This is a genomic window from Streptosporangium sp. NPDC002721, assembly GCF_042888905.1.
Classification (GTDB): Bacteria; Actinomycetota; Actinomycetes; order Streptosporangiales; family Streptosporangiaceae; genus Streptosporangium.
Genome location: NZ_JBIAQI010000001.1, coordinates 81291 through 138961, shown reverse-complemented (window position 1 = coordinate 138961; position 57671 = coordinate 81291). Strand labels below are relative to the sequence as shown.

Here is a 57671-nt window from a genome sequence, read left to right as displayed (position 1 = left end):
AACCTTCCGGCGATGGAGCGGTGGAGCGCGGCGGCCAGCGGGTTGGCGGCGAGGACGCTGATCACGCCGCCCTCGCGCAGCAGGCCGGCCATGGCCTTCACCGCGCCGGCCGGATCCTCCACGTACTCCAGCACGCTGTGGCAGAGCACCAGGTCGGCGCCGCCGGTGGGGAGCAGCTCCTCCAGGTCCGCGGCGTCGCCCTGCAGGGCGCGGACCTCGACCCCCGCCTCCGCCGCGCGACGCTCCAGCGCGGCGAGCGAGTCGGGACTGGAGTCGACGACCGTCACGGCGTGCCCGAGGTCCGCCAGGGGGACGGCGAAACCGCCCGTGCCACCCCCGGCGTCGACGATGTCGAGCCGCTCACGGCCTGTCGCGGCCACCCGCTCGGCCAGCACGGCACTCAGGACGTCCCATACGACCGCCGTGCGGACCGCGGGCGTGCCCGCCTGCCGTGAGATGCCTACGGCGTGCAACTTCAGATCGCCTCCTCGTAGGTTGACGTCCTCCGCGGCCCGAGAGCCCCGGATTCAAGCACCTGGGTGCCGGTCGGATCCGCGGGTTCGCGGCTCGGCGGCCGGGTCTCCCCGAAGCCGGTCCGCGCGGACACGGCACGCCCCGCCGCGTCCGAAACCACAGGTCCCGCCCGGCCGCCGCGGGACACCCCAACCCTAACGGGTTGAACCGACAGGGCGAGAAGGCTTTCCTCCTTGCCCGAAGGACAGGGCATTTGCCCCGAATGTCCAGCGACAAGCCCAGCCTACGTCGCGCATCCCCCGGCGCGGCCCAAGGGCCATCCATACTCGTACTTGATCCAGTCTTTTTCCCGGCGCGGACCGATCCCGCGGGCAAGCCAGGAGGAAAGCGGACGTCTCCGGCGGAGACCCGCCGGGGGAGGTCCGCCGGGGCGCGAAGGTCCGTCAGGGCGGGGAGGTCCGCCGGGGCGGGGAGACCGGGAGACCGGGACCCCGGGCTCCCCGTGCGGGCGGCCTAGAGCGCCAGGGAGGGCTTGAGCTGCTTGAAACGGGCCATCAGGCCGTTGACGAACTGCGGCGACTCGTCGGTCGACAGCTCCGAGGCCAGGCTGACCCACTCGCTGATGACGACGCCCTCGGGGACGTCGGGCATCCACAGCAGCTCGTAGGTGCCCCCGCGCAGGAGGTTGCGGTCGACCGCCGGCATGCGGTCGAGCGTCCAGCCCTCGGAGTAGGTGGTGATCAGCTCGTCGATGCGCGCCCGGTGCCTGCACACGCCCTCGACGATCGTCGTGGTGTACTCGTTCACGGGCGGCTCGGCCCGCTGGAGGCGCTCGGCGAGGACGCTGAGCGGGTCCTCGCCACGCGCCTCGGCCTCGAAGAGGATGTCCAGCGCGCGCCTGCGCGCCTTACCCCGTGCCGACATCAGGCGCGGCCGAGATAATCGCCGGTGCGGGTGTCGACCTTGACCTTCTCGCCTGTGGTGATGAAGAGCGGCACCTTGATCTCGGCGCCGGTCTCCAGCTTGGCGGGCTTGGTGCCGCCGGTGGAGCGGTCGCCCTGGAGGCCGGGCTCGGTCTCGGCGACGATCAGCTCGACGGCCGCGGGCAGGTCGACGTACAGGACGTTGCCCTCGTTGATCGCCACGGTGGCGAGCATGTTCTCCAGCAGGTAGTTGGCCGAGTCGCCGACCGCCACCCGGGTGACGTGGAGCATGTCGTAGTTCTCGGTGTCCATGAAGACGTAGTCGTCACCGTCCATGTAGGAGAACTGCATCTCGCGCTTGTCGACGTTGGCCACCTCGACCTTGACGCCCGCGTTGAAGGTCTTGTCGACGACCTTGCCCGATAGCACGTTCTTGAGCTTGGTACGGACGAACGCGCCGCCCTTGCCGGGCTTGACGTGCTGGAACTCCACGACGGCCCAGAGCTCACCGCCGTCGAGCTTGAGCACCAGGCCGTTCTTGAGGTCGTTCGTCGTCGCCACTAGTCTCTCCTGCGTACGGCCGCTCTTAAAGGACGAGCAGCTCTTTGGTCGTCCGTGTGAGAAGTTCCGGCCCGCCATCGCGCACCACGAGCGTGTCCTCGATGCGGACGCCGCCCCTGCCGGGAAGGTAAACCCCAGGTTCGACGGTTACCGGAACTCGATCCTCAAGTCTAGCGTGCCCATGGTCGCGCTCCGGCTTTCGTGAAGATCGTTCCGGCTCCGGGGGGTTCTCCGGCCTCCTCGCGGACAGGAACGGCTCCTCGTGGATCTGCAGCCCGACGCCGTGGCCGAGGCCGTGCTTGAAGAACTCCCCGTAGCCCGCCTGCCCGATCAGGCCCCGGGCGGCGGCGTCCACCTCGTGCAGCGCCGCGCCGGGCAGCGCGGCCAGGGTGCCCGCGCGCTGGGCCGCCCGGACCAGGTCGTACAGCTCGCGCTGCCACCCGGCGGGCTCGCCGATCGCCACGGTCCTGGTCATGTCGGCGTGGTAGCCCCGGTACAGCGCCCCGAAGTCCATGGTGACCAGGTCCCCGCGCTCCAGCGGCCGGTCCGAGGGCGAGTGGTGCGGGATCGCGCCGTTGGGCCCGCTCGCGACGATCGAGTCGAAGGCGAGGCCGTCCGCGCCCAGGTCGACCATGCGGCGCTCCAGCGCCCTGGCGACCTCCTTCTCGGTCAGCCCGGGACGCAGCTCGGGCAGGACCTCGGCGAAGGCGCGGTCGGTGAGCTCGCACGCGGTACGGATGAGGTCGAGCTCGTCGTCGTCCTTGACCATGCGCACCGACTCCACCACCTTGGACAGGCGCGGGAGGTCCCCGCCCAGCCGGAAGTAGCCGGCGACGGACATGTGGTCGGCCTCGACACCCGTCCGGCCGCTCCGCGGCAGCAGGGCCCCGGCGACGTCGCTCTCCTCGATCACCTCGATGCCGGCGCAGACGCGCCGGGCGGCGCCGATGTAGCGGGAGTCGGTGGCCAGCGTGGCGGTGGCGTCGGCCCTGACCAGGACGGCCGCGTTGGAGCTGGCCAGGCCGGTCAGGTAGCGCACGTTCACGCCGCCGGTGACCAGGATCGCGTCCGCCTCGTGAGCGGGCAGCAGGGCCGCGAGGGTCGCGCGGCGGCGGGTGTGGGTGGCGGTCATGGCACGCATGCTATTAACCGTTTTGACCGGATGTCTCCACACCGGCCGCGCCGGTCCCGCCGCCCTCCCGCGTGGTCGTGTACGTGCTCGTCCTCGCCGGGTGCCCGGCATCCGGCGAGGCGGGGAGGGCGGGTCAGGAGGCGAGTTCCCTGACCTTCTCGATGAGCCGGACGCGCTCCTCGTGCGTGGCGGCCAGCGGGGCGACGTTGACGGTCGTGACGCCCGACTCGCGCATGGCCTGCAGGCGCTCGCGGACGTGCCCCTCGGGGCCGATCAGGGACATCTTCTCCAGCAGCTCGTGCGGCACGAGCGCGGCGGCCTCGTCCTTCTTGCCCTCCAGGTAGAGGTTCTGGATCTGCTCGGCCTCCTTCTCGTAGCCGTACCTGCGGGCGAGGTCGTTGTAGAAGTTCTTGCCCTTGGCGCCCATGCCGCCGATGTAGAGGGCGGCCATCGGGCGGCCGAGCTCCAGCCAGCCCGAGACGTCGTCGCCGATGGCCAGCGTGGCCTGGGCGATCACGTCCAGCTCGCCCAGCGCCGGGTCCCGCCTGGCCTTGCCCGCCGCCAGGGAGGCGCCCCAGACGTCGGCGGCCTTCTCCGGCACGTAGAAGATCGGCTCCCAGCCCTCGGCCAGCTCGGCGGAGAGCTCGACGTTCTTGGGCCCGATGGCGGCGATCACGACGGGGATGCGGTCGCGGACCGGGTGGTTGATGAGCTTCAGCGGCTTGCCCAGGCCGGTCCCCTGGCCGGCGGCGAGCGGGACGGTGTAGTGGCTGCCCTCGTAGGTCAGGCGCTCGCGCCGCCAGACCTGACGGCAGATCTCGATGACCTCGCGGGTGCGGCCGAGCGGCGCGGTGTACGGGACGCCGTGGAAGCCCTCGATGACCTGCGGGCCCGAGGCGCCCAGGCCGAGGGTGAAACGGCCGTCGGAGACGTAGTCCAGGCCCGCGGCGGTCATGGCCAGCAGGGCGGGGGTGCGGGAGTAGATGGGCAGGATGCCGGAGGCGATCTGCAGCCTCTCGGTCCTGGCGGCGATGTAGCCCAGCTGGCTGACCGCGTCGAAGCTGTAGGCCTCGGCGACGAAGACGATGTCGAGACCGGCCTTCTCGTAGTCGGCCAGCTCGGCCACCGTCTCCTTGAAGCCCCCCGAGTAGTTCAGGGCCATACCGATGCGCATCGTGAGATCGTCCTTCCGCGGTGCCAACTAAACCGAATGTTGTTCCGTTGTCTCGGCAACAAAGGTTATCGACTCACCGCCGAAGCACCAAGCCCCGCGCCGCCGCCGCCGGGCCGGTAGCCTACGCATTCCGGGGTAGGGGATCCCCGGCGGGGCGGGCGTTCCAGGGGCGGGTGACCGCCGGACGATGGGCGAGGAGCGGTGTGCTGAGGCAGTCGATCGTCGTGACGGCGGGAGCGCTGGCCCTCACGCTCGGGGGGCATCGGCTCCTTCCCGAGCTGGGCGGCTTCACTCCCGTGCTGGAGAGCCTGCTCCCCTGGCTCGGGGTCGCCGTACCCATCCTGCTGGTCTGCGCGCTGGCCACCCGCTCGTGGCAGGTGATCGTCGCGGCGCTGGTCCCGGCGACCGTGTGGGGCCTCATGTTCGGCCCGACGCTGCTGCGCAGCCCGCCGGGCGGGCCCAGCGACCTGTCGGTCGCCACGCTCAACGTCGGCGCGACCAACGCCGACTCGGCCGACGCCATCCGGTCCGTCTCCAGGGGCCGCGACCTGGTCGCGGTGCAGGAGCTGACCGCCGGCGGCCCGGCGGCGAAGGTCCTCGACGACCGCTTCCCCCACCGCTACCGGATCGCCACGGTCGGCCTGTGGAGCCGCTTCCCGATCGCCGAGGCGCGCAAGGCCGACATCGGCCTCGACTGGGCACGGGCGCTGCGCGCGGTGGTCGTGACCCCCAAGGGCAGGGTGACCGTGTACGTCATGCACCTCGCCTCCGCGCGCCCCGGCCAGACCGCCCAGCGCGACGAGACCCTCGCCCACGCCCGCAAGATGATCGACAGGGACGACAGCGAGCACCTGCTGCTGCTCGGCGACCTCAACACCGCCACCACCGACCGCAAGCGCTCCGGCCTGGTGCCGCCGCTGTCGGACGCCCAGCAGGAGGCCGGTACGGGCTTCGGCTTCACCTGGCCCGCGTCCTTCCCCGTCACCCGGCCCGACCACATCCTCTACCGCGGCATGGTCGCCACCCGGGCGGGCGTCGAACGGGCCGCGGGCAGCGACCACCGCGCCGCCGTCGCCTCACTGCGCCTGGCCTCCCAGGCCCCCTGAGCGCCCGGCCGGTCCGAAAGCCCGGAGGGCTCGCTCTTGAGGGCGGCTCGGGAGCCGGACCCGCTCAGGTGGCCAGGTCCGAGCGGGCCCTTAGTGCCGACAGGTCGGCCGGGGTGTCGATGTCGGCGGGGTCGGCGACGTCGTCGCAGGGCACCGCGACCACCAGCTCGGGGTGGGCCCTCAGGAACGGGCGGGCACCGGCGTCGCCGGTCGCGAGCCGGGCGACCTCCTCGAAGTGCTCCCTGGCGATCAGCACCGGGTTCCGCCGCGCGCCGCCGTAGGTGGCGACGGCGACCGAGGCACCTTTCGCCGCCGCGCCGATGAGCCGCCGCACCGCCCGCGGGCCGACGAACGGCTGGTCCACCAGGGCGATCACCACGTGCTCGGCGGTCGCGGGAAGCGCGTCAAGGCCGGCCCTGAGCGAGGAGGCCATCCCCGAGTCCCACTCCGGGTTGTGGACGGTCACCGCTCCCCGCACGCCCACGGCGGCCGCGCCGAGCACCACGACCACGGGACGGCAGCCGCCCTCGCGCAGCGCCCTGACCCCCCGGTCCACCAGCCGCTCCCCGTGGAACTCCACCAGCGCCTTGGGAGTGCCGAGCCGCGAGCCGGACCCGGCGGCCAGCAGCAGCCCGGCGCTCGCCCGGCCGCCACCGGCCACCGGGGCCGCGAGGACCTCCGCCGCGCCCCCCTCGGTGTCTCCCGCCGACGTCCCTGAACTGCCGTCCGCCCGCTCTCCCGGCCTGTCCCCTGCCCGCTCTGCCGTCCTCTCCCCCGAGCTGTCCCTCGCCGGTGGCCCGGACTCCGCGTTCACGCGCCGGGCCCCTCGCCGTGGATCCTGCCGGAACCGTCGGTCAGCGGGCGGCCGGAGCCGCCCCAGCGCAGCTGGATCAGCTCGGCGGCGATGGAGATCGCCGTCTCCTCCGGCGTACGGGCGCCCAGGTCCAGCCCGATCGGCGAGCGGAGCCTCTTCAGCTCGGCCTCCCCCAGCCCCGCCTGGGCGAGGCGGGCCAGCCGATCCTCGTGCGTGCGGCGCGAGCCCATCGCGCCGACGTAGCCCGCCGGGGTGCGCAGGGCGACCTCAAGGAGGGGGACGTCGAACTTGGGGTCGTGGGTGAGCACGCAGATCGCGGTCCGCTCGTCCACGACGGTCGAGGTGAGATAGTCGTGCGGCCACTTGACGATCACCTCGTCGGCCTCGGGGAAGCGCTTGGCCGTGGCGAAGACCGGCCGGGCGTCGCACACGACCACGTGGTAGCCGAGGAACTTGCCGACCCTGGCGACCGCGGCGGCGAAGTCGATCGCGCCGAAGACCAGCATCCGGGGCGGCGGCGCGAAGGACTGCACGAAGACCGACAGCTCGTCGAGCCGCCGCTGCCCCCGCGCCCCGTACCTGCGCACGCCCGTCAGGCCCTGTGCCAGCATGCCCCGGACGTCGTCGTCCACCGCGTCGTCCAGCCGGGTCACGCCCAGGGAGCCCGAGGAGCGGTCCGGCCAGATGACCCGGCGGGTGCCGATCACCCCCGGCCCCGACAGGACGGTCGCCACCGCCACCGGCTCGCGCCGCCGCACCGAGGCGGCGACCTCCCCCAGCTCGGGGAAGGTCTCCTTCGAGACGGGCTCGACGAGGATGTCCAGGATGCCGCCGCAGGTCAGGCCGACGGAGAAGGCCTCGTCGTCGCTCACGCCGTACCGCTGCAGGACGGGCGCGCCCGAGGAGACCACCTCCCTGGCCAGCTCGTAGACGGCGCCCTCGACGCAGCCGCCGGAGACGCTGCCCTCGGCCTCCTCGCCGAGCACCGCCATGGACGCCCCCGGCGGGCGGGGCGCGCTGCGGAAGGTGTCGACCACGGTGGCCAGGCCGAACGTCTCCCCGGCCTCCCACCACCTCAGGATCTGTGACAACACGTCACGCATGCGCGCCTCCCAGCAACGTCGCCAGTTCCTCGTACGCGGCCAGGCTGTGCCCGGCCACGAAGTCGTCGATGTGGGGAAGCGCGGCCCGCATCCCGGCGGTGAGCGGCTCGTAGCCCTCCCTGCCCTTGTGCGGGTTCACCCAGATCACCCGGTGGGCCGTCCGGGACAGCCGGGCCATCTCCGCTCCCAGCAGCGAGACGTCGCCGCGCTCCCACCCGTCGGAGGCGATCACCACCACCGCTCCCGCCGCGTCGTTCAGCGCCAGGAACCGCCGCAGCTCCTCCCCCAGGCGGGTGCCGCCGCTCCAGTCGGGGATGGCCCGGGAGACGGCGTCCATCGCGGCCGCCGGGTCGCGCCGGCGCAGCTCGGCGGTGAGCCGGGTGAGCCGGGTGCCCGCGCTGAACACCTCGGTGGCCCCCGGCTCCGACCTGACCAGCGCGTGGGCGAGGCGGAGCAGCGTGTCCGCGTACGGGGTCATGGAACCGCTGACGTCGATCAGCAGCACGACCCTGCGCGGCCTGGTCCGGTGCGTGCGGTAGCGGAGCCCGGCGGTCTCCCCGCCCCTGCGCAGGGTCTCGCGGATGGTCGCCCTGCCGTCCAGCCGCCCTCGGCGGGCGGGCCGGAACCGCCGCGACGCGCGCCGCTCCCGGCCCGCCCGCAGCAGGGCGAGCAGCCGGTGCGCCTCGGCGAGCTCCGCCGCCGTCATCGCGGCCACGTCCCGGGTGCGCAGCACCTCCGTCGCGCTCGCGGTCGCCGCGAGGGCCGGGGGCTCGCCGCTCTCGCCCCGGCCGGCGCGTGCCCCCGGCCGCGCCGGCGCGTACCGGGTGACGGTGGTCGCGGACGCCCGCGCGCGGCCCGCGCGCAGCCCCCCGAAGTAGGCGCGGAAGACCCGGTCGTAGCGGGGCAGGTCGTCGGCCGAGGCGCACAGCGTGACCCGGCCCGCCCAGTAGACGTCGTCGGGCCTGGAGGCGTCCAGGTGGGACAGCGCGCGCAGCAGGTTCTGGGTCCGCTCGTGGTCGGCGGGCACCCCGGCGGCGCGCAGGGTCCTGGCGAAGCCGGTCAGCACCGCCACCAGGTCCTCCCCGGCCTCTGCCGGGGAGGTCGCGGGGGAACCTCCCGCCTCGGCGACGGGAGGCCCTGCGGCGGCGGGGGGCCCTGCGGCGAAGGGAGGGCCGTCAGCGCCGGGACGCACCGAAGAATCCGTTCCCGAGCACCGTCTCGTGGTCCTCCCTGTGCTTGAGCAGGGCGCCCAGCGAGGCGGCCGCCAGGTCGGGGTCGAGCTCGCGGGCGCCGAGGGCGAGGAGCGCCTCGGTCCAGTCGAGGGTCTCGGCGATCCCCGGCGGTTTGATCAGATCGGCCTCGCGCAGCCGTCCCGTCGCCGTGGCCACCTGCTCGGCCAGGCTTCCCGAGCACTCCGGGAGCCGCCTGCGCAGGATCGCCACCTCCCGCTCGAAGGAGGGGTGCTCCAGCCAGTGGTAGAGGCAGCGCCGCTTCAGCGCGTCGTGCACCTCGCGGGTGCGGTTGGAGGTGAGCACGACCACCGGCGGCCGCGCGGCGCGGATCGTGCCGAGCTCGGGGACGGAGATCGCGAAGTCCGACAGCACCTCCAGCAGGATCGCCTCGAACTCCACGTCGGCCCGGTCGACCTCGTCGATGAGCAGCACCGCGGGCTGGGTCTCGATCGCCTTCAGCAGCGGCCTGGCGATCAGGAACCTCCGGTCGTAGACCTCGCCCTCCAGCCGGGCGGCGTCGGTGACACCGCCCGCCTCCGCGGCCTTCAGGTGCAGGAGCTGGCGGGCGAAGTCCCAGTCGTAGAGCGCCTGGGAGGCGTCGAGGCCCTCGTAGCACTGCAGGCGGATCAGCGGCGCCCCGAGCACCTCCGCCAGGGTCCTGGCCAGCTCCGTCTTGCCGACCCCCGCCTCGCCCTCGAGCAGCAGCGGGCGGCCCATCCGCAGCGCGAGGAAGGCCGCCGTGGCGAGCCCCGTGCCGGCCAGGTACGACCGCTCGTCGAGCAGCTCCGCCAGCCGCGCGGGCGACTCCACGTCAGATGTCTCGATTGTCCGCCTCACCACCACCTCAGGCTACGCCCGGCGACCGGGTTCCCGCATGATCACACCACCCCCGGATCCGGCGTATCCCGGGAACCGGGCGACGGCCTCCCACCGGCGGGCTGCTGCCGATCCCCGCGAAGAAGTATTGTCACCCCCTGTGAAGAACCTGCTCGACCAGATCAACACCCCGTCCAGGGTCGTCGTGATGGCGTTCCTCGCGGTGGTCGTCACCGGTACGGGGCTGCTCTCGCTGCCGGTCGCGGTCGAGGGGGGCCAGAGCGCCTCGTGGACGTCGGCCCTGTTCACCGCCACCTCCGCGGTGTGCGTGACCGGGCTCGCCGTGCACGACACCGCGGCGCACTGGTCGTTCTTCGGCGAGGTGGTGCTCCTGGTGCTGATGCAGATCGGCGGCTTCGGGATCATGACGCTCTCCTCGATCCTCGCGATAGTCGTCTCCGGCAAGCTCGGCCTGCGCGCCCGCCTCAACACCCAGGCCGAGACCAAGACCCTCGGTCCCGGCGACGTACGACAGGTGATCGTGGGGGTCGCCAAGGTCACGCTGATCGCCGAGGCGCTGACCGCCACGGTGCTCGCCGCCCGCTTCGTGATCGGGTACGGGGAACCGGTCGGCCGCGCCGCCTATTACGGGATTTTTCATGCGATCTCGGCATTCACCAATGCCGGGTTCGCGCTCTGGCCGGACAGCATGACGAGGTTCGTCACCGACCCGTGGATCTGCCTCCCGCTCATCATGGCGGTGGTCGCCGGAGGTCTCGGCTTCCCCGTCTACGCCGTGCTGCGGCAGAACTGGCGCCGCCCGTCGCGCTGGACGCTGCACGCCAAGATCACGCTGGGCATGACCGCCGCCCTGCTGTTCGGCGGGGCGGTGGCCATCACCGTCACCGAGTGGAACAACCCCGGCACGATGGGCGGGCTCTCCCCCGGGCTGCGGGTCATGGCCGGGTTCTTCCACAGCGCGATGACCCGCAGCGGCGGCCTGAACTCCGTGGACACCTCCCAGATGAGCGAGAGCTCCTGGCTGATCAGCGACGTGCTGATGTTCATCGGGGCGGGCAGCGCGAGCACCGGGGGCGGCATCAAGGTGACGACGTTCGCGCTCCTCGGGTTCGTGATCCTGGCCGAGCTGCGCGGCGAGCCCGACGTCTCGGCGGGCCGCCGCCGCGTTCCCGAGCATCTGCAGCGGCAGGCGCTGACGATCGCCCTGCTGAGTGTGGCGTCGGTCGCCGTGGGCACGTTCGCGTTGATGACGGTGACCCCGTTCAAACTGGACCGCGTACTCTTCGAGGTGATCTCGGCCTTCGGCACGGTGGGGCTGTCGACCGGGATCACCGCCGACGTCGGCACCGCGGGACACCTGATCCTGACCCTCCTGATGTTCGTCGGGCGGCTCGGCCCGGTGACCCTGGGCGCCGCGCTGGCGCTGCACGTCCAGACCCGTCGGTTCCGATACCCGGAGGAGCGTCCCCTCGTTGGTTGACAAGAGAAACCGCGGCGACGCGGTCGTGGTGATCGGCCTCGGCCGGTTCGGCGGCGCGCTCGCGGTGGAGCTGGCGGGCCGCGACGTCGAGGTGCTCGGCGTCGACAGCGACCCCAAGAACGTGCAGCAGTTCTCCGGACGGCTCACCCACGTGGTGTGCGCCGACTCCACCGATCCCGACGCGCTCGACCAGCTGGGCATCGGGGAGTTCGGCCGGGCCGTGGTCGGCATCGGCACCGACATCGAGGCGAGCATCCTGACCACCTCGATCCTGGCCGACCTGGGGGTGGCCGACATCTGGGCCAAGTCGATCAGCCTGCAGCACAGCCGGATCCTGCAGCGGGTCGGCGCGCACCACGTGGTGCAGCCCGAGCACGACATGGGCGAGCGGGTCGCGCACCTGGTCACCGGGCGGATGCTCGACTACGTGGAGGTCGACGAGGACTACGCCATGATCAAGACCATGGCGCCCAGGTGGGCCGACGGCAAGAGCCTGGCCAGCCTGGGCGTCCGCAGCAAGTACGGGGTCACCGTGGTGGGGATCAAGAACCCCGGCGGCAGGTTCACGTACGCCACCTCCGGCACGGTGATCCACAGCGGTGACACCCTGCTCGTGGCGGGCGAGACCGACAAGGTCGAGCGCTTCGCCGAGGAGACCTGAGCGAGACCTGACCAGGACCCGAGCTCGGGATCCGGGCCCGGCCTCTCGGAGGCGGCGCGGCTCCCGGCGTGGTAGGCGAGGGCCTTATCAGGTGATCGGGGCCCTGTCAGGGTTAGGTGAAGACGCCGACTCAGGTGAAGACGCCGACTCAGGCGAAGGCGGCGCGGCTCCCGGCGGGTGGGGCGAAGGCGCCGTCCGGCGAAAGTCCCGTGCGGTTCTCCGCGGGGCGGGCGACCGGGCCCGGCCCTTTACGGCGGCTCAGCCGGTCTCCGGTGCCTCGCCGCGCTCCTTGATGAGGGCGGCGAGCTCGCGGACCTGGCGGACGGTACGGTCCTTCTCCGACCCCTGCAGGCCCATCGCCCCGATCGTGGCCCCGTCGGTGAAGTCGATCTTCGCCCAGGGCTCGTGGTCGACCAGGGTGACCCCGAGCACCTCCGGCCACTCGTAGCGGAACACCCGCACCGGGTTGACGACGGTGATCCCCTCCTCGTCGGCCTCCACCCGGACCCGTCCCAGCAGGTGCAGGACCCCGGCGACCAGCCCGCCCAGCCCGACCATCGCGATCCTGTCGGCCAGGGTGAACGGCTCGGCCAGGAAGATCGCCATCAGCACCGCGCCGAGCATGATCAGGCCCGCGAAGCCGTAGGCCGCGATCCTTCCCTTCCTGGGCCGCCACACGACGGGCAGCTGGGGCGGGGAGACGCTCTCCGGGCTCACTCTCAGATCACGATCCTTCGGGAAAACCACCGGTCGGAACGGCTGTGACGGCTGGTCACGGCCGGCCACGGTGCCGATTCACGGCGCCGAGGGAAACCTACCGCACGGCCCCGCCGGGCCGATCACAGGCGGGGCGGGGCCGGGGCTACGGCTACGGCTAGGAGCGGAGTTCCCCCAGCAGCAACGCCGTCCCCAGGGCGGCGACGGTGGCCTCGTAGCCCTTGTCCTCGTGGCTACCGGGCAGCCCCGCCCTGTCGAGGGCCTGGTCGAGGGACTCGCAGGTCAGCACGCCGTTGCCGATCGGGACCTCCTCGTCGAGGGAGATCCGGGTCAGGCCCGAGGTGACGGAGTCGCACACGTAGTCGAAGTGCGGGGTCTCACCGCGGATCACGACCCCGAGGGCGACGACCGCGTCGTACTTCCTGGCCAGGGCCTGCGCCACGACCGGGATCTCCAGCGATCCGGCCACCCGCACCACGGTCACCTCCGCGCCGCTGTCACGGCCCGCCTGCTCGGCCCGTGCCACGAGCTGATCGGTGATCTTCTCGTGCCAGCGCGCGGCGACGACGCCGACGCTCAGCCCCTTCGCCTCGACGGCCTTGGCCACCGGCCGCCCGTCCCCGCTCACGCGATCACCCCGTACCCGCTCCGCTCCGCCTGGCCCGATCGTTCGCTCATGCTTCCTCTTCCATGGGAATCTCGTGGCCGAGGCGGTCGCGCTTGGCCGACAGGTATTTCTCGTTGTACGGGTTCATCGACACCGGCATGGGCTCGCGGCCGAGCACCTTGATGCCGTAGCCGTCCATGCCGCGCAGCTTGGCCGGGTTGTTGGTCAGCAGCCGGACCGACTTCACGCCCAGGTCGGCGAGGATCTGCCCGGCGTTGGAGAACTCCCGGGCGTCCACCGGCAGCCCGAGCTCCAGGTTGGCGTCGACGGTGTCGCTGCCGTTGTCCTGGAGGCTGTACGCCCTGAGCTTGGCCAGCAGCCCGATCCCGCGTCCCTCGTGACCGCGCAGGTAGACGACCACGCCCCGGCCCTCGGCGGCGATCCGCGACATGGCGTGGTCGAGCTGCACCCCGCAGTCGCACCGCAGCGACCCGAGCACGTCGCCGGTCAGGCACTCGGAGTGCGCCCGGACCATGATGTTCTCGCCGTCCTCGATGTCGCCGAGGACCAGGGCCAGGTGCTCGCCACCGTCCAGCGAGCTCGCGAAGCCGTAGGCCCGCCACTCGCCGTACCTGTTCGGCAGGCGCGTCTCGGCGACCCTGGTCACCATCCGCTCGGTCCGGCGCCTGAACTCCACCAGCTGCTCGATCGAGACGAGCGCCAGGTCGTGCTCGTCGCAGAAGTCGCGCAGCTCCGGCAGCCGCATCATGGTGCCGTCGTCGTTGACGACCTCGGCGAGCACGCCCGCCTCGCTCAGCCCGGCGAGCCTGGCCAGGTCCACGGAGGCCTCGGTGTGGCCGCGCCGGGCCAGGACGCCGCCCTCGCGGTAGCGGAGCGGGAAGACGTGCCCCGGCCGTACCAGCTCGGCCGGCTCGGTCGCCGAGTCGGCCAGGGTGCGGATCGTGCGGGCCCGGTCGGCGGCGGAGATGCCGGTGCTCACGCCGTCCCTGGCGTCCACGCTGATCGTGTACGCGGTGCGCAGGCGCTCCTTGTTGTCGTACACCATCAGCGGCAGGCCGAGCCGGTCGAGGTGCTCGCCGCGCATCGGCACGCAGACCACGCCGCTGCTGTGCCTGATGGTGAAGGCCAGGAGTTCGGGGGTGGCCTTGGACGCGGCGAAGATGATGTCGCCCTCGTTCTCCCGGTTCTCGTCGTCGACGACCACGATGGCCCTGCCCTCGCGGATGTCGGCGATCGCCCGCTCGATCGGGTCCAGCTTGATCACAAGGTCTCCTCGGTCACGAGCACGGTCCTCGACCGGTACTCCCTGGGCCAGTTGACGGATCCGGCCGGCGCCTTCGGCCGGGTCTTTCCCGAGGCTCCCGCTCTCGGCGGCCTCGGGTTCCGTTTCGAGATGGTTCACGGCCTTCACACCTGACCCGTCGCGGTGTCCCGGGCGGGCCCGCCGGACGGGACGTACGCGCCGACGAGCTTCTCCACGTGCTTGGCGATCACGTCGACCTCGAGGTTCACCGGGTCGCCGGGCCGCTTCGCGCCGAGGGTGGTCAGGCTCAGGGTGGTGGGGATCAGGCTGACCGCGAAGCCCCCGGAGCCCACACTCATCACGGTCAGGCTGATGCCGTCGACCGCGATCGAGCCCTTCTCGACCACGTAGCGGTCGAGCTCCGGCGGGAGGGAGATCCGGACGACCTCCCAGTGCTCGGCGGGCTCCCGCGACAGCAGGACGCCCGTCCCGTCCACGTGGCCCTGCACGATGTGGCCGCCCAGCCGCTGGTCGGCGCGGACCGCGCGCTCCAGGTTGACCGGGGAGCCGGGGCTCAGCGCGCCCAGGGAGCTGCGGTCGAGGGTCTCCTTCATCACGTCGGCGGTGAACACCTCACCCTCGACGTCCACCACGGTCAGGCAGACGCCGTTGACGGCGATCGAGTCGCCGTGCCCGGCGTCAGAGGTGACCGTCTTGCCGCGGATCGACAGCCGGGCCGCGTCGCTCAGCGGCTCGATCCCGGCGATCTCTCCCAGTTCTTCGACGATTCCGGTGAACATTCACAGCTCCTTCTGGGGGACCGCCCGGACCGCCGGGCATGGGGAAGTCGCCCGGCGCCCGGGAGTGGGGACCACTCGGGCGGCCGGGCACGGGGAAGTCGTCCGGGCTCCGGAGGCGGGCACCGCCCGGACCGCTCGAACCGCCGGGCAAGGCGAGGCCGTCCGGGGTCCGGGAGTGGGGGCCACCCGGGCGGCACGACACGGCGAGGCCGTCCGGGGTCCGGAGGGGCGGGCGCCGGGGAAGGGGGGCGCGCCCGGGAAGAGGGATGGGCCGGCGCACCCGGACCGGACACGGCCGGACGGGGAACGCGGGCAACACGGGAAAAGGTGGGGGCCGACGGCGCCGTGCCCGTGAGGGGCGCGCCCGACCGCTTGGCGCGTCCGCGCCGGATCAGTCACCCGAGGTCTCCTACTCGCCAGTAGCTTTTTGCCACGGCGGGCCCCGGGGGATCAACGGGTGCGTACACCCGGTAAGCGGAGGGTGCCCGAAGACACTCTCCGCTCGCGCGCTTCCTCCCATCCGGACTCTAACCGTCGGTCCTGGAGTTTCACCAGGTCAACCGGTCGATGGCTTCGACCGGGTCGCGGACTGTAACCGCCGGCTCGGAATTTCACCGACCCCGGAGCACGCTGCTTCGCTTCTCGTTCCACGGAGGGCGCGCCACGGACGGCTCACCCTCCTCTACCAGTACCAGTGTGCCATGTCCGGAAAACCGGACGGTACGCCTTCCATGATGTGGACCAAGCGAGCGGTTGGTGCAGCCCCGTCGCCATGGTTCACCGCCGTGGTCACATCGCCGCGGTCACGCCGCCACGGTTCGCGGCCGTGGTCACGCCGTCATGGTTCGCCGCCGCGGTTACGCGCCGGTCATGTCGCCGCGCACGCACCGGTCACGTCGCCATGATCACGTCGCCGCGGTCACGCGCCGGTCACGTCGCCGCGGTCGCGCGGTGGTCACGCCGCGCGCTCGGCGACCGCCTTCCGTGCCCTGCGCGCGTCCGGTGAGTAGCGCATCGGCGCGGGCACCAGGCCGATCCCGGTGTGCAGGGCCCGCAGGGAGGCCGTCGCGCACAGGTCGCCAAGCGGGGTCGCGGGCAGGCCGTACAGCCGGCGGGCCCAGCGCGGCAGGGTCGCGAAGGCGAGCACGGTGAGCATGGGGAACATCGGCTTGAGCGGGGTCAGCCGGACCGGCAGCGGCGCGTTGAGCGACTGCCTGAGCGGGTGGGGCACCTCGGGGGCGAAGTAGAGGCGGGGGCGGCAGGCCCGGATGTAGTCGTCCATCTCGCCGACCGAGCCGGGAACGTCCTCCGGGCGCAGGCCGACCACCTCGGCCGCGCGGCGCCACTCGGCGACGAACCTGTCGGCCTCCTCGTCGGTCAGGCGCACCCCCGCGCGGCGGGCGACCGACAGGTAGGAGTCGACCTCGCCGACGTGGACCCAGGCCAGCGCGTCGGGGTCGTCGAGACGGAACCGCTCGCCGGTGTCGAGGTCGAGGGCGGTGAGGCTCGCGTGGATCTTCCTCACCCTGGCCCCGGCACGGGCGACCTCCTCGGTCGTGCCGTAGGTGCGCACCCGGACGAACTCCGTGGTGCGCACGAAGCGGGACCACGCCTCCGCCGGGTCCATCAGCGCGGAGTTCTGCGCGACCCCCCGCATCGCCCTGGGGTGCAGGCCCTGCATGAGCAGCGCGCGGAAGCCCCCGACGAGCAGGATCGGCTCCCCCATCACCTTCCAGGTCACCGACTCCGGTCCGAACAGGCCGTTATCCATGCCTTCACCTCCCGGCTGGAGGAGGGTTACCCCGCAAAACGGTCAGACACACCCTGTTGTATTGAGTCTGTAACACTGTACGGGACTTGTAACACAAGCAGGGTCAGACCCGGACAAAGCCGTCACGGGCACGTCATGAATGTGTCACAAATCCGTGAATACCGGCCTTCGGGAGCCCTATCATCCCACGTCACCCCCTGTCCACGTCAACGGAATTGCAGCCACAAACAGGTGGACGTTATGCAACAAAAAAATGAGTAATGACCAGCCCATTGATTGTCCTGGACTGTTTTGCAATGGTTCCAGGGATCCCGCTCAGTCATGCTCGTTGGGAGCCTCCGCACGATGACCATCCCTGCACCAGCCACAACCACGACCGGGGAGGTATTGGCGGCGAAGACACCGGAGACGGTGGGCCGCTCCCCCGGGCAGCTGATGTGGCTGCGCTTCCGACGCGACCGGACCGGCATCGTCTCGGCCGTGGTGGTGATTTTCTTCTTCCTGGTCGCGCTCCTCGCGCCGGTGATCTCCTGGCTGTACGGCAAGGACCCCTACGCCCTGTACGGCCAGGACATGCCGGGCCTGCTGAACGACTACGGCTACCCGATCCTGCCCAACGGCGGCATCAGCTCGGAGTTCTGGTTCGGCATCGAGCCCGGCCTGGGCCGCGACGTGTTCACCCAGCTCGTCTACGGGATCAGGACCTCCCTGTCGATCGCGGTGACCGCGACGATCATCGCGACGGCGATCGGCATCGTGATGGGCATCGTCGCCGGCTACGCCGGAGGCAAGACCGACTACTTCATCGGCCGCCTGATCGACATCGTCCTGTCGTTCCCCTCGGTGCTCTTCATCATCGCCTTCATGCCGGTCGTGGAGAACCTGTTCGTCAAGCCGGACGAGGAGACGCCGATCTGGCTGCGGGCGGTCACCCTCATCATCGCGCTGACGGTGTTCCAGTGGGCCGGCCTCGCGCGGCTGCTGCGCGGCCAGGTGCTCTCCATGCGCGAACGAGAGTTCGTCGAGGCCGCGAAGGTCACCGGGGCCTCCCCCGCCAGGATCGTCTTCAAGGAACTGCTGCCGAACCTGTGGACCCCGATCCTGATCCAGTCGACGCTGCTGCTGCCCGCGCTGGTGACGGCCGAGGCGGCGCTGTCCTTCCTGGGCGTCGGCATGATCGAGCCCATCCCCGACTGGGGCCGCATGTTCCGTCGCGGCACCGAGATCTATCAGAACGACATCACCTATCTGATATTCCCCGGTGTCGCCCTCCTGATCTTCGTGATCGCGTTCAACCTCCTGGGTGACTCGGTCCGCGATGCCTTCGACCCCAAGCTCAAGCGCTAGATCGGAAATAGGAGAAAGATGAAAGTCCGTACGCGGTCAGCGATGGCCGTACTCGCCATAGGCGCGCTCGCACTCACCGGTGCCTGCGCCCAGGGCAACCAGGGCGCGCCCGCGGCCCCCAGCGGCGCGTCCGGCGCGCCGAGCGACGGGGCCCCGGCCGCCGCGCCGTCCTACAAGCCGCCGACGATCACCGTCGGCACGGCCGACGACTCCAAGGGCCCGGCCATCGAGCCCGAGGGCGTCGTCAAGGGCGGCACCGTCACGATGATCGACCGTGACGACATCGGCCACCTCGACCCGGCCCAGGTCTACGTCAACACGATGTCGAACTTCGGCCTGCTCATCGGCCGTACCCTGACCGGCTACAAGCGCGTCGGCCCCGGCGACTACAAGCTGGTCGGCGACCTGGCCACCGACTCCGGCACCTCCTCCGAGGGCGGCAAGACCTGGACCTTCACCCTCAAGGACGGCGTGAAGTGGGAGGACGGCACCGCGATCACGTCCGAGGACGTGAAGTGGAGCATGGAGCGGACGTTCGCCCCGTTCGTCACCCAGGGCCCGACCTACATCCAGCAGTGGCTGACCGAGACCGACTACAAGAAGGCCTACCAGGGCCCGTACGACGGCAAGCGTCTTGACAGCATCGAGACGCCGGACGACAAGACGATCGTCTACAAGTTCAAGACCCCGCACGCCGACGCCAACTACGCCTTCGCCATGGGCGGCTACGGCATCGTGCCCAAGGAGAAGGACACCAAGGAGGCGTACGACAAGAAGCCCGTCTCCAGCGGCCCGTACATCATCAAGAGCCACACCGTCGACAAGTCGATGGACCTGGAGCGCAACCCGAACTGGGACCCGGCCACCGACCCGATCCGCGGCGCCTACCCCGACAAGTGGCGCCTGGAGTTCGGCCAGGAGAACCTGCAGATCACCGACCGTCTGATCGCCGACACCGGCCCGGACCAGACCGCGTTCACCTTCTACGCGACCGTCCCGCCGGAGCGTCTGCAGCAGGTCCTCAACGACGCCAGCCTGGCTCCCCGCCTGATGAAGAGCCCCTCGCCGTACGGCAACTACTACTACTTCAACCTTGACCGGGTGAAGGACATCAAGATCCGCCAGGCGATCAACCACGTGTGGCCGTCCAAGCAGATCCAGCAGGTCATGGGCGGCCCGGCCGCGGCGGCGCTGCCCACCACGATCCTGAACGAGAACACCACGGTCGGCTACGAGTCCTACGACCTGTTCGGCAAGGAGACCAAGCCCGAGGGCGACGTCGAGAAGGCCAAGCAGCTGCTCGCCGAGTCGACCAACCCGACGCCGACCATCGTCTACGCCTACAACCAGACGCCCGTCCAGGAGCAGGTCACCGTCGTGATCAAGAACGCCCTGGAGAAGGCCGGCATCAAGGTCGTCGTCAAGCCCCTGGACCGTAAGACCTACTACGACTCCATCGGCAAGGTGAAGAACGAGTTCGACCTCTACTGGGGTGGCTGGGGCGCCGACTGGCCGTCCGGCACGACGGTCCTGCCCGTCATCTTCGGCCCGGTCGCCGACGGTGCGCCGAACTACTCGCACCTGAAGGACGAGGCCATCACCAAGGAGATGGACGAGATCACCGCGATGACCGACATCGACGCCCAGAACAAGGCGTGGATGGCGCTCGACAAGAAGATCCAGGAGACGATCACCCCGCTGGTCGTCGCCGAGAACCGGATCGCCAACACCCTCCACGGTTCCAAGGTCGGTGGCGCCGAGATCGACCCGCAGTCGTGGGTCGTCTCGCCCAACAGCATCTTCGTGAAGCCGTAGCGGCTCACGAAACCGTAGGAGAACCGGCGGCCGTGGTCTCGCGGGGATGACGACATCCCCGCGAGGCCGCGGCCAGGGGCCGCACCGGCCCCAGCGGTCCCAGCCACCTCGGGAAAACAGGCAATGCTTCCATTCATCACTCGCCGCATGCTCGGCGCCGCGGTCACACTTGTGATCATCTCCGCGGTCACGTTCTTCCTCTTCTTCGCCGTGCCCGCCGACCCGGCGAGACTCGCCTGCGGCAAGGTCTGCCCGCCGGAGCTGCTGGAGCAGGCGCGGCACAACCTGGGACTGGATCAGCCCCTGTTCGCCCAGTTCGTGGCCTGGCTGGCCGGGATCTTCGTCGGCCGCGACTACGGGGGCCTGGGCAACTGCCCCGCCCCCTGCCTCGGCTTCTCCTTCGTCAACCGCGCGCCGGTGTTCGAGACGATCCTGGACCGGCTCCCGCTGACCATCTCGCTCACCATCGGGGCGGCGGCCGTCTTCCTCACCTTCGGCGTGGCCACCGGCATCATCGCGGCGCTCCGGCAGGGCAAGCCGCTGGACAAGATCGCCAGCGTGTCGTCCCTCATCGGCGCCTCCGTGCAGATCTACTTCATCGGCACGCTCGCCCTGTACTTCCTCGTCTACCAGAACCAGATCTTCTGGCGTCCCAAGTACGTGGAGTTCACCCAGGACCCCGTCGGCTGGGCCACCGGCCTGCTGCTGCCCTGGCTGGTGCTGGCGATCATCTTCACCGCCAACTACACCCGCATGACCCGCTCGACGATGGTGGAGCAGCTCAGCGAGGACTACGTCCGCACCGCGCGGGCCAAGGGCATGTCCGGCCGCAGCGTGGTGATGCGCTTCGCGATGCGCGGCACGCTCACCCCCATCATCACGATCTTCGGTGTCGACCTCGGCGCGCTGATCGGCGGCGCGATCATCACCGAGCAGACCTTCGGCCTCCAGGGGCTCGGCCAGCTGTCGGTCAAGGCGGTCACCAACTCCGACCTGCCCATGCTGATGGCGACGGTGCTCGTCGCGGCGGCCGCGATCGTCTTCTTCAACATCATCGTCGACATCCTGTACGCCTTCATCGACCCCCGCGTGCGGCTGAGCTAGGAGCCTTGAAGAAAGTGTCAACTCCGTTCCTCTCGGTCCGTGACCTGACCGTCGACTTCCACACCGAGGACGGCGTCGTCCACGCGGTGGACGGGCTCTCCTTCGACGTGGAGAAGGGCACCACGCTGGGCATCGTCGGCGAGTCGGGCTCGGGCAAGTCGGTGACCAACCTGACCGTGCTCGGCCTGCACAACCCGGAGACCACCAAGATCGGCGGGGAGATCCGGCTGGACGGCGAGGAGCTGATCGGCGCCTCCCGGTCCACCATGGAGAAGCTGCGCGGCAACAAGGTCGCGATGATCTTCCAGGACCCGCTGACCTCGCTCTCCCCGTACCACACCATCGGCAAGCAGATCTCCGAGGTCTACCGCAAGCACACCGGCGCGAGCCGCGCCGAGTCCAGGGACCGCGCGATCGAGATGCTGACGCGGGTCGGCATCCCCCAGCCGAAGACCAGGGTGGACGACTACCCCCACCAGTTCTCCGGCGGCATGCGGCAGCGCGCGATGATCGCGATGGCACTGGTGTGCGACCCGGACCTGCTGATCGCCGACGAGCCCACCACCGCCCTGGACGTGACCGTCCAGGCCCAGATCCTGGACCTGCTCAAGGAGCTCCAGGACCAGACGGGGGCCTCGATCATCCTCATCACCCACGACCTCGGCGTGGTCGCCAACACCGCGCACGACGTGCTGGTGATGTACGCGGGGCGCGCGGTGGAGCGCGGCACCGTCAGGGAGGTCCTCCACGAGCCGCGCCACCCCTACACCTGGGGCCTGCTGGCCTCCATGCCCCGCCTGAACGCCTCGGTGGACATCCCCCTCCGGCCGGTCCGCGGCACCCCGCCCAGCCTGATCAACGTCCCGCCCGGCTGCCCCTTCCACCCCCGGTGCGACTACATGGAGCTGGCCGGTCCCGGGCTGTGCCGCTCCGAGCGGCCCGAACTGTCCCCGCACCGCGGCCACGGCGACGCGTGCTACCTGACCCTCGCCCAGAAGAGGGAGATCCAAAAGTGAGCGAGACAACCGGTGAACCCCGCGGCGAGGCGCTGCTGGAGCTGTCCGGCCTGAAGAAGCACTTCCCGGTGATGGGCGGTGTCATCTTCAAACACCAGGTCGGCAAGGTCCACGCGGTGGACGGCATCGACCTGACGGTGCACGCGGGCGAGACGCTCGGCCTGGTCGGCGAGTCCGGCTGCGGCAAGTCCACCGCCGGGCGGCTCGCCTCCCGGCTGCTGGAGCCCACCGCGGGCAGCATCAGGTACGCCGGACGGGAGATCGGCCACGCCAACCGCAGGGAGCTGAAGCCGATCCGGGCCGAGATCCAGATGATCTTCCAGGACCCGTACTCGTCGCTGAACCCCCGGCACACGGTGGGCACCATCGTCGGCGGCCCGATGGAGATCAACGGCATCAACCCGCCGGGCGGCAGGGACAACCGGGTCCGGGAGCTCCTGGAGATCGTCGGGCTCAACCCCGAGCACTTCAACCGCTTCCCGCACGAGTTCTCCGGCGGCCAGCGGCAGCGCATCGGGGTGGCCCGCGCGCTCTCCCTGAACCCCAAGCTGATCATCGCGGACGAGCCGGTCTCCGCCCTGGACGTCTCCATCCAGGCGCAGGTCGTCAACCTGCTCCAGCAGCTCCAGCGGGACATGGGCATCGCGTTCCTGTTCATCGCGCACGACCTGGCGATCGTGCGGCACTTCTCCCAGCGGGTCGCGGTCATGTATCTCGGCAAGATCGTCGAGATCGCCGACCGCGCCTCCCTGTACGAGCGCCCCCGCCACCCCTACACCCACGCGCTGCTGTCGGCGGTGCCCGAGGTGCTGGAGGACGAGCAGCCGCGCGAGCGCATCCGCCTGGCCGGTGACGTGCCCTCCCCGATCAACCCGCCGTCCGGCTGCCGCTTCCGCACCCGCTGCTGGAAGGCCCAGGACAAGTGCGCGACCGAGGAGCCCCCGCTGGTCAGGCTGGAGGGCAACAAGGAGGGTCACCTGACCGCCTGCCACTTCCCCGAGCAGCCGACCGTGCACGGCAAGGACGTGGTGCTGGACCCGGCGCTGCAGGGCTGAGCCTCGCGCCTGCCGCCCGGATGACCGCCGCGTACCCGGGGATCCGGGTGGCGAGCGGCGGACAGGTGAGCCGTCGCCGGGCGACCGCCGAGCGGCAGATGATCGCGACGGACGCGGAAGGTTCCGGACGACGAAGGGCGGGCCCGAACGGGCCCGCCCTTCGTCATCCAGCCGGTTCTCCCGGTCGGCGGGTTCTCCCGGTCGGCCGGTCGGCGGGTTCTCCCGGTCGGCCGGTCGGCGGGTTCTCCCGGTCGGCCGGTCAGCCGGTTCCTCCGGTCGGCCGGTCGGCCGGTTCCTCCGGTCAGCGTCCGGTGGCCAGGGCGCGCAGGCTGTCGACCGCGCGGGCCGGGTCTTCGGCGCCGTAGACGGCGTTGCCCGCCACGAAGACGTCGGCGCCCGCCTCCGCGCAGCGCTCGATCGTCGTGTCGGAGACGCCTCCGTCCACCTGGAGCCACACCTGGCCGCCGTGCCGGTCGACGAGCTCGCGGGTCCTACGGATCTTGGGCAGCACCATGTCGAGGAACTTCTGCCCGCCGAAGCCTGGGTCGACGGTCATCAGCAGCAGCATGTCGAGCTCGCCGAGCAGGTCCTCGTACGGCTCGACGGGGGTGGCGGGGTTCAGGGCCAGGCCCGCGCGGGCGCCCGCCTGACGGATCTGGCGCAGCGTGCGGACCGGGGCCTTGGCCGCCTCCACGTGGACGGTGACGCTTCCGGCCCCGGCCTCGGCGTAGGAGGGGGCCCAGCGATCCGGGTCTTCGATCATGAGGTGGCAGTCGAGTGGCGTCGAGGTCGCCTTGAGCAGGGACTCGACGACCGGCAGCCCGAGGGTCAGGTTGGGCACGAAGTGGTTGTCCATGACGTCCACGTGCAGCCAGTCGGCGTTGGGCACCGCCGCGGCCGCCTCCGCGAGGCGGGCGAAGTCGGCGGACAGGATGCTGGGCGAGATCTGTACGGCCATGATTGGCCGATTCTAGCGGCGGGACCCCACCGCCCGTCCGGCTCGGGGCCCCGGCGCTCAGGACCGCGCGGCCGGGGGCCGCCCCCCGTCGCCCGGCCCGCCGTTCTCCCCCGGAGGCGGCGGGGGGCCACCGGGCTCTCCGCTCCCACCCTCACCGGAAGGTGGCGGCACGTCGTCCGGCCTGTTCACCTCGGTCTTGAGGACGCGCAGCGAGCGGCCCACCGACCTGGCCGCGTCGGGCAGCTTCGCGGAACCGAACAGCAGGACGAACACCACCACGATGATGAGCAGCTCGGGCAGTCCCAGGTCGGCCATGGGACGACCTCCTTCCAGTGGGATCCTCCCCGCGCCGGAAACCGGAGAGCGGGGGCTCGGCGCGGCACCCCGGATCGGCGCGGCACCCCGGATCGGCGCGGCACCCCGGATCGGCGGGCCGCCGGTAAGCGGGCCCCGGGTGAGCGGGCCCCGGGTGAGCGCCGCGCCGATCGGTGGGGGCGGGTCAGATGTCGACCCGGACGCCGTACCTCTCCAGCCAGGCGTTGAACTGGAGAAGTCCCTCCAGCGACGCCCGGCTGCCCGGAGGGCCACCGGCCGCCTCGGGGCGGTCGATCACGGCTCGCACCTTGTCCCGGTCGACCAGCGGCGCGGCGGCCATGTCCCCGCCGTTCCCGTCGCCGAGCAGCCGGGAGGCCTCCGCGCGGACGGCCTCCTCGTAGGCGGGGTCCTGCGTCGAGGGGTAGGGGCTCTTGCGGCGGCCGACGACCGAGGGCGGCAGGACGTCGGCGGCGGCGGCGCGCAGCAGGCTCTTCTCCTGCCCGTCGAAGGTCTTCATCGCCCAGGGGGCGTTGAAGACGTACTCCACCAGCCGGTGGTCGCAGAACGGCACCCGGACCTCCAGCCCGACGGCCATGCTCATGCGGTCCTTGCGGTCCAGCAGGATCTGCACGAACCGGGTGAGGTGCAGGTAGGAGATCTCCCGCATGCGCCGTTCCAGCCCCTCCTCCCCCGGCAGCCGGGGCACCTCGTCGAGCGCCTGCCGGTAGCTGTCCGCGCGATAGCCGGGAATGTCCAGCTTGTGGGTCAGGTCCTCGTCGAGGAGCGCCCCCACCCCGGCGAACCGCCCGAACCCCGGGGACACCAGCCACGGGAAGGTGTCGGCGGAGACGGCCTCGGGGTCGAAGAACCACCGGTAGCCGCCGAAGACCTCGTCGGCGGACTCGCCGGACAGCGCCACCGTGGAGTGGCCCCGGATGGCGCGGAACAGCAGGTAGAGGGAGGTGTCCATGTCACCGATGCCGATCGGCAGGTCGCGCGCCCTCAGGACCGCGGCGCGCACCGCGGGATCCATGAGGTCGGCGGAGTCCAGCACGATGTCGGTGTGGTCGGAGCCGATGTGCCGCACGACGTCGTGCACGTACGGCGTGTCGGGAGTGTCGCGCATCTCGTCGGGCTTGAAGTTCTCGCTGTACCCGGTGAAGTCGACGGAGAACGACCGGATCCTCCCGGCCCCCTGCCCCTCCAGGCCGAGCGCGGCGAGCGCGGTGACGGTGCTGGAGTCGAGCCCGCCGGAGAGCAGGGTGCACAGCGGCACGTCGGAGATGAGCTGGCGGGTGACGATGTCGTCCAGCAGCTCGCGTACCGTCCCGACGGTGGTGGCGAGGTCGTCGGGGTGGTCGTGGGACTCCAGGTGCCAGTAGGGGCGGCGGCACAGGAACTCGCGGGTCACCCGGACGGTGTGGCCGGGGCGGACCTCGTACATGCCCTGGTAGACGGCGCGTTCCGGGGTCTTGACGAAGGCGATCAGCTCGCGCAGGCCGTCCGCGTCGACCGTGGGCGTCCTGATGAGCGGGTTGGCGAGGATCGCCTTGGGCTCGGAGCCGAACAGCACGCCGTCCGGGAGCGGGTAGTAGTAGAGCGGCTTGATCCCCATCCGGTCCCGGACCAGCAGCAGCTCCTCGCGGCGGGTGTCCCAGATCGCGAAGGCGAACATGCCGTTCAGCCGTTCGGCGAGGTCCTCGCCCCATTCGAGGTAGGCCCGCAGGAGGACCTCGGTGTCGCTCTGGGTCCGGAAGCGGTGGCCGTGGGCGGTCAGCTCAGCGCGCAGCTCGACGAAGTTGTAGATCTCGCCGCTGTAGGTGAGGACGGCGAGCGGCTGCCCGTCCTCGTCGGCGATCATCGGCTGGCGCCCGCCCTGGAGGTCGATGACGGCCAGGCGCCGGTGCCCCATCGCGGCGTGCGGGGCGATCCACAGCCCCTCGTCGTCGGGTCCGCGGCAGGCCATGGTGTCGGTCATGGCCTGCGCCTCGGCCCGTGACTGCCGGAGATCGCGCTCGAAGTCCACCCATCCACAGATTCCGCACATCTGGACACCCCCGCGTCCCGTCGGAAGCAGTTATACCCAGTCGAACAGCACAAAGCGCCCATATATGCCCATGTCACATGCCATGACCTGCGGCGACGCCCCCGGCCGCCCTCTCTCCGGAGGAGGCCGGGACCCGTTCAGCGGCGGCGCAGCAGGGCGAGGAACATGGCGTCGGTGCCGTGCCGGTGCGGCCAGAACCGTGCGTACGGCCCCTCGCCCAGCCCCTCCACCTCGGGGAGGTGGTCACGGGCGTCCAGCACCTCGACGTCGTCGCGGCGGCGCAGGATGTCGCCGACCACGGCGACGGTCTCGGCCAGGTGCGGCGAGCAGGTCACGTACGCGACGACGCCGCCGGGCCGGACCGCGTCGACCGCCGAGTCGAGCAGGGCGCGCTGGAGCCGGCCCAGCTCGGGAAGGCTGCGGGGGTCGCGGCGCCAGCGGGCCTCGGGGCGGCGGCGCAGCGCGCCCAGGCCGGTGCAGGGGGCGTCGAGCATGACCCGGTCGAAGGCCCCGGGCCGCCAGGCGGGCGCGGTGCCGTCCGCGGTGATCACCGCGGCCTGCCTGGTCGTCTGCCACACCAGCCGCGCCCGGTGGTACTGCAGCTCGGCGGCGAGCAGCCGCGCCCCGCCGGGGAAGGCCACCGGCCCGGCGCCGGGACCCTTGACCGTGCCCGTACGCGTGCCCGTGCCCGTACGCGTGCCCGCGACCGTACGCGTGCCCGCGACCGGGGCGGGCACGGCGACCGGCACGGGCTCCCCCACCCCGGGAACGCCCAGGCCCGCCTCGTCGCCGCGGGTCGCGATGGCGTCGAGCAGGCCCGCCTTGCCGCCGGGGCCCGCGCACAGGTCGAGCCAGCGGGAGTCGGCGCCCTCCACCGGGACCCGCGTCAGGGCGAGCGCGACGAGCTGGCTCGCCTCGTCCTGGACGGCCGCGCGCGACTCGGCCACGGCGAGGACCGTGCCGGGGTCGCCCTCGGGCAGGTAGGCGGCGTACGGGGAGTATCTGGCGGGCTCGGCGCCCGCGTCGAGGAGCTCCTTCACCGACGAGCGGCCGGGACGGGCGACCAGGGTCACCTTGGGGCGCTCGTTGTCGGCCGCGAGCAGGGCGGCCGTCTCGTCGAAGTCGCCGCCCACGGCGTCGCGCAGGGCGTCGACGATCCACCTCGGGTGGCTGTGGGCCACCGCCAGATGCCCCACCGGGTCGTCGGCCGGGTCGGGCGCCACGATCGGGATCCACTGCTCCAGGGAGCGAGTGGAGACCTTGCGCAGCACGGCGTTGGCGTACTTGGAGGCGCCGATGCCCACCCGCAGCCGCACCAGGTCGACCGTGGTGCCGACGGCGGCGTGCGGGGGGACCCGCGTCTTGAGCAGCTGGTGCACGCCCAGGCGGACGGCGTCCAGCAGCGGCGGGTCGACGTCCTCCGGCGCCCGGTCGCTGCAGGCCGCGATGATCTCGTCGTAGGTGCCGAGGCCGCGCAGGGTGCCGTAGGCCAGCTCGGTGGCCAGGCCCGCGTCGCGCCCCGACAGGCGGCGCTCGCGCAGCAGCGCGGGCATCAGCAGGTTGGCGTAGGCGTCGCGCTCGTCGACGGCGCGCATCAGGTCGTACGCGGCGTTGCGGGCCTCGTCGCGGACCGGCTTGGGCGGGCGCCCTCCCCTGCCCCCGCCTCCGGCTTTGTTCACGGCACTGCCCTTGTTCGCGGCGCCGCGCGGGCGGCCCGCCGAGCCCCGATTCCCGCCGCGCGGGGCGTTACGGCCGTTACCACTGCTCATGATCCTCAGGCCAGCCGATCCTCGTCGGTGGGCCGCACGCCGCGAGCCCACTCCCCCGCGCCCATCAGGCGCTTGCCCTGCGGCTGCACCTCGCCCAGCTCGACCGGATAGGTGGCGGTGCCCACCAGGACGGAGTTCTTGGACGCCGCGATCTGGCCGGGGGCCAGTCCGGAGGCGTCGGGTGCCGGTCGCACCGGACCGATCTTGACGCGCCGGCCGCGGAACTCGGTCCACGCCCCCGGGGCGGGGGTGCAGGCCCGGACGAGGCGGTCGACCCGCATGGCGGGCGCGGCCCAGTCGACCCTGGCGTCGTCGACGCCGATCTTCGGGGCGAGGCTCACCCCCTCCGCGGGCTGCGGCACGGCCTCCAGCTTGCCGTCCTCGATCCCGTCGAGGGTGGCGGCCAGCAGCCCGGCACCGGACTCGGCGAGCCGGGCGAGCAGCTCCCCGCTGGTGTCGGCGGGGCGGATCTCCTCGGTGACCACGCCGTAGACCGGGCCCGCGTCCAGCTCTTTGACGATCTGGAAGGTGGCCGCGCCGGTGATCGCGTCACCGTGGAGCACGGCGTGCTGCACCGGTGCCGCGCCGCGCCAGGCCGGCAGCAGCGAGAAGTGGAGGTTGACCCAGCCGTGCCGGGGGATGTCGAGGGCGGCCTGCGGCAGGAGCGCGCCGTAGGCGACCACCGGGCAGCAGTCGGGGTCGATCTCCCTGAGCCGGTCGAGGAACTCCGGGTCACCCGCCTTGGGCGGCCTGAGCACCTCGATGCCCGCCTCCTCGGCGAGCTCGGCGACGGGGCTCGGGTGGACCTTGCGGCCCCGGCCCGACTGGGCGTCCGGGCGCGTGACGACGGCGACGACGTCGTGGCGGGTCGAGTCGATCAGTGCCCGCAGCGAGGGCAGGGCGGTGTCCGGGGTTCCGGCGAAGACCAGGCGCAAGGTTCCTACAGAGCCTTCCCTTGGGTGGCGTGCGGGGAGAACTTGAACGCGGGGGCCGACACCCCGTTCCAGTCGGCCTCGCGGATCGCCTTCATGGCGAGTTTGCGCTGCTTGAGATCCATCCGGTCGATGAACAGCACGCCGTCGAGGTGGTCGGTCTCGTGCTGGAAGCACCGGGCCATCAGGTCGGTGCCCTCGAGGGTGACCGGCTCGCCGTGCATGTTGAAACCGGCCGCCACGGCCCGCAGCGACCTGGGCGTGGGGAAGGACAGGCCGGGGAACGACAGGCAGCCCTCCTCCCCCTCCTCGTCCTTGTCGTCCGACAGGTCGAGGTCGGGGTTGATCAGGTGCCCGAGCTGGTCGTCCACGTAGTAGGTGAAGACCCGCAGGCCGACCCCGATCTGCGGCGCCGCCAGCCCGGCTCCGGGCGCGTCCATCATCGTGTCGGTGAGGTCCTTGACGAGCTTGCGGAGCTCCTTGTCGAAGTCCTTGACCGGCTCGGCGGGAGTGCGCAGCACCGGGTCGCCGAAAAGGCGGATCGGCTGAATGGCCAACAGGGATCTCCTCACGCTTCAGGGGATTGCCCCAGTCTAAGGGCGGCGGCCGCCTCCCCCGAGCCTTCCGCGGGACCGGGACACGGGCCTTTCCCCGCCCCCTCCCCGCCCCCGGCCCCGAGCCCTCTCCCGGACCGGCGCACGGACACTCTCCCGCACCGGGCGGGGACCGGCCCAGCGGGCCGCCGCCGGGAGCTGGAGAGCGGCCCGCAGACGGGTCTGCTGGGGGACTGCCCGGAAGCGGGGCAGCGGGAAGGCGACCCGGAGGCGGGTCAGCGGGAGCGGGCCTTCATCGCGGCCTTGCGGGCTGACTTGGCCACCACCGCGTCGCCGTGGCTGGAACCCAGCAGGTCCAGGACGGCGAAGGTGTCGGGGTGGTCCACCAGGGCCATCTCCTCGATCACGCGGACGAGGTCCTCGCCGGGCTCCAGCGCGTCGAACTCGCAGATCGCCTCGGAGGCGTCGCCGCGCTCCAGCAGCGAGGCGAGCGAGTCGACAGCGAGCCAGGTGTTGTCGGCGGGCGTGAGGGCGGGCGCGGGCAGGTCCCGGATGTGCAGCCAGGAGGCCGCGTAGCGCCACATGGCGGGCTCGGAGAGCGCCTCCCTGAGCGGGGCCTCGGCCTCGGGGCCGAGCTCCTCCAGGATCGTGCCCGCGGCGCCTCGGCGGCCGGCCGTGCCCGAGGCGGCGACCTTGACCAGCTCGCGGGCGGCGGCCTCGGGGTGGCGGGACTCCAGCCACACGGTGACGGCGCTGGGCGCGGCGGAGCCCATCATGATCGCCTCGACCAGCTCGGCCGCGCCGAGGTCGGTGAAGACGGCGACCTCGGCGCCCGTCGGCGCGTCATGGCCCTCGCGCATCAGGTCCTGGCGGACGGCCCACATGCCGAGCGGGGTGAGCCGGGGCCGGCCCGACCGCGAGGTCTCCACCAGCCCGCAGTAGGCCAGGAGCGACAGGGCCGACTCCAGCCGGGCCGGCAGCTCGCGGGCCAGCACCCGCATCTCCGCCTGGCGGGCCCCGCAGGCCACCTGGTGCGACTGCAGGACGCCCTTCACCAGGGTCGCGGTGGACAGGCCCTCGCGCACGGCGTACAGCGTGGCGAGCATCTCGGCCAGGTGGTCGTCGATCACCGGGGAGCCGGTCAGGTCGTCGTCGGCGCGGTCGAGGACGTCCATCACCACGCCGTCCCAGAACCCCAGCAGCGCCCGGGGCGGCAGGTCCGGGGAGAGCACGAGCGGGCCGGGCGCCACCCGGCCCCGCGAGATGCGGAGCATGCCGGTGTTGACGGCGACCACCCAGAGCAGGTGCAGCCGCGCGGGCCCCGGCAGGTCGAGCTCGGCGCACGGCGCGAACGGGTCGGGCAGCAGGCCCTCGGGGGTCACCTGGCGGGCGCCGGTCCAGGCGGCCAGGCGCTGGGCGTCGACCACCAGCGGCACGTGCGGCACGTACGAGGCGAGTTCCTCGTCGGGGGCGAGGTCGACGGGGGGAAAGCTCAGCGCGTCGCCGCGCGGGGGGCAGTCGCGGCCCGTGACGGTGACGGAGTCCTCCGGGACGGACTCCTCCAGGACGGCCGCCCGCAGCTCGCGGGGCGCCGTTCCCAGCTCGTCGACCAGCCTGCGCAGTTCGCCGATGTCGAAGACGTTCCCACTGTTCCCGCTCTTTGCCACCCGTGAAACTTACTGCACTCGCGCCTCACGCATACACGGCTCAGCCGATGGCGCGGGAACGTGCCTTGAAGGCCGCCTTGCGGGCGGCCTTGGCCGCTCCGTGATCTCTGAGGGAGCGTCCGAGCAGCTCAAGGACGTCGACGACCTCGGGATGGTCGACCCGCCACATCTCCTCGATCACGTGTGACGGGGGGCCGGAGGCGGACATGTTCTCGGCGAACGTCTCCGGATCCTCCTCGGCGGCGGGCATGGCCAGGGCGAGCATGTCCACGCTCATCCAGAGCACCTCCTCCTGGGTGAGGACGGGGGCCGCCAGGCCTCGCGTGCTCAGCCAGTGGATGGCGTGCGGGCGCAGCTCCGTGTCCTCCAGGAAGGCGCGCACCGCCTCCTCGGCGTCGGGGCCGAGGCGGTCGACGATCGTCACCGCGACGCCCCTGGCGACCGCGGGCGCGCCGGAGACGGAGCCGAGCAGCTCGGCGACCGCCTGCGCCGGGGTCCGGTTCTCCAGCCAGCCCCCGATGTCGGCCTCGGCCATCTCGGCGGGCATTCCGGAGAGCAGCCCCTCGATGAGCTCGGGCGCGTCGGCGGTGGTCAGGTCGGGCGCCTCGGGCGCCTCGATGCCCAGGTCGGTGTAGAGCTCGCGCAGCCCCCACAGGGCCAGCGGGGTGAGCTCCAGCAGCTCGTCGCCCGGCTCGGCCATCCCGCAGTACGCGAGCCGCCTGACGGCCTCGGCGACGTCGATCTCGCCGTCCTCGACCAGGCCGATCTCCTCCAGGTAGTCGCCGACGAGGGAGATCGGCACGGGCGCCTGGAGGCGGTAGAGCATGTCGCACAGGCCGTAGAGCTCCTCGTCGAGGGAGACGTCGCCCGTCACGGCGCCGCCGGTCTCCTTCTCGACGACGAACTCGACCGTCGCGGCCCAGATGTCGAGCGGCTCGAAGTCCTCGCCGTCGAAGATCGCGGTGCCCTCGACCGTGACCAGGCCGGTGTGCACCGCGAGCTCCCACAGCAGGCCGGGGTCGGCCACCGAGAGCTGGGCGGTCGCCTCGGCGGCGTCGCGTACCCTCAGCCGGCCCTTGACGGTCGGGGTGCGGCCCCCGGCGAGCATCCACTGGACCAGCCTGCGCGCGTCGGTGAGCAGCGGCACCCGCAGGGCGCTGCGGCCGAGCGCCTCGCGGGGCACCAGGCGCACGGGGGGCAGGGGGGTGCAGCCGGGGCAGTCGCAGTGCTCGACGGCGGGTTCCTCCGTCGCCGCGGAGACGGAGAGGATCGCGCTCTCAGTGCCCTCGGCGGCCCGCTCCAGCGAGTCGGCGCCCATCGCGCTGAAGAGGCTCTTGGCCATGCCGAACCGGGAGGTGTCGGCGAGGGCGATGGGCATCTCGGGCTCGATCCGGTCGAGGACGCTCCTCATCCGGACCGCCATCTTGCCGCCGATCTCCTCGGTGGCGAGCAGGAAGTCGACCAGGGTGCGAGCGGCGGCGACGGTCTCCGGGGCGCTCTCCGGGGGGGCGATGACCTTGCGCGGGTAGATGTTGAGCAGCAGTTCCTCGAAGGCGACGGGGGTGAAGTCACCCAGCTCGTTCACGTCCAGATAGTCACTCGCGTAGTCGCAGAGCAGTCGTACCTCGTCCACGTCAACGTCCAGGCCGTGCGCACGCCCCCACGCGCGCAGGTCGTCTACGGCCCGATTCACCCATTCGATCGACACAGGGGAAAATTAACGGCTTACTGCCAGCACCGCGAATCGGGGAAACAACTCAAATCACGTCTAGGGGGTCAATGCATACCTTGACCACCTCGGGAGCCTTGCGCGCGGAGCGTACTCCGGCGGCCCCTTTCAGCGCCGCGGCCAGTGCCGATCCGGAGCCCCGCATGATCCGCAACATGGCGCGTTCCCGCACTTGGTCCCCCTTGGGAGAGGCCACCGGGACGGGGCCGAGCACCTGTGCCTCGGGGGGCAGGATCATCTCGCCGAGCATTTCCCGCACCGCCGCCGGGGAGCCGGTGAGCGTCGCCATTTTCACCGCCGGGGGGAAACCGAGTTCTGTCCTGTCAGCTAGTTCCCTCTCGGCATGGGTGACCGGATCCCAGCGCAGCAGAGCCTGCACGGCGGCCAGCGAGGAGTCGGCCAGCACGACCAGCTCGGCCGAGGGCCGCAGCAGAGCCGCCGCGTTCATCCACCGGCGCAGCGTCTCCTCGGCGGCGCGCAGGTCGGGGCGGCCGAGCAGCGCCCAGCCGTCCAGCAGCACCGCCGCGGCGTACCCGCCCTCGGGCACCGGCTCGGCCCCCGGGGTGGCGACCACCAGCGCGCGGCCCGCGCCGACCGTGGCGAGCACCCCGTCCCGGCCCGACGTCCTGACCGGCACCGAGGGGAAGGCCCGCCCCAGCTCCTCGGCGGTGCGCCGGGCGCCGACCACCTGGGCCCGCACCCGGACACCGCCGCACGACGGGCAGCGCCACTCGCCCGCGATCCGGCCGCACCAGCGGCAGTACGGGACCGCGTGGCCGGCGCGCAGCGCGAACGGGCCCCCGCAGTGCCCGCAGCGGGCCGGGGCCCGGCAGCTCTGGCAGGCCAGCGCGGGCAGGTAGCCCCGCCGGGGGACCTGCACCAGCACGGGGCCGCTCTCCAGCCCGGCGCGCAGGGTCCGCCAGGCGAGGCTGGGCAGCCGGGCCGCCCTGGCCGCCTCGTCCCTGGCCAGCTCCGAGTCCTCCCCCGCCGGGCGGACCCTCGGCGCCCTGGTCCTCACCGTCGCGCGGGCCGGGGCGATGGGCCCGGCCCAGCCCGCCGCGATGAGCTGGGTGGCCTCGGCCGTGCGGGCGTACCCCCCGATGAGCAGGCCCGCCCGCGCCCGGTGGGCGCGCAGGGCGAGGACCTCCCTGGCGTGCGGGTAGGGGGCGAGCCGCTCGGAGTGCAGGTCGTCGCCGTCGTCCCAGATGACCGCGAGCCCGAGGTCCCTGACCGGGGCGAACGCCGCGCCCCTGGTCCCGGCCGCGACCCGCGCCTGCCCTCTGGCCACCCGCAGCCACCGCCGGTAGCGCTCGGCGGGCCCGAGGTCGGCCGTGAGCGCCACGTGCGCGCCGGGCTCCAGGACGGCGCTGAGGGCCGCGTCGAGCAGGGCCACGTCCTTGCCGTCGGGAAGCACCACGAGGGCGCCCCTGCCCCCGCGCAGGGTCTCCCGTACGGCGACCGCGACCGCCTCCGGCCACCCGGGCCCGCTCTCCCCCGTTCCCGGCAGGGCGGTCCACACCGCGCGGGGGGAGCCGCCCTTCGCCAGGGCGGCCAGGAACGCCTCCCCGTCCGGGTAGTCGGCCCACGGCCCCGGTCCCGTCTCCGCCGCCCGCGCCGGGTCCGGGTTCGGGTGGACGGTGGCGGGGGTCTCGGCCTCGACCCTGGCGTGGCGGGGCGGGACGGCCAGGCGCAGGACGTCGGCCATGGTCCCCGCGTAGTGGTCGGCCACGGCGCGGGCCAGCGCGGCGATCTCCGGGGTGAGCACGGGCTCGGCGGAGACGACCCGCTCCAGCCGGGTCAGCTTTCCCTCGTGCTCGGTGCCCTCCGCCCGTTCGAGCAGGAAGCCGTCGACGAGCTTGCCCGCGAACCGGACGCGGACCCGGACGCCCGGCACCGCGGTGGCGTCCAGGGGGGCGGGGACGAGGTAGTCGAACAGCCGGTCGAGGTGCGGCAGCGGCGTGTCGACGACGATCCGGGCGACCGGCAGCTCGGCGGCCGGCTCCGGCACCCCCTTGACCGGCCCCTCGACCGGCTCCTTGATCAACCCTTTGATCGGCTCCTTGGCCGGTCCCTTGGTCTGTCCCTTGATCGGCCCGTTGATCGGCGCGGCCACCTCCGCCGCCCTGGCCGTCCCCGCGGCCCTGACGACCCTGGCGCGCCCGGCCCGCGCCCTCGCGGGGCCGCCGGGCGCGGGCCGCTCACGGACGGCGTCGAGCGGCAGCAGGGCGTCGTCGTCCGGCGAGGGGCTGGCGTGGGTCACCCACCTGTCCTACCAGACCCGGGCACCCGCCCAGACGACGGCGGGAAGGTCGGGCCGCTCCCGGGCCGCTCCCGGGCCGGGAAGACGGGAGCCGGATCGGGCAAGACCCCCGCCGGAACGGGCCGGACGTATCGAAGGAGGCGCGAGGAGACGTTCGCGGCGGCGCCCGGCGGCGGGATCACCGCCGAGGACAGGCCGGACGGATCAGATGGAGCGGCGGTGGGTCCAGCGGCCGCCGAGCAGGGTGCCGAGGATCGGCATGTCGCGCAGGCCGTCGCCGTCCAGCCCGGCCGGGTCGTACTCGGTGATCACCAGGTCGGCGGGGTCGCCGGGACGCACGCCGTCGCGGCCCCTGGCCGCCGCCGCGAGCGCCGCCCGCAGCGGGATCGCCTGCTCCGGGTGCCACGGGGGCCGCTCGTCGTCGGTCCTGGCCACCGCCGAGGCGATCCCGTCCCACGGGTCGAGCGGCGCCACCGGGGCGTCCGAGCCCAGCTCGATGACGGCTCCGGCCGCCAGCAGGTCGGCGTAGGCGAAGGCCCTGCCGGTACGCCCCGGCCAGTGCAGGTCGGCCACGTCGCGGTCGTCGGGCGCGTGGGCGGGTTGCACGCCCGCGACCAGGCCGGGCCGGGCGAACCTCCCGAAGTCCTGCGGGCGGACCAGCTGCGCGTGCTCGATCCGGCCGGGGCAGCCGGCCCGCTCGAAGGCCTCCAGCGCGATGTCCACCGCCAGGTCGCCGATCGCGTGCACCGCCGGGTGGATCCCGTGCCCGGCGGCCAGGGTCATGACGCCGTACAGCTCCTCGGGCGCCGTCTCCAGCAGCCCGCGCGTGCCGCCGCCGGGGTAGGGGTCCTCGCAGTAGGCGGTCCTGGTGTTCAGCGACCCGTCCACGAACGTCTTGACCGGCCCGACCTCCAGCAGGCCCCCGAACCGGCGACGGGATCGCCGGTGCGCAGCCCGCGGCCGATCGCCTCCTCCAGCCGGTTCACCGGGATCGAGCAGCCGACCCGGACGTCGATCCGCTCCGCCCCGGCCCGGCGGGTCCAGTCGGTGACGTTGTCGGCGAACTCGAAGTCCAGCACGCCGACGACGCCCCTGGCCGCGGCGGCGGTGGTGGCCTCGGCCACCCAGCGGTCCAGCTCCGCCCGGGGCGGCGGGGGCATCTCCGCCATCGCGTCGTAGCAGTCGCGCTCGCGCAGCACCCCCGTCGGGTGCTCGCCCCTGCCGATCGCCGCCAGCGCGGCCGGGCTGAACCAGGCGGTGTGCAGGTCGTTGCTCACCAGGACGATCGGCCGGCCGGGCGCCGCCGCCTGGAGCATCGACTTGTGCGGCGTGTCCGGCCACAGGCCGTCGCGGAAGCCGTAACCGACCGTGAACCCGGCACCGGGCGCGCCCGGGCGGAACGCGACGAGGTCGACCGCCTCCCGCGCCGACCGCGCCGGGGACAGGTCGATCCTGCGCCGGGCCTGCGCCCACTGCGCGGAGTGCACGTGCGCGTCCCACAGGCCCGGCAGCAGGGTGCCACCGGCCACGTCGACCGACTCGTCGCAGGAGGGCGGCTCCTCGGCCACCTCCGCGACCCGGCCGTCGACGATCAGGACGTGGCGGAGCGGGCCGCCGGGACCCAGCCGCGCGTCGCGCAGCAGCAGGCGGGGAGACGGGGAGGACATGGGGCAAAGATTAGACGGACGGCTCACGCTCTCAGGCGATCGAACTCCTGTCAGGCTGCGATTCAGGTGCTAAAAGTGAACGTGGATCGCCTTCGGCAGGAGACTTTCGATATGGGGTCGACGTCGCCCGCGTCATCGGAAAACGGTTCATCTCCGGATGAATACTCGGGAATCAATCCAGAGTTGATGGAGCGATTCATCACGTCGCTGGAGCAGGCGCGGAAGACACTGGGCGAGCAGATCCCGAGAATCCTCAACATGCTTTCCTCGGCGGACGTCGACCGGTCGGCGGCCCTGGGAATCCGCGAGATCGAAGGCTGGCTGGACGAGGAGATCCCGCGGCTGCGCAGGCGCAACCAGCTGATCCAGGAGCCCGACCTCCTGAAGGACTGGGCCCTGGGCCTGGCAGGACCCGGTCTGCCGGGGCTCACCCCGGGGCCCGGTGGCGAAGGGTTCACGGCCTTCGACGAGAAGGCCCTCACGGCGCGCGCTCTCGCCACCGACGAGGGCGAGAAGCTCGCGGAGTCCCTCATCGCCCTGGGACACCCGACCCCCCACTCCTCCGCGAACGTCTACGACGGGATCTTCGACCGGCTCGCCGACAGGCGGAAGGACGCCGACTTCACCGCGGGGTTCTTCGCCGCCCTCGGCCCGAAGGGCGCGGCGACGGCGCTGCGAAAGCTGAACCACTATCACGGAGAATCCACCCAAAAGCACTGGAAGACCATGGGTGAGGCCCTCGCCACGGCGGTGACCCGGCGGCCGAAGACACTCGGCCCGGCCTGGGAACCGGAGAACCTCGGGAAGACGCAGGGGGCCGATCTGGGCCTGCTGCTCGGCCACGGCAGGTTCCCTGTCAGGTGGTTCACCGAGGTGGTCCGTCCCCGCGTCCAGAAGGCCTCCGAGGGCAGGGTTCCGGCACGCTGGACCGCAGACCTGAGCCACTTCCTGTCCGCTCTGGCCAACAACCCGGAAACGGCCAGGCCACTGTTCAACGACCTGTCTCCCGAAGATCGCAGGGCCCTGTTCTCCGCACTCAACGAGCAGGTCTCGCTCTACCCCAACGAGCATGACGCGATCGCCTTCGACCTGGAGAAGGAGTTCGGCCGGATGCTCGCCGCCGGGTCCGGTGTCTTCGAGAAGCGCTCCCCCGGCCCCGAGGCGGTGCGGTTCGCCTTCAACGCCATGACCACCATGGGCAATCTCCGGACCGAGGCGGACTTCCGCCACCCGGAGGGGCAGCCGATGGAGGTGGCGAAGGGCGCGAGAATCTTCATGTCGATGCTCGCGGGCGCCTACGCCGCCGAAATGATCGAGGGCGCCGACGCCGGGGACGCCAACCGGACGAAGGAGAGCGCGTTCGAGAAAACCGCCACGCTCACCGTCGGCCTGCATCCGAAATTTCGCCTCAGCCCCGGCGACACCTACCGTTTCATCAAGACCTTCGCCGACTCGGCGGAGCGGATGAAACCGTTCGACGCGGGAATGGGACGGTTCTCCAGGCACCTCATGGACGCGGCGGGCGCCAAGGACCGTGGGACGGGCATCGAACACCTCGGAAGAACCTTCGCGAGCCTGGGCTACGTCTCCGGCATGCAGTTCGCCGCGGCGAACGAGGTCCAGGGGAAAATGGATGAGTACGACCAGGAGATGAGGGATCGGCTCTTTCTTCTCCTGGGGCTGGGAGTCGACCTGGCGGGATTCGGTGTCTCGCAACTGGCCGCCGCGACGCTGGACGCCTCGGGCGCGAGTATGGCGTTCGAACCGGCCGGCGAGCTGATCTGGTTGCTGATCGGCAAGTCCGCGAGCGAGACCGTCGACTCGCACAAGGACATCGACAAGACCCGCCTGGACACTCTCAAGGAGAGAAATCGGCTGGCCACCCTCGGACGTGAATACTGGATCTTTCACGAGCTGAGGCGCTACGGGTTCTCCTACCCGGTCCCCCCGAACGATCCAGCCTTCAGCCAACCTCCCATCACCGGGAAGGACGGCAAGCTGCTCCCCTTCGACAAGCTGGCCAAGGACCCGAAGGCGCTGAAGAACCTCGCCGACTGGATGATCCGCAACGGCTCCGGGAGCGGCGACTCGAGCACCGCCGGAGAAGCAGCGACGCTGCTCGACGTTTCCTTCGGAGGCGCTAAGGACAAAACTCAGAACACGCCCACCCCATTCGGGTGAGATCATTCTTAATTTACTCTCAGACATTCCGTTTCCCCTGAAAGCATGAAATCTTTTTCACGGGAAGACGTCGCTGTTATTTTGATATGCGCATCCTTCTTCACTAACTCATCTCTCGGCGTGCTCCAGTCGACGGAGGAAACTTTGTAGCCCCGCCTGCCCAGACCACCGGCCAGCATGTTGAGCGTGTTGACCGAACCATCTATTCCGGTCGTGTTGACACCGGTGACGGCATAGGTCCTCTTCGCCTTCCCCTCCTCGCAGGGGATGTCCTTTCCCCCCCCATCCGTCACTTTGACGTCTTTTGCATGGAGTAGCTTCATCAGCCAATCGACGTCGGCCCTCAATGTCGCCTCCGCCTGAGCCGCCGTCGGTCCCGGAGGGCCAGAAGAACACGCCCCCAAAGTCAGCACCCCTAAGACCGCGATCGCAGCTGACCCGGCACGGACAGAAGAAAGACGCATCGCAGAACTCTCCGTTCATGTCAGCCAACATCACCCAGATCCAATGATGTCCGATGATCAAGCGGTTTCCAGGAAGAGTGCCTGAACATGTCAAACGGGGATGGAGAGCAATCGCAGTCGCTCATCCAGATCCCGGACGTGCTTGTTACCCTCCCACGGCTGAAGCCCAGCACGCGTCTGCCGTACAGAGTGGACCAGACGGGCGGAACTGTGCCCCACGACAGCCTGCGCAGCCTTGTCGATCATGGCGGCGGCTGCCGGAATCTCCTGCTTCCTGATCAGCGCGGTCGCGTATTCGAGCTGGAGCATGCTTTTGCCCAGGACGAAACCAGGTCTCATCTTCGCGAGCCTTTGCTCCACTTCGACTATCGCCTGATCGAACTGCCCGGCTTTGATGAAACAGAACACGGCGTGGCGAGCGATGCGATCCGGTTCGAGCCAGAAAAGGTGCCGGAGTTCCGCTCCCCTCCGGCCTCCATCTGCCAGCCTGACAGCACGATCGAGCATCCGGAGCCCTTCCCCGTCGCGCCGCGTGCTTGAGAGCACCCGGGCGACTATGGAGAAGGTCGCCGCCTGCTGCAGGCCGTTGCCACTGTTCTTGGCCCATCCCTCGGCCGCGAAAGCATGATCCATTGCCATGGTCGGCCTAGCTTGATAGATCGCCATGTCGGCCATCAGCCCGTGCAGATGGGCGAGGAGAGCGGGATCACCCAGTTCATGACCCGCCGCCAGTCCTCCCCTGTAGCGACGGGCGGCATTCGCGTAGTCCATCAGGTCGTAGTGACACCAGCCCGTCATGTGGCTCAGGCTCCAGTAGACGCGCAGCAGGCGTTCGCGCAGGGCCGGGGTGAGGGAGCCCCGTTTGAGGAGGTCGTCGACCATGGCGCGTTTGGCCTCGGCGACCGGCAGGATCCGGCGGGGGCCCGATGACTCGTCCATGGTCCACAGGCGGGCGGTGAGCCGTTCCAGTACGTCGATGGTGGCCGCGTCGATCGGGCCCTGGTGCCGGGCGGCGGCGGCCAGGCGTTCCCGTTCCGGCGGGGTGAGGTGGCGCAGCAGGCCCAGGGCCGGTGTCCCGCCCAGCAGCAGGGCGAGTTCGAAGAGCAGCTCTCGGCGTTTCACGTCGGCCTCCTCTGCGCCGACCGCGCGCAGCAGGTCGGCACAGCGGGCGGGCGCGGGCACGGGAACGAGTGGGGGAAGTGCCTTCGTTCCCTTGGTGCCCGGCACGGCCGGTACGGACACCTGGCGGGAGTGGTTCGCGTCGAGGTGACGATGGTCGGCCTGGTCGAGCAGGTCCCGGTCGCGTACGCCGTAGGAGGCGTAGACCTCGTCGGTGAGCAGGTGGCGCGCCGCGGTCTGGTAAACGCGGGCGAAGACGGCGACCGCCCCCGCACTGGGACGGCGCCCGGCCTGCGGCCATGCCTCGTAGTCGTAGAAGCGCGGGGCACGCAGGGTGGCGGTGCCCGCCGGGTCGAGGTCGTTGTAGGCGGCCACCACATCGCCCGCCGTGCGGCCGTGGGCGTAGCGGTACAGGCGCAGCGGGCTGACCGCGTGATCCAGGGCGAACAGACCGGCGATCTGGTCGAACGTGAGTGAGCAGGCCCGCAGCACCTCACTGCGCCGCCTGCACCCCAGCAGGATCCGGTATCCCTCTCCGGGCATCGCCACTCCCTCGCTCGAACCCTTCCTCGAACACACACGGATCGTATTGCCATGGTCACGGAGAATGACAGCCCGGCGCACAAGTGGGGATCCTCGCCCGCCGGACAGGACGTTCTCGCAGGTCATACGGGGTATGCGAGGGGTATCCCTCGGCGGCCACCCGGAGGTCCACCGTCCCGCGGGGACCGGGCCACTGTTCTCCCGACGATTCCCGCCGACCAGGAGAGACACATGACCGCTACCCACGACGGCGTGGCCCCGGAGTTGATCGACGCGATGGTCCGGCTCCGCCCCGGCGGCATGACCTGGCGACGCACCTTCCCCGGCCGCCCCTGCCAGGTTCCCGAGGCCCGACGCTTCGTCCGGTTCCTCCTGGCCGACTCCCCCTTCGGCCCGGACGCCGAGCAGGTCGTCGCCGAACTCGCCGCCAACGCGGTCCGGCACACCGCCAGCGGCCGGCCGTACGGCACGTTCGTCGTCGAGGTCGTCCGCAGGCCGCAGGTCACCCGCGTGACGGTCTACGACTCCGGCCAGGGCCCCGTACCGGCCCTCCCCCACCCCGCCCTCCTCGGCGAGAGCGGCCGGGGCCTCCTCCTCGTCACCGCCCTGGCCTCCCAGGTCGGCTGCCAGGGCAGCCAGTCCCACGGCCACGCCGTCTGGGCCCGGTTCACCGGCGGCGCATGACACCGGCTGCGACACGCGCGAGCGGCATCCCGCCCGGCGGGATGGGGCCGGAACGCGGACGGCCCCCGCGAAGGAGTTCGCGGGGGCCGTGCGGAAAGCGGGGTCGTACGAAGGGCGTCGCGGGTCAGAGACCGGCGGCGCTGCGCAGGGCGTCGGCGCGGTCGGTGGACTCCCAGGAGAAGCCCTCACGGCCGAAGTGGCCGTACGCGGAGGTGGCCGAGTAGATCGGGCGGAGCAGGTCGAGGTCGCGGATGATCGCGGCCGGGCGCAGGTCGAAGACCTCCAGCACGGCCTGCTGGATCTTCTCGACGTCGGTCTTCTCGGTGCCGAAGGTCTCGACGAACACGCCGACCGGGTGCGCCTTGCCGATGGCGTAGGCGACCTGGACCTCGGCGCGGTCGGCCAGACCGGCGGCCACGATGTGCTTGGCGACCCAGCGCATGGCGTAGGCGGCCGAGCGGTCGACCTTGGACGGGTCCTTGCCGGAGAAGGCGCCGCCACCGTGGCGGGACATGCCGCCGTAGGTGTCAACGATGATCTTGCGACCGGTCAGGCCGGCGTCGCCCATGGGACCGCCGATCTCGAAGCGGCCGGTCGGGTTGACCAGGAGGCGGTAGCCCTCGGTGGCGATCTCCAGGCCCGCCAGGACCGGGTCGACCACGTGCTCCTTGATGTCGGGAGCGAGCATCTCCTTGAGGTCGATCTCGGCCGCGTGCTGGGTGGAGACCACCACGGTGTCGAGCCGGACGGGCTTGTCGCCGTCGTACTCGACCGTGACCTGGGTCTTGCCGTCGGGACGCAGGTAGGGCACCGTGCCGTCCTTGCGGACCTGCGACAGGCGCTCGGCGAGGCGGTGCGCCAGCTGGATCGGCAGCGGCATCAGCTCGGGGGTCTCGCGGCAGGCGTAGCCGAACATGAGGCCCTGGTCGCCGGCGCCCTGGCGGTCGAACTCGTCGCCGGCCTCGCCCTCGCGGTTCTCGTAGGCGTCGTCGACGCCCTGGGCGATGTCGGGCGACTGCGCCCCGATGGACACCGACACGCCGCAGGAGGCGCCGTCGAAGCCCTTGTGCGAGGCGTCGTAGCCGATCTCGAGGATCTTCTCCCGGATGAGACCGGGGATGTCGACGTAGGTCTCCGTCGTCACCTCTCCGGCGACGTGGACCTGACCGGTGGTGATCAGCGTCTCGACCGCGACACGGCTCTTGGGGTCACCCTTGAGCATGGCGTCGAGAATCGCGTCACTGATCTGGTCGGCGATCTTGTCCGGGTGGCCCTCTGTGACCGACTCGGAGGTGAAAAGGCGACGGGACAAGTCAGTGGCTCCTCATGCAGCGGCTGCTGGCGTCTGGGGGCTCTGGCGTCGGCGGACGCCAGTAGCGCTCCGCGAATTCTAGCCCCACCTGATGTGGAGCCGCGAAATCGTCTCAGATCATGTCATCCCAAAATCTTAGATCGTGTACGGGAAAGAACCCCGCTCGCCGGAATCCGGACCGGGGCCGCGTGCGGCCGCGACGCGGGGAGGACCCGGTCGCGACACGAACAGTGATCACCCCGAAGCGGCGACCGGCTCACAGATCGGGCAGCGGGTCCGGGGGGAGCGTCTCGGGGGCGAAGACCTCGGCGTCGGCGGCGGCGACCACCGCGGCGTACTCCTCGTCGATCTCGAAGACCATGCCGCCGAACTCGATGGCCGCGCCCGCGGAGAACTCCAGCGGGCCGAGCCGGGTGCGCCGGGAGTGGGTGGCGTACACCGAGGTCGGCGCGTCGCGGTCGAAGAACTTGGTGGACAGCACGCAGATGGTGCGGTCGGTGACCACGATGAGGAAGGTCGCCATGACCGGCGTTCCGACCGACAGCGCGGGCAGGACGTAGTGGATCTCCTCCCCCGGAGGGAGCAGCGCCCGGCATCGAGCCCTGACGGCGGCGGCGACCGGCATGATCGGAACCCCTCCCAGCCGCGACAACGCAGGTCATCTCGGAGGCAGTATCCGCCGGGAGACGGCCCGCGGCAAGTGCCCGGAGTCCGCGGGGGAACTGCCTGCGGCAGGCGGCCGGAACCCACCCGGGCCTGCCCATGGCAAGTGCCCGGGGATCCGCTCGGAGACGGCCCGCGGCAAGTGCCCGGAGTCCGCGGCGGAACTGCCTGCGACAGGTGGTCAGGATCCGCCCGGAGACGAGCCTCGGCGAGCGGTCAGGCCAGGCGGGCCGCGACGAGGTCCCAGACCGTGTCGGCCAGGGCCTCCTTGGGGCCGCGGGGGATGTCGACCGGTTCCCCGTCGGCGACCAGGACCACGGCCGCGTTGTCGGGCGTGCCGAAGGCGAGGCCGTCGCCGACCTGGTTGACGACGAGCAGGTCGCAGCCCTTGCGGGCGAGCTTGGCCCGCCCGTTGGCGAGCACGTCGTCGGTCTCGGCCGCGAATCCGGCGATCACCCGTGGGTACGGCTTGAGACCCTCGCGGCGCCGCTCACCCAGCTCGGCCAGGATGTCGGGATTTTTCACCAAATGAATGGCGTCAGGCTCGCCGGCGGTCTTCTTGATCTTCGAGTCGCTCCGCGCCGAGGGCCGGAAGTCGGCGACGGCGGCGGCCATGACCACGGCGTCGGCGCCCTCCACCGCGTCGAGCACGGCGGCGCGCAGTTCCAGGGCCGACTCGACCCGGACGACCCTCGCCCCCACCGGGTCGGGCAGGGCGACGTTGGCGGCCACCAGGGTGACCTCGGCCCCGCGGGCGACGGCCGTGCGGGCCAGCGCGTAGCCCTGCAGCCCCGAGGAGCGGTTGCCGATGAAGCGGACCGGGTCGATGGCCTCGCGGGTGCCCCCGGCGGAGATCACCAGACGCTTTCCCGCGAGGTCGGCGGGGCGTCCGGACAGGACCGCGCGGCAGACCTCGAAGATCTCCTTCGGGTCCGGCAGCCGGCCGGGGCCGGTGTCGGCGCCGGTCAGGCGGCCCACGGCGGGGTCGACGACGATCGAGCCGCGCTCGCGGAGCGTGGCCACGTTCGCGCGGGTCGCGGGGTGCTCCCACATCTCGGTGTGCATCGCCGGGGCGAACACCACCGGGCAGCGCGCGGTGAGCAGGGTGTTGGTCAGCAGGTCGCCGGCCAGCCCGTGGGCGGCCTTGGCGAGCACGTCGGCGGTGGCCGGCGCGACGACCACCAGGTCGGCGCCCTGCCCGATGCGGACGTGCGGCACCTCGTGCACGGACTCCCAGACGTCGGTCGTGACCGGGTTGCCGGACAGCGCGGCCCAGGTCGGCTCGCCGACGAAGCGGAGCGCCTCCCTGGTCGGGACCACGCGCACGTCGTGGCCCGACTCGGTGAACAGGCGCAGCAGCTCGCACGCCTTGTAGGCGGCGATGCCCGCGCTCACACCGAGGACGACCCTGGGTCTACCGGGTGACCCGGCTCCTTCTGGGGCCCGCACGGGGTGGATCAGCCCTCGATCGGCTCGGAGGTGAGCAGGCCCTCGCTGACCTCGCGCAGCGCGATGGACAGCGGCTTCTCCTGCGCGTGGGTCTCGACGAGCGGGCCGACGTACTCCAGCAGGCCCTCGCCGAGCTGGGAGTAGTAGGCGTTGATCTGACGCGCCCGCTTGGAGCCGAAGATCACGAGACTGTACTTGCTGTCGACGATGTCGAGCAGGGCGTCGATCGACGGGTTGGTGATGCCTTCGGAGTAGGCGGCGCTGGTTGCCACGTGTGATTTCCCCTAGCTAGGTGAACGTCCGAGGCGCGAATCCTCGGGAGCATCAGCCAACAAGGCTATCAGCCGATGGCATACGTCCTGGACGGACGTGTTGACGAGTGTCAGGTCGAACTCCTGTTCGGCCGCCATCTCGATCCGGCCGGCCGCCAGGCGGCGGGCGATGACGTCCTCGGGCTCGGTGCCCCGGCCGCGCAGGCGCTTCTCCAGCTCTCCCCAGGTCGGGGGGGCCAGGAAGACCAGCAGCGCCTCCGGCATGGTCGCGCGGACCTGCCTGGCGCCCTGGAGGTCGATCTCCAGCAGCGTGGGCACCCCGGCGTCGAGCTTCTCGATCACGGGGCCGCGCGGGGTTCCGTACCGGTTGCCGGCGAACTCGGCCCATTCCAGCAGCTCGCCCGAGGCGGCGAGGCGGTCGAACTCCTCGTCGTCGGCGAAGAAGTACTCGACGCCGTGGGTCTCCCCCGGACGGGGTTTCCTGGTGGTCACCGAGACCGACAGCCACACCTCGGGGTGTGCCCGCCGAAGCTCGGCGACGACCGTGGACTTGCCGACGCCCGACGGCCCGGAAAGGACCGTCAGGCGCTTACCGGCCGGGAGTCCGGGGAAGGCTCGCGCCCCCTCCGGACCTCCGGCCGGGGATGTGGAGCGACCGGCCCCGCCCTCGGCGGTTGCCTCCGGAGTCCGGCTCTCGCCGGACCACGACGTTGCGGTCACTCCAAACCCCCCGTGATGCCGTCCCCCATGCGGGGCGAGCGTGGTCGTATGAACCGAGACTAGCTCTCGGCCCCGCCGAACTCACGCTCGAGCGAAGCTCGCTGGTTCGTACCCAGGCCCCGCACGCGGCGGGACTCTGCGATTCCAAGCCGCTCCATGAGCTGCTTGGCGCGGACCTTGCCCACGCCGGGAAGCGACTCAAGAAGGGCCGAAACCTTCATCTTGCCGATGACGTCGTCGGCCTGCCCGTCTTTGAGCACCTCAGCCAGAGAGACCGCACCGTGCTTCAGGCGGTTCTTCACCTCGGCACGCTCTCGGCGGGCCTTGGCAGCCTTCTCTAGGGCTGCGGCGCGCTGCTCAGGGGTAAGGGGAGGAAGAGCCACGCCGGGTCACCTCGAATTTCCTGTCGATGTACTCGGACGGGAAGGGAAACTAGCTGGTCATGGCGCTTCAAGCAACGTCAAGGCCACTTTATCCCCCTAGAAAATCTACTTCGTGACTTTCCGTGCTCGTCGTATCGCTCTATGTTGACGAAACTGCCCTCAACGCCGAGTTTTCAGGGGTTGTCCCACCCGCGACGCCCGGCGCCCTCCGGCGTCCCCTCACACGCGAAACCGGGTGGTTCCCGGCGTTACCCCACCCGCGACGCCCGCGGTCCCGGACCGCGCCACCCGCGCCGTCCCACGGCCCTCCGGGCCGCCGCACCCGCGACACCCGCGGCCTCTGGACCGTGCCACGCGCGGGGTTCCACGGCTCCCCGGGCCCCGTCACCCGTGACACCCGGCAGGCTTCCCGGACCGCGCCGCACACGCCGCCCCACGGGTTTTCGGACCGCGCCACACGCGCCGCCCACGGCCTTCCGGGCCGCGCCGTACGCGCCACCCACGGCCTTCAGAACCGCGCCGTACGCGCCACACGGGCCGCACGCGCCGCCCCACAGCCCTCCGAGACTCACCACCCGTGATCACCACCCGTGACACCCGGCAAAGCCTCGCCGGACCGCGCCACGCGCGGCGCCCGGCGGATTTTCGGACCTGTCACATACTCCGTCCCGAGGCGGAGGAGACGCGCCGGAGGGCGGCGGCGATGCCCGCGGCCGTCGCGCCGGGGTCGGCGGAGCCGGTGATCGGGCGGCCGATCACGAGAAGGTCGGCCCCGTCGGCCAGCGCCTGCTCGGGGGTCGCTACTCTTGCCTGGTCCTGGCTCGCGGCGCCGGCCGGGCGGACGCCGGGGGTGATGAGGGTGATGCCGGGCCCGACCTCGGCGCGCACCGCGGCGACCTCGCGCGGCGAGCAGACGAGGGCCTGGGCGCCCGCGGCGACGGCGAGCGCCGACAGGCGGCGTACGGCGTCCTCGGCGGGGCCGTTGACGCCCATCTGCTCCAGGTCGGCCTCCGAGAGCGAGGTGAGCAACGTCACCGCCGCGATCTGGGTGTGGGGCATCGCCTCCACGGCCGCCCGGATCATCGCGGGGCCGCCGGTGGCGTGCACGGTCAGGATGGCGGGCTTGAGGCGGGCCACGGCCCTGGCGGCGCCCGCGACGGTGTTGGGGATGTCGTGGAGCTTCAGGTCCAGGAAGACCCGCACCCCGCTCGCCCCCCGGACGGAGGCGATCACGTCGGGGCCGTAGCGGAGATAGAGTTCCAGCCCGACCTTGACGGTCGTGACGTGCGGGGTCACCAGGCTCGCCCAGTGGGCCGCGGTCTCGAGGTCTGGCGCGTCGAGGGCGACGGCGATGGGTGCGGGCGTCACAGGGAACTCTCCTCAAGATCTATCCGGTGCCGGGAGGACGCCCCCGGCGGGCGGTGGGCCAGTCCGACCGCGTCGGCCAGCCGGTGGAACCCCCGGGCCGCCAGGATCTCCTCCAGCTCGCGGAGGATGCGCAGGCAGGCGTAGGGGTCGTGGAACAGCGCCGTCCCCACGGCGACGACGCAGGCGCCGGCGAGGATGAGCTCGAAGGCGTCCCTGCCGGTCAGCACGCCGCCCATGCCGATGATGGGCACGCTGGGCAGGGCCGCGTGGACCTGCCACACGCAGCGTACGGCCAGCGGGCGGATCGCCGGTCCCGACAGGCCGCCGGTGACGGCCGCGAGGGCGGGGCGCATGGCCTCGGTGTCGATGCTCATGCCGAGCGGGTTGTTGATCATCGAGAGCGCGTCGGCGCCGCCGTCCACGCACGCGCGGGCGACGCTCACGATGTCCACGACGTCCGGGGAGAGCTTGGCCACCACGGGCACGTCGTAGCGCATGACCGAGCGCACCGAGGCGATCACCTCGGCGGAGGCCGCGCCGTCGCGGGCGAAGACCCGCCCCCGGTCCTCGATGTTGGGGCAGGACAGGTTGACCTCCACCGCGGTGACCCCGGGCGCGTCGGTGAGCCTGCGGGCCAGCGCGGTGTACTCGGCCACGGTGCCGCCGCCGATGGACACCACGGTCCGCACGCCCCGCTGGGCCAGCCAGGGCAGCTCGCGCTCCAGGAAGGCGTCCACGCCCGGCCCCTGCAGCCCGACGGCGTTGAGCATGCCCGAGGGCGTCTCGGCCATCCTGGGGGTCGGGCGGCCCGCCCTGGGGGCCATCGTGATCGACCGGGTGGTCAGCGCGCCGATCCTGGCCAGGTCGAAGAACTGGGCGAGCTCCGAGCCCGACGCCGCGCACCCGGCGGCCGTGGTGACGGGGTTGACCAGCTCCACGTGCCCCAGGTACGTCCGCATGTCAACCGGCATTCCGCGTTCCCCCACCGGGCGCTCCCAGCGCGTCGAACGGGATCGTCCCGACGTCGTCGAAGCGGACGCGCTCGCCCCTGAAGACCGGTCCTTCGACGCACGAGCGCACCATCCGGGTTACACCGTCGTCTCCGATGACCGGGAGCACGCACGTCATGCACACGCCGATCCCGCACGCCATGCCCTCCTCGACGGCCACCTGGACGGGGATGTCGAACTCGACCGCCACCGCGGTGACGCCGCGCAGCACCGGCATCGGGCCGCAGGCGTAGACGGCGTCGGCCCGCACGTCGGCGATCACCCCGGGCAGCACGTCGGTCACCCGGCCGCGCATGCCCAGGGAGCCGTCCTCGGTGGTCAGCGTGGTGGTCTCCCCCATCCTCCTGGCGCGCAGGGCGCCGAACACCCGGTCGGCGGAGACCGCGCCGAGGACGAAGTCGACGCGGCAGCCGCGCCCCTGGAGGGCGTCGGCCACGGTGAACAGCGTCGCCGAGCCGTGCTCGGCGCCGACCAGGACGCAGGTCACCGGGTCCCTGGGCAGCGGGAACGGGCGGCCGAGCGGGCCCACCAGGTCGAGGGTGTCGCGGGCGCGGCGCTCGGCCAGCCAGGCCGTGCCCGGACCCCGTACGGAGAAGACGAACTCGACCGTGCCACCGTAGTCGGGCTTGACATCGTGGACGAAGAAGGCGCGGCGCGTCAGCATCGACGTCCGCGCCCCGCCGACGGCCACCCCGACGAAGTGGCCGGGCCGGAAGCGCTCGGCGATGCCGGGCGCCACCACGGTCAGCGCATGGTAGGCGTCGACGCGGCGCGTCGTCAGCACCGTGCCGGTCACCTGTACCGGAGTAACAGGCGTCTCCCTCACCTCCGCTAAGGCACCGGCCCCGCTCCTCAGCCGCTCCGCAAACGCTTCGCGTGCTCCTGGAGGGACCGTACGCCGATGTCGCCGCGGACGATCGCCTGGATGCCCTGTACGGCCGCGGCGAGTCCCTGGACGGTGGTGATGCAGGGGATGGCGCGCAGCACGGCGGCGGTGCGGATCTCGTAGCCGTCCAGGCGCGGCCCCGCCTGGCCGGGGCTGCCGAAGGGGGTGTTGACGATGAGGTCCACCTCCCCGTCCAGGATGCGCCGGACGATGGTCTGCTCGCCCTCGGGGCCGGTCCCCTCGCTGTGCTTGCGCACGATCTTGGCATGGACGCCGTTGCGGCGCAGTACTTCGGCGGTGCCCTCGGTGGCGAGGATCTCGAACCCGAGGTCGGCGAGGGCCTTCACCGGGAAGATCATCGCGCGTTTGTCGCGGTTGGCCACCGAGACGAACGCCCGGCCCTTGGTGGGCAGCGAGCCGTAGGCGGCGGCCTGCGACTTGGCGTAGGCGGTGCCGAAGAACTCGTCGATCCCCATGACCTCGCCGGTGGAGCGCATCTCGGGGCTGAGCACGATGTCCACGCCGCGGAAGCGGTTGAACGGCAGCACGGCCTCCTTGACCGCGATGGGGGCGTCCAGCGGCATGGTGCCGCCGTCGCCGGTCGCGGGCAGCAGCCCCTCGGCGCGCAGCTGCGCCACCGTGGCGCCCATCATCACCCGGGCCGCCGCCTTGGCCAGCGGCACCGCCGTGGCCTTGGAGACGAACGGGATCGTACGGCTGGCGCGGGGGTTGGCCTCCAGCACGTACAGGATGTTGGCCGACATGGCGTACTGCACGTTGAGCAGGCCGCGCACGCCCACCCCCCTGGCGATGGCCTCGGTGGCGGCGCGGATGCGCTTGATGTCGTGGCCGCCCAGCGTCATCGGCGGCAGCGAGCACGCCGAGTCGCCGGAGTGGATGCCGGCCTCCTCGATGTGCTCCATCACGCCGCCGAGGTAGAGCTCCTCGCCGTCGAACAGGGCGTCGACGTCGATCTCCACGGCCTCGTCGAGGAACTTGTCCACCAGCACCGGGTGGTCGCTGGCCGCGCCCGCCTTGGCCATGTAGGAGGCCAGGGTGTCGTCGTCGTAGACGATGGCCATCCCCGCGCCGCCCAGCACGTAGGAGGGGCGCACCAGCACCGGGTAGCCGATCTCGGCGGCGATGGCGAGCGCCTCGTCCTCGGTCACCGCGACGCCGTGCTTGGGCGCGGGCAGGCCCGCCTCGGCGAGGACCCTGCCGAACGCGCCGCGCTCCTCGGCCAGGTGGATCGACTCGGGCGAGGTGCCGACGATCGGGACGCCCGCGTCCTTGAGCGACTGGGCCAGGCCGAGCGGGGTCTGGCCGCCGAGCTGGACGATGACGCCCACCACGGGACCGGTCTGCTGCTCGGCGTGGACGACCTCCAGGACGTCCTCCAGGGTGAGCGGCTCGAAGTAGAGGCGGTCGGAGGTGTCGTAGTCGGTGGAGACCGTCTCGGGGTTGCAGTTGACCATGACGGTCTCGTATCCGGCGGCCGACAGCTCGAAGGAGGCGTGCACGCACGCGTAGTCGAACTCGATGCCCTGGCCGATCCTGTTGGGCCCCGAGCCGAGGATGAGGACCTTGGGACGCTCCCCGTACGGGACCTCGGTCTCCTCGTCGTAGGTGGAGTACAGGTAGGGGGTCTGGGCGGCGAACTCGGCGGCGCAGGTGTCGACGGTGTTGTAGACCGGGCGGACGCCGAGCGCGTGGCGCAGGTCGCGCACCCGCGGCTCGGTCATGTCGCGCAGCTCGGCGATCTGCGCGTCGCTGAAGCCGTAGCGCTTGACCCGGGTCAGCACCTCGGCGGTCAGCTGCGGCGCCTCGCGCAGCTCGGCGGCCACCTCGTCGATCGCGATGAGCTGGTCGAGGAACCAGGGGTCGACCGAGGTCGCCTCCGACAGCTCCGCGAGCGTGGCCCCGGCGCGGATGGCCTGCTGCATGGTGAACAGGCGCCCGTCGTGCGGGACCCGGCAGGCGGCCAGGAGCTCGTCCTTGGCGCCGGGCTCCCCGGCCCAGGTGAAGGCGGCGCCCTTCTTCTCCAGCGAGCGCAGCGCCTTCTGCAGGGCCTCGGGGAAGGACCTGCCGATCGCCATCGCCTCGCCCACCGACTTCATGTGGGTGGTGAGGGTCTGGTCGGCCCCGGCGAACTTCTCGAACGCGAACCTCGGCACCTTGACCACGATGTAGTCGAGCGAGGGCTCGAACGACGCCGGGGTCTCCTTGGTGATGTCGTTGGGGATCTCGTCCAGGGTGTAGCCGATGGCCAGCTTGGCGGCGATCTTCGCGATCGGGAAGCCGGTGGCCTTGGACGCGAGCGCCGAGGAGCGCGAGACGCGGGGGTTCATCTCGATGACGACCATGCGGCCGGTGCGCGGGTCGACGGCGAACTGGATGTTGCAGCCGCCGGTGTCGACGCCGACCTCGCGGATGACCGCGATGGCCACGTCGCGCATGTTCTGGTACTCGCGGTCGGTGAGCGTCAGCGCGGGGGCCACGGTGACGCTGTCGCCGGTGTGCACGCCCATCGGGTCGATGTTCTCGATCGAGCAGACGATCACCACGTTGTCGGCCCGGTCGCGCATGACCTCCAGCTCGTACTCCTTCCAGCCGAGGATGGACTCCTCAAGGAGCACCTCGGTGGTCGGCGAGGCGTCGAGGCCGGCCCCGGCGATGCGGCGCAGCTCCTCCTCGTCGTGCGCGAAGCCCGAGCCGACCCCGCCCATGGTGAAGGAGGGCCGCACCACCAGCGGGTAGCCCAGCTCGCCGGCGGCGGCCACGCACTCGTCCATGGTGTGGCAGACGAACGAGCGGGCCGACTCGGCGTTGAGACCGCGCTCTTCGGCGACCTTGGCCACGATGCCCTTGAACAGCTCGCGGTTCTCGCCCGCCTGGATGGCGTCGACGTCGGCGCCGATCAGCTCGACGTCGTAGCGCTCCAGGATCCCGGCCTCGTACAGGGAGATCGCGGTGTTGAGCGCGGTCTGCCCGCCCAGGGTGGGCAGCAGCGCGTCGGGCCGCTCCTTGGCGATGATCTTCTCGACGATGTCGGGGGTGATGGGCTCGACGTAGGTGGCGTCGGCGAACTCGGGATCGGTCATGATCGTCGCCGGGTTGCTGTTGACGAGGATCACGCGGAAGCCCTCGGCGCGCAGCACGCGGCAGGCCTGGGTGCCCGAGTAGTCGAACTCGCAGGCCTGGCCGATCACGATCGGCCCTGAGCCGATCACCATGATCGACTGGATGTCCGTGCGCTTAGGCACCCTTGCTTCCTTCCGTGCTCATGGTCGCGCTCGGCTCCTCGCCGGCTGCGCGGACGACTCGTCCCTCGTCGGCCACTCCGCCCGCTCGTCCCCTCGACCGCTCCGTACTCATGGTCGCGCTCGGCTCCTCGCCGGCTGCGCGGACGACTCGTCCCTCGTCGGCCACTCCGCCCGCTCGTCCCCTCGACCGCTCCGTACTCGTACTCACGCTCGCGCTGGTGTTAGCGCTCACCCCACCGACCGTTCCCCGCTCGCCCGCCATCAACGCGCAGAAGTCGTCGAACAGGCCGGCCGAGTCGTGCGGGCCCGCCGCGGCCTCGGGGTGGTACTGGACGCTGAACGCCGGGCGCTCCAGCAGCCGCAGCCCCTCGACGCAGTCGTCGTTGAGGTTGACGTGGCTCACCTCCGCCGGCCCGTACGGCGTGTCGAACGCGCCCTCCAGCGGCGCCCGTACCGCGAAGCCGTGGTTGTGCGCGGAGATCTCCACCTTGCCGGTGCCCCGGTGCTGCACCGGCTGGTTGACGCCCCGGTGGCCGTAGCGCAGCTTGTAGGTGCCCAGCCCCAGCGCCCGGCCGAAGAGCTGGTTGCCGAAGCAGATGCCGAAGAACGGCACGCCCGCGTCGAGGACGCCGCGAAGCGCCTCGACCGGGCCGTCGGCGGTGGCCGGGTCGCCCGGCCCGTTGGAGAAGAACACCCCGTCGGGGCCGAGCGCGAGGATCTCCTCGGCGGTGACGGAGGCGGGCAGCACGTGCACCTCGCAGCCGCGCTCGGCCATCCGGTGCGGCGTCATCGCCTTGATGCCGAGGTCGACGGCGGCCACGGTGAACCGCTTGGGACCGATCGCGGGCACGACGTACGGCTCGGGGGTGGAGACCGCCCCGGCCAGGTCGGCGCCCTCCATCGCGGGGCTGTCCAGCACCCGCTCCAGCAGCTCCTCGACCGGCGCCAGGGCCTTGCCGGAGAACACCCCGGCCCGCATCGCCCCGCGCTCCCGCAGGTGGCGGGTGAGGGCGCGGGTGCCGGTGATGGCGATGCCGACGACGCCCTGCTCCCTGAGGTAGTCGTCCAGGGAACGGTTGGATCGCCAGCTGGAGGCCGTCCTGGCGGGCTCGCGGACCACGTATCCGGCCACCCACACCCGCGACGACTCCGGGTCCTCGTCGTTGACCCCGGTGTTCCCGATGTGGGGCGCGGTCATCGCGACGATCTGGCGGTGGTACGACGGGTCGGTCAGCGTCTCCTGGTAGCCGGTCATCCCGGTGTTGAAGACCATCTCGCCGAAGGTCTCGCCCTCGGCGCCGTAGGGGGTCCCGCGGAAGACGCGGCCGTCTTCCAGCACTAGCACTGCGGTCACTCACACACCCCGATCATCTCGGTTACAGCTCCGCAAAGTATGAAATATCCGGCATATTGGGTCGCCGTTCCCCCGGCGAGCGGGACGCCTCCGCGTCCCATGGAAGTCCCGGGAATCCCGGGGGCCCCGAGAGGCCCGGAGGCCGCGAGGGTCGCGGCGGTCGCCCGGGGGCGGCGGACGGGAGCGCTCACGTGAGCTTTCCGTCCAGGACGGTCGGCCTGCCGCGCAGGAAGGTCGCCACGACGCGGCCGGGCAGCGTCAGGCCCTCGTAGGGCGTGTTCCGGCTCTTGGAAGCGTAGCCCGCCGGGTCGACCGCGGCACGCACCGAGGGGTCGTAGAGGGTGATGTTGGCCGGGGCCCCTGCCTCGATCGGCCGCCCGTGCCCCTGGAGCCTGCCGATCCTGGCCGGGGCCACGGACATGCGCTCGGCGACACCGGCCCAGTCGAGCAGCCCCGTGTCGACCATCGCCTCCTGGACCACGGCCAGCGCCGTCTCCAGGCCGATCATGCCCATCGCCGCGGCGGCCCACTCGGTCTCCTTGTCCTCGACCGGGTGCGGGGCGTGGTCGGTGGCCACGCAGTCGATCGTGCCGTCGGCCAGGGCCTCGCGCAGCGCCTCGACGTCCGCGCGGGTGCGCAGCGGCGGGTTCACCTTGTAGATCGGGTTGTAGGAGCCGACCGGGGAGTCCTCGACCAGGTCGTCGGTGAGCAGCAGGTGGTGCGGGGTCACCTCGGCGGTGACGTCCCAGCCCTTGGACTTGGCCCAGCGGATGATCTCCACGGAACCGGCCGTGGAGACGTGGCAGATGTGCAGGCGCGAGCCGACGTGGGCGGCGAGCAGGCAGTCGCGGGCGATGATCGCCTCCTCGGCGACCGCGGGCCACCCGGTCAGGCCCAGCCTGCCGGAGACCGCGCCCTCGTTCATCTGCGCCCCCGCGGTCAGGCGCGGCTCCTGGGCGTGCTGGGCGACGACGCCGTCGAACGCCTTGACGTACTCCAGGGCGCGGCGCATCAGCACCGCGTCGGAGACGCACCTGCCGTCGTCGGAGAAGACCCGGACCCGCGCGGCGGAGTCGGCCATCGCGCCGAGCTCGGCCAGGCGCTCGCCGCCCAGGCCGACGGTGACGGCGCCGACGGGCTGCACGTCGCAGTGGCCCGCCTCCTGACCCAGGCGCCAGACCTGCTCGACGACGCCCGCGGTGTCGGCGACCGGCTCGGTGTTGGCCATGGCGTGCACGGCGGTGTAGCCACCGAGCGCGGCGGCGCGGGTGCCGGTGTCGACGGTCTCGGCGTCCTCGCGGCCCGGCTCGCGCAGGTGGGTGTGCAGGTCGACCAGGCCGGGCAGGGCGATCAGCCCCTCGGCCTCGACGGTCTCGCCGCCGGTCAGCCCCCGGCCGATCTCCACCAGCAGGCCGTCGCGGATCAGGATGTCGGCCGGCTCGCCGCCGAGGATCCTGGCGCCCCTGATGACGATGCCGTCACGCGTGGCCCCGATGCGGTCGTTCATCAGATCTCTCCCCCGAGGTCGGCGCCGCCGAGCAGCAGATAAAGGACGGCCATGCGTGCGGTCACGCCGTTGGCGACCTGCTCGACGATCGTCGAGCGCGGCGAGTCGGCCACCTCGGCCGCGATCTCCATGCCCCGGTTCATCGGGCCGGGGTGCATCACGATGGCGTGGTCGGGCATCTTGGCGACGCGGTCGCGGTCGAGCCCGTAGCGGCGGCTGTACTCCCGCTCGGTGGGGAAGAACGCCGCGTTCATGCGCTCGCGCTGCACGCGCAGCATCATCACCACGTCGGACTTGGGCAGCACCGCGTCGAGGTCGTACGAGACCTCGCACGGCCAGGAGCCGACCTGGACCGGGAACAGGGTCGGCGGGGCGACCAGGGTCACCTCGGCGCCGAGCGTGGCCAGCAGCAGCACGTTGGAGCGGGCCACCCGGCTGTGCAGCACGTCGCCGACGATGGTGATCTTCCTGCCGTCCAGCGAGCCCAGGCGGCGGCGCATGGTGAAGGCGTCGAGCAGGGCCTGGGTGGGGTGCTCGTGGGTGCCGTCGCCGGCGTTGACGACGCTGCCGCGTACCCACCCGGCCAGCCGGTACGGCGCGCCCGAGGCGCCGTGGCGGATGACGACGGCGTCGGCGCCCATCGCCTCCAGGGTGAGCGCGGTGTCCTTGAGCGACTCGCCCTTGGAGACGCTGGAGCCCTTGGCGGAGAAGTTGATGACGTCGGCCGACAGGCGCTTGGCGGCGGCCTCGAAGGAGATCCTGGTCCGGGTGGAGTCCTCGAAGAAGAGGTTCACCACCGTGCGGCCCCGCAGGGTGGGCAGCTTCTTGATGGAACGTTCCGAGATCTTCGCCAGCTCGTCGGCGGTGTCCAGGATGAGCAGGGCGTCGTCGCGGGTCAGGTCGGCCGCGGAGATGAGGTGCCGCTTCATCGGTCGTCCTCCTTCAGCAGCAGGACCGCGTCACGGCCGTCGTTCTCCTCCAGATAGACCTTGACGCTCTCGGACTTGGAGGTCGGCAGGTTCTTGCCCACGTAGTCGGGGCGGATGGGCAGCTCGCGGTGCCCCCGGTCGACCAGGGTGGCGAGCTGCACGGCCTGCGGGCGGCCCAGGTCGTTGAGGGCGTCGAGGGCGGCGCGTACGGTGCGGCCCGAGTAGAGGACGTCGTCGACGAGGACGACCACCCTGCCGTCGATGCCCTCGGCGGGCAGCTCGGTGCGGCCCAGCGCGCGGGCGGGGCGCAGCCGGAGGTCGTCGCGGTACATGGTGACGTCGAGGGAGCCGACGGGCACCGTGCGGCCCTCGAACTGCCTGATGTGGGCGGCCAGGCGGCGGGCCAGGTGGACGCCGCGGGTGGGGATGCCCAGGAGGAGGACGTTCTCGCCGCCCTTGGTACGTTCGAGGATCTCGTGGGAGATGCGGATGAGGGCCCGGTTGATGTCGGGCCCCTCTAGAACGGCGTGCGCGTTGCCCGGCGCATGCGGGAGCGAACGCGAAATGGCCTCGGCCAAGGAGAAACACCGCCTTTCCCGCCTCACGGGACGGGTCTTAAAGGAAGTCAACGCCTTCACGGTACCAGCCGGGTGACAACTCGCCCGAAGAGGGG

The 57671-nt window shown here is 71.7% G+C and carries 50 protein-coding genes, 1 pseudogene and 1 riboswitch (1 of these 52 only partly in view); of the genes and pseudogenes, 10 read left to right on the top strand and 41 right to left on the bottom strand.

What is annotated here, in order from left to right; all coding sequences use genetic code 11:
• The 5 genes from ACFYWM_RS00620 to ACFYWM_RS00600 all read right to left on the bottom strand — a co-directional run.
• Nucleotides 1–473, bottom strand: the 5' portion of a protein-coding gene (locus ACFYWM_RS00620) for a class I SAM-dependent methyltransferase (protein WP_389906897.1). It extends 286 nt beyond the left edge of the window; only the first 473 of its 759 coding nucleotides appear in the window; its start codon is at nucleotides 471–473; the stop codon falls past the left edge of the window.
• A 514-nt stretch (nucleotides 474–987) separates the two neighbouring features.
• Nucleotides 988–1398: a transcription antitermination factor NusB gene (nusB, locus tag ACFYWM_RS00615; RefSeq protein WP_344747379.1), complete on the bottom strand. Its 411-nt coding sequence runs from the start codon at nucleotides 1396–1398 to the stop codon at nucleotides 988–990.
• Nucleotides 1398–1958, bottom strand: coding sequence for an elongation factor P (gene efp / locus ACFYWM_RS00610; RefSeq protein WP_362676412.1), 561 nt, complete (start codon nucleotides 1956–1958; stop codon nucleotides 1398–1400). The genes nusB and efp overlap by 1 nt, the downstream gene beginning before the upstream one ends.
• 25 nt (nucleotides 1959–1983) lie before the next feature.
• Nucleotides 1984–3090 carry a M24 family metallopeptidase gene (locus ACFYWM_RS00605; protein ID WP_389906894.1) on the bottom strand — a complete coding sequence of 369 codons (1107 nt, stop codon included), beginning with the start codon at nucleotides 3088–3090 and terminating at the stop codon, nucleotides 1984–1986.
• 133 nt (nucleotides 3091–3223) lie between these two features.
• Nucleotides 3224–4264 (bottom strand): LLM class F420-dependent oxidoreductase, encoded by a 1041-nt coding sequence (locus ACFYWM_RS00600; protein WP_389906892.1) that lies wholly within the window; start codon nucleotides 4262–4264, stop codon nucleotides 3224–3226.
• Between the two features lie 203 nt (nucleotides 4265–4467).
• Between ACFYWM_RS00600 and ACFYWM_RS00595 the strand changes: the two genes are divergently transcribed.
• Complete coding sequence (locus ACFYWM_RS00595; protein ID WP_389906890.1) at nucleotides 4468–5370, top strand: endonuclease/exonuclease/phosphatase family protein; 903 nt, start codon at nucleotides 4468–4470, stop codon at nucleotides 5368–5370.
• Nucleotides 5371–5434: 64 nt separating this feature from the next.
• Here ACFYWM_RS00595 and ACFYWM_RS00590 read toward each other — a convergent pair whose 3' ends face one another.
• The 4 genes from ACFYWM_RS00590 to ACFYWM_RS00575 form a co-directional block, all read right to left on the bottom strand.
• Nucleotides 5435–6031: an NTP transferase domain-containing protein gene (locus tag ACFYWM_RS00590; protein ID WP_389907507.1), complete on the bottom strand. Its 597-nt coding sequence runs from the start codon at nucleotides 6029–6031 to the stop codon at nucleotides 5435–5437.
• 149 nt (nucleotides 6032–6180) lie between these two features.
• Nucleotides 6181–7287 (bottom strand): XdhC family protein, encoded by a 1107-nt coding sequence (locus ACFYWM_RS00585; RefSeq protein WP_389906888.1) that lies wholly within the window; start codon nucleotides 7285–7287, stop codon nucleotides 6181–6183.
• Entirely contained in the window at nucleotides 7280–8479 is a 1200-nt protein-coding gene (locus tag ACFYWM_RS00580; RefSeq protein ID WP_389906886.1) for a VWA domain-containing protein, read from the bottom strand. The genes ACFYWM_RS00585 and ACFYWM_RS00580 overlap by 8 nt, the downstream gene beginning before the upstream one ends.
• Nucleotides 8463–9359, bottom strand: coding sequence for an AAA family ATPase (locus ACFYWM_RS00575; protein WP_389906884.1), 897 nt, complete (start codon nucleotides 9357–9359; stop codon nucleotides 8463–8465). Before ACFYWM_RS00575 ends, ACFYWM_RS00580 begins: the two co-directional genes overlap by 17 nt.
• 136 nt (nucleotides 9360–9495) lie before the next feature.
• Here ACFYWM_RS00575 and ACFYWM_RS00570 point away from each other — a divergent pair, with 136 nt between their 5' ends.
• Entirely contained in the window at nucleotides 9496–10836 is a 1341-nt protein-coding gene (locus tag ACFYWM_RS00570; protein ID WP_389906882.1) for a TrkH family potassium uptake protein, read from the top strand.
• A complete protein-coding gene (locus tag ACFYWM_RS00565) occupies nucleotides 10829–11497 on the top strand; it encodes a potassium channel family protein (RefSeq protein WP_389906880.1) in 669 nt (222 codons plus the stop codon). Before ACFYWM_RS00570 ends, ACFYWM_RS00565 begins: the two co-directional genes overlap by 8 nt.
• Nucleotides 11498–11755: 258 nt before the next feature.
• Here ACFYWM_RS00565 and ACFYWM_RS00560 read toward each other — a convergent pair whose 3' ends face one another.
• The 5 genes from ACFYWM_RS00560 to ACFYWM_RS00540 all read right to left on the bottom strand — a co-directional run bounded on the left by ACFYWM_RS00560 (nucleotide 11756) and on the right by ACFYWM_RS00540 (nucleotide 16656).
• Nucleotides 11756–12214, bottom strand: coding sequence for a PH domain-containing protein (locus ACFYWM_RS00560; RefSeq protein ID WP_389906878.1), 459 nt, complete (start codon nucleotides 12212–12214; stop codon nucleotides 11756–11758).
• A 157-nt stretch (nucleotides 12215–12371) separates the two neighbouring features.
• Nucleotides 12372–12842 (bottom strand): 6,7-dimethyl-8-ribityllumazine synthase, encoded by a 471-nt coding sequence (gene ribH, locus ACFYWM_RS00555; RefSeq protein WP_389906876.1) that lies wholly within the window; start codon nucleotides 12840–12842, stop codon nucleotides 12372–12374.
• Between the two features lie 46 nt (nucleotides 12843–12888).
• Nucleotides 12889–14106: a bifunctional 3,4-dihydroxy-2-butanone-4-phosphate synthase/GTP cyclohydrolase II gene (locus ACFYWM_RS00550; RefSeq protein ID WP_389906874.1), complete on the bottom strand. Its 1218-nt coding sequence runs from the start codon at nucleotides 14104–14106 to the stop codon at nucleotides 12889–12891.
• 143 nt (nucleotides 14107–14249) lie between these two features.
• Nucleotides 14250–14885: a riboflavin synthase gene (locus tag ACFYWM_RS00545; RefSeq protein ID WP_389906872.1), complete on the bottom strand. Its 636-nt coding sequence runs from the start codon at nucleotides 14883–14885 to the stop codon at nucleotides 14250–14252.
• 502 nt (nucleotides 14886–15387) lie between these two features.
• Nucleotides 15388–15518: riboswitch (FMN riboswitch) on the bottom strand.
• Between the two features lie 322 nt (nucleotides 15519–15840).
• On the bottom strand, nucleotides 15841–16656 hold the full coding sequence (locus ACFYWM_RS00540) for an oxygenase MpaB family protein (protein ID WP_389906870.1): 816 nt from the start codon (nucleotides 16654–16656) through the stop codon (nucleotides 15841–15843).
• A 345-nt stretch (nucleotides 16657–17001) separates the two neighbouring features.
• Here ACFYWM_RS00540 and ACFYWM_RS00535 point away from each other — a divergent pair, with 345 nt between their 5' ends.
• The 5 genes from ACFYWM_RS00535 to ACFYWM_RS00515 all read left to right on the top strand — a co-directional run bounded on the left by ACFYWM_RS00535 (nucleotide 17002) and on the right by ACFYWM_RS00515 (nucleotide 22993).
• A complete protein-coding gene (locus ACFYWM_RS00535) occupies nucleotides 17002–18003 on the top strand; it encodes an ABC transporter permease (RefSeq protein WP_389906868.1) in 1002 nt (333 codons plus the stop codon).
• An 18-nt stretch (nucleotides 18004–18021) separates the two neighbouring features.
• Nucleotides 18022–19818, top strand: coding sequence for an ABC transporter substrate-binding protein (locus ACFYWM_RS00530; RefSeq protein ID WP_389906866.1), 1797 nt, complete (start codon nucleotides 18022–18024; stop codon nucleotides 19816–19818).
• 123 nt (nucleotides 19819–19941) lie between these two features.
• On the top strand, nucleotides 19942–20922 hold the full coding sequence (locus tag ACFYWM_RS00525; RefSeq protein WP_389906864.1) for an ABC transporter permease: 981 nt from the start codon (nucleotides 19942–19944) through the stop codon (nucleotides 20920–20922).
• 14 nt (nucleotides 20923–20936) lie between these two features.
• The gene (locus ACFYWM_RS00520) at nucleotides 20937–21938 is read left to right on the top strand and encodes an ABC transporter ATP-binding protein (RefSeq protein ID WP_389906862.1); all 1002 of its coding nucleotides are present in this window, start codon (nucleotides 20937–20939) and stop codon (nucleotides 21936–21938) included.
• A 71-nt stretch (nucleotides 21939–22009) separates the two neighbouring features.
• Nucleotides 22010–22993, top strand: a complete 984-nt coding sequence (locus tag ACFYWM_RS00515) for an ABC transporter ATP-binding protein (protein WP_389907505.1) — start codon at nucleotides 22010–22012, stop codon at nucleotides 22991–22993.
• Between the two features lie 301 nt (nucleotides 22994–23294).
• Here the strand turns inward: ACFYWM_RS00515 and rpe are convergent, their stop codons facing one another.
• The 11 genes from rpe to ACFYWM_RS00460 all read right to left on the bottom strand — a co-directional run bounded on the left by rpe (nucleotide 23295) and on the right by ACFYWM_RS00460 (nucleotide 36891).
• Nucleotides 23295–23951 (bottom strand): ribulose-phosphate 3-epimerase, encoded by a 657-nt coding sequence (rpe, locus tag ACFYWM_RS00510; protein ID WP_389906860.1) that lies wholly within the window; start codon nucleotides 23949–23951, stop codon nucleotides 23295–23297.
• 57 nt (nucleotides 23952–24008) lie between these two features.
• Nucleotides 24009–24266: a twin-arginine translocase TatA/TatE family subunit gene (locus tag ACFYWM_RS00505; RefSeq protein ID WP_389906858.1), complete on the bottom strand. Its 258-nt coding sequence runs from the start codon at nucleotides 24264–24266 to the stop codon at nucleotides 24009–24011.
• A gap of 184 nt (nucleotides 24267–24450) precedes the next feature.
• Nucleotides 24451–26313, bottom strand: coding sequence for an asparagine synthase (glutamine-hydrolyzing) (gene asnB / locus ACFYWM_RS00500; protein WP_389906856.1), 1863 nt, complete (start codon nucleotides 26311–26313; stop codon nucleotides 24451–24453).
• A 137-nt stretch (nucleotides 26314–26450) separates the two neighbouring features.
• On the bottom strand, nucleotides 26451–28082 hold the full coding sequence (locus ACFYWM_RS00495; RefSeq protein WP_389906854.1) for an RsmB/NOP family class I SAM-dependent RNA methyltransferase: 1632 nt from the start codon (nucleotides 28080–28082) through the stop codon (nucleotides 26451–26453).
• A gap of 5 nt (nucleotides 28083–28087) precedes the next feature.
• The gene (gene fmt, locus ACFYWM_RS00490; protein WP_389906852.1) at nucleotides 28088–29017 is read right to left on the bottom strand and encodes a methionyl-tRNA formyltransferase; all 930 of its coding nucleotides are present in this window, start codon (nucleotides 29015–29017) and stop codon (nucleotides 28088–28090) included.
• A 5-nt stretch (nucleotides 29018–29022) separates the two neighbouring features.
• Nucleotides 29023–29571, bottom strand: a complete 549-nt coding sequence (def, locus tag ACFYWM_RS00485; RefSeq protein ID WP_389906850.1) for a peptide deformylase — start codon at nucleotides 29569–29571, stop codon at nucleotides 29023–29025.
• Between the two features lie 272 nt (nucleotides 29572–29843).
• Nucleotides 29844–31235: a hypothetical protein gene (locus ACFYWM_RS00480; protein ID WP_389906848.1), complete on the bottom strand. Its 1392-nt coding sequence runs from the start codon at nucleotides 31233–31235 to the stop codon at nucleotides 29844–29846.
• A 40-nt stretch (nucleotides 31236–31275) separates the two neighbouring features.
• Complete coding sequence (locus ACFYWM_RS00475; RefSeq protein ID WP_389906846.1) at nucleotides 31276–32943, bottom strand: hypothetical protein; 1668 nt, start codon at nucleotides 32941–32943, stop codon at nucleotides 31276–31278.
• 49 nt (nucleotides 32944–32992) lie between these two features.
• The gene (locus ACFYWM_RS00470; RefSeq protein ID WP_389906844.1) at nucleotides 32993–35224 is read right to left on the bottom strand and encodes a primosomal protein N'; all 2232 of its coding nucleotides are present in this window, start codon (nucleotides 35222–35224) and stop codon (nucleotides 32993–32995) included.
• 204 nt (nucleotides 35225–35428) lie between these two features.
• Nucleotides 35429–36112 (bottom strand): amidohydrolase family protein, encoded by a 684-nt coding sequence (locus tag ACFYWM_RS00465; RefSeq protein WP_389906842.1) that lies wholly within the window; start codon nucleotides 36110–36112, stop codon nucleotides 35429–35431.
• Nucleotides 36097–36891, bottom strand: coding sequence for an amidohydrolase family protein (locus tag ACFYWM_RS00460; protein WP_389906840.1), 795 nt, complete (start codon nucleotides 36889–36891; stop codon nucleotides 36097–36099). The genes ACFYWM_RS00465 and ACFYWM_RS00460 overlap by 16 nt, the downstream gene beginning before the upstream one ends.
• Before the next feature lie 186 nt (nucleotides 36892–37077).
• On the opposite strand from ACFYWM_RS00460, the gene ACFYWM_RS00455 reads away from it, so the two are divergent.
• Nucleotides 37078–39072, top strand: coding sequence for a hypothetical protein (locus ACFYWM_RS00455; RefSeq protein ID WP_389906838.1), 1995 nt, complete (start codon nucleotides 37078–37080; stop codon nucleotides 39070–39072).
• A gap of 8 nt (nucleotides 39073–39080) precedes the next feature.
• Here the strand turns inward: ACFYWM_RS00455 and ACFYWM_RS00450 are convergent, their stop codons facing one another.
• Entirely contained in the window at nucleotides 39081–39419 is a 339-nt protein-coding gene (locus ACFYWM_RS00450) for a hypothetical protein (protein WP_389906836.1), read from the bottom strand.
• A gap of 207 nt (nucleotides 39420–39626) precedes the next feature.
• Nucleotides 39627–41198, bottom strand: a complete 1572-nt coding sequence (locus ACFYWM_RS00445; RefSeq protein ID WP_389906834.1) for a hypothetical protein — start codon at nucleotides 41196–41198, stop codon at nucleotides 39627–39629.
• 231 nt (nucleotides 41199–41429) lie between these two features.
• On the opposite strand from ACFYWM_RS00445, the gene ACFYWM_RS00440 reads away from it, so the two are divergent.
• Complete coding sequence (locus tag ACFYWM_RS00440; protein ID WP_389906832.1) at nucleotides 41430–41882, top strand: ATP-binding protein; 453 nt, start codon at nucleotides 41430–41432, stop codon at nucleotides 41880–41882.
• Nucleotides 41883–42006: 124 nt separating this feature from the next.
• Here the strand turns inward: ACFYWM_RS00440 and metK are convergent, their stop codons facing one another.
• The 14 genes and pseudogenes from metK to pyrR form a co-directional block, all read right to left on the bottom strand.
• Nucleotides 42007–43194 (bottom strand): methionine adenosyltransferase, encoded by a 1188-nt coding sequence (metK, locus tag ACFYWM_RS00435; protein ID WP_389906830.1) that lies wholly within the window; start codon nucleotides 43192–43194, stop codon nucleotides 42007–42009.
• A 256-nt stretch (nucleotides 43195–43450) separates the two neighbouring features.
• The gene (locus ACFYWM_RS00430) at nucleotides 43451–43819 is read right to left on the bottom strand and encodes a hypothetical protein (protein ID WP_389906828.1); all 369 of its coding nucleotides are present in this window, start codon (nucleotides 43817–43819) and stop codon (nucleotides 43451–43453) included.
• Nucleotides 43820–44073: 254 nt separating this feature from the next.
• Entirely contained in the window at nucleotides 44074–45315 is a 1242-nt protein-coding gene (coaBC, locus tag ACFYWM_RS00425) for a bifunctional phosphopantothenoylcysteine decarboxylase/phosphopantothenate--cysteine ligase CoaBC (protein ID WP_389907503.1), read from the bottom strand.
• Nucleotides 45315–45578, bottom strand: coding sequence for a DNA-directed RNA polymerase subunit omega (rpoZ, locus tag ACFYWM_RS00420; protein WP_030909981.1), 264 nt, complete (start codon nucleotides 45576–45578; stop codon nucleotides 45315–45317). The genes coaBC and rpoZ overlap by 1 nt, the downstream gene beginning before the upstream one ends.
• 12 nt (nucleotides 45579–45590) lie before the next feature.
• Nucleotides 45591–46163: a guanylate kinase gene (gene gmk / locus ACFYWM_RS00415; RefSeq protein ID WP_389907501.1), complete on the bottom strand. Its 573-nt coding sequence runs from the start codon at nucleotides 46161–46163 to the stop codon at nucleotides 45591–45593.
• Between the two features lie 194 nt (nucleotides 46164–46357).
• A complete protein-coding gene (gene mihF, locus ACFYWM_RS00410) occupies nucleotides 46358–46681 on the bottom strand; it encodes an integration host factor, actinobacterial type (RefSeq protein ID WP_030909986.1) in 324 nt (107 codons plus the stop codon).
• A gap of 654 nt (nucleotides 46682–47335) precedes the next feature.
• Nucleotides 47336–48049 carry an orotidine-5'-phosphate decarboxylase gene (gene pyrF / locus ACFYWM_RS00405; RefSeq protein ID WP_389906826.1) on the bottom strand — a complete coding sequence of 238 codons (714 nt, stop codon included), beginning with the start codon at nucleotides 48047–48049 and terminating at the stop codon, nucleotides 47336–47338.
• Nucleotides 48046–49020, bottom strand: a complete 975-nt coding sequence (locus tag ACFYWM_RS00400) for a dihydroorotate dehydrogenase (protein WP_389906824.1) — start codon at nucleotides 49018–49020, stop codon at nucleotides 48046–48048. The genes pyrF and ACFYWM_RS00400 overlap by 4 nt, the downstream gene beginning before the upstream one ends.
• Complete coding sequence (locus ACFYWM_RS00395) at nucleotides 49010–49855, bottom strand: dihydroorotate dehydrogenase electron transfer subunit (RefSeq protein WP_362845387.1); 846 nt, start codon at nucleotides 49853–49855, stop codon at nucleotides 49010–49012. The genes ACFYWM_RS00400 and ACFYWM_RS00395 overlap by 11 nt, the downstream gene beginning before the upstream one ends.
• A gap of 56 nt (nucleotides 49856–49911) precedes the next feature.
• Nucleotides 49912–53208, bottom strand: coding sequence for a carbamoyl-phosphate synthase large subunit (gene carB / locus ACFYWM_RS00390; protein WP_389906822.1), 3297 nt, complete (start codon nucleotides 53206–53208; stop codon nucleotides 49912–49914).
• 250 nt (nucleotides 53209–53458) lie between these two features.
• Nucleotides 53459–54562 (bottom strand): annotated as a pseudogene (carA, locus tag ACFYWM_RS00385) (glutamine-hydrolyzing carbamoyl-phosphate synthase small subunit); the annotation flags it as partial.
• Nucleotides 54563–54749: 187 nt separating this feature from the next.
• Nucleotides 54750–56069 carry a dihydroorotase gene (locus ACFYWM_RS00380; RefSeq protein ID WP_389906820.1) on the bottom strand — a complete coding sequence of 440 codons (1320 nt, stop codon included), beginning with the start codon at nucleotides 56067–56069 and terminating at the stop codon, nucleotides 54750–54752.
• Nucleotides 56069–56998, bottom strand: coding sequence for an aspartate carbamoyltransferase catalytic subunit (locus tag ACFYWM_RS00375; RefSeq protein WP_389906818.1), 930 nt, complete (start codon nucleotides 56996–56998; stop codon nucleotides 56069–56071). The genes ACFYWM_RS00380 and ACFYWM_RS00375 overlap by 1 nt, the downstream gene beginning before the upstream one ends.
• Complete coding sequence (gene pyrR / locus ACFYWM_RS00370) at nucleotides 56995–57576, bottom strand: bifunctional pyr operon transcriptional regulator/uracil phosphoribosyltransferase PyrR (protein WP_389906816.1); 582 nt, start codon at nucleotides 57574–57576, stop codon at nucleotides 56995–56997. The genes ACFYWM_RS00375 and pyrR overlap by 4 nt, the downstream gene beginning before the upstream one ends.
• Nucleotides 57577–57671 lie beyond the last annotated feature (95 nt).

Excerpts from the sequence above, each read along its gene's own strand:
- nusB (WP_344747379.1), bottom strand. The coding sequence starts at position 1,398 with ATGTCGGCACGGGGTAAGGCGCGCAGGCGCGCGCTGGACATCCTCTTC.
- ACFYWM_RS00605 (WP_389906894.1), bottom strand. The coding sequence starts at position 3,090 with ATGACCGCCACCCACACCCGCCGCCGCGCGACCCTCGCGGCCCTGCTG.
- ACFYWM_RS00600 (WP_389906892.1), bottom strand. The coding sequence starts at position 4,264 with ATGCGCATCGGTATGGCCCTGAACTACTCGGGGGGCTTCAAGGAGACG.
- ACFYWM_RS00585 (WP_389906888.1), bottom strand. The coding sequence starts at position 7,287 with ATGCGTGACGTGTTGTCACAGATCCTGAGGTGGTGGGAGGCCGGGGAG.
- ACFYWM_RS00545 (WP_389906872.1), bottom strand. The coding sequence starts at position 14,885 with ATGTTCACCGGAATCGTCGAAGAACTGGGAGAGATCGCCGGGATCGAG.
- ACFYWM_RS00540 (WP_389906870.1), bottom strand. The coding sequence starts at position 16,656 with ATGGATAACGGCCTGTTCGGACCGGAGTCGGTGACCTGGAAGGTGATG.
- ACFYWM_RS00535 (WP_389906868.1), top strand. The coding sequence starts at position 17,002 with ATGACCATCCCTGCACCAGCCACAACCACGACCGGGGAGGTATTGGCG.
- ACFYWM_RS00530 (WP_389906866.1), top strand. The coding sequence starts at position 18,022 with ATGAAAGTCCGTACGCGGTCAGCGATGGCCGTACTCGCCATAGGCGCG.
- ACFYWM_RS00525 (WP_389906864.1), top strand. The coding sequence starts at position 19,942 with ATGCTTCCATTCATCACTCGCCGCATGCTCGGCGCCGCGGTCACACTT.
- ACFYWM_RS00515 (WP_389907505.1), top strand. The coding sequence starts at position 22,010 with ATGGGCGGTGTCATCTTCAAACACCAGGTCGGCAAGGTCCACGCGGTG.
- rpe (WP_389906860.1), bottom strand. The coding sequence starts at position 23,951 with ATGGCCGTACAGATCTCGCCCAGCATCCTGTCCGCCGACTTCGCCCGC.
- ACFYWM_RS00505 (WP_389906858.1), bottom strand. The coding sequence starts at position 24,266 with ATGGCCGACCTGGGACTGCCCGAGCTGCTCATCATCGTGGTGGTGTTC.
- asnB (WP_389906856.1), bottom strand. The coding sequence starts at position 26,313 with ATGTGCGGAATCTGTGGATGGGTGGACTTCGAGCGCGATCTCCGGCAG.
- ACFYWM_RS00495 (WP_389906854.1), bottom strand. The coding sequence starts at position 28,082 with ATGAGCAGTGGTAACGGCCGTAACGCCCCGCGCGGCGGGAATCGGGGC.
- ACFYWM_RS00460 (WP_389906840.1), bottom strand. The coding sequence starts at position 36,891 with ATGTCCTCCCCGTCTCCCCGCCTGCTGCTGCGCGACGCGCGGCTGGGT.
- ACFYWM_RS00455 (WP_389906838.1), top strand. The coding sequence starts at position 37,078 with ATGGAGCGATTCATCACGTCGCTGGAGCAGGCGCGGAAGACACTGGGC.
- ACFYWM_RS00445 (WP_389906834.1), bottom strand. The coding sequence starts at position 41,198 with ATGCCCGGAGAGGGATACCGGATCCTGCTGGGGTGCAGGCGGCGCAGT.
- ACFYWM_RS00440 (WP_389906832.1), top strand. The coding sequence starts at position 41,430 with ATGACCGCTACCCACGACGGCGTGGCCCCGGAGTTGATCGACGCGATG.
- ACFYWM_RS00430 (WP_389906828.1), bottom strand. The coding sequence starts at position 43,819 with ATGCCGGTCGCCGCCGCCGTCAGGGCTCGATGCCGGGCGCTGCTCCCT.
- ACFYWM_RS00400 (WP_389906824.1), bottom strand. The coding sequence starts at position 49,020 with ATGCCGGTTGACATGCGGACGTACCTGGGGCACGTGGAGCTGGTCAAC.
- ACFYWM_RS00380 (WP_389906820.1), bottom strand. The coding sequence starts at position 56,069 with ATGAACGACCGCATCGGGGCCACGCGTGACGGCATCGTCATCAGGGGC.
- ACFYWM_RS00375 (WP_389906818.1), bottom strand. The coding sequence starts at position 56,998 with ATGAAGCGGCACCTCATCTCCGCGGCCGACCTGACCCGCGACGACGCC.